At 71.2% G+C, this 40,460-nt stretch carries 39 protein-coding genes, 5 tRNA genes and 1 other RNA gene; 15 read left to right on the top strand and 30 right to left on the bottom strand.

Annotation, left to right across the window (positions count from 1 at the left end; translation table 11 throughout):
- Positions 1–268: 268 nt before the first annotated feature.
- The 8 genes from ACIRA5_RS46205 to ACIRA5_RS46170 all read right to left on the bottom strand — a co-directional run bounded on the left by ACIRA5_RS46205 (position 269) and on the right by ACIRA5_RS46170 (position 5,136).
- Positions 269–1,177 (bottom strand): RNA polymerase sigma factor SigF, encoded by a 909-nt coding sequence (locus ACIRA5_RS46205; RefSeq protein ID WP_054235068.1) that lies wholly within the window; start codon positions 1,175–1,177, stop codon positions 269–271.
- 244 nt (positions 1,178–1,421) lie between these two features.
- Entirely contained in the window at positions 1,422–2,231 is an 810-nt protein-coding gene (locus ACIRA5_RS46200) for an RNA polymerase sigma factor SigF (protein WP_403702387.1), read from the bottom strand.
- Positions 2,232–2,576: 345 nt separating this feature from the next.
- Positions 2,577–2,870, bottom strand: coding sequence for a Dabb family protein (locus tag ACIRA5_RS46195; RefSeq protein ID WP_403702365.1), 294 nt, complete (start codon positions 2,868–2,870; stop codon positions 2,577–2,579).
- A gap of 40 nt (positions 2,871–2,910) precedes the next feature.
- Entirely contained in the window at positions 2,911–3,090 is a 180-nt protein-coding gene (locus ACIRA5_RS46190) for a hypothetical protein (protein ID WP_067377012.1), read from the bottom strand.
- A 153-nt stretch (positions 3,091–3,243) separates the two neighbouring features.
- Positions 3,244–3,328: transfer RNA gene (locus ACIRA5_RS46185), tRNA-Ser, on the bottom strand.
- Between the two features lie 62 nt (positions 3,329–3,390).
- Positions 3,391–3,822, bottom strand: a complete 432-nt coding sequence (gene tadA / locus ACIRA5_RS46180; RefSeq protein WP_352050509.1) for a tRNA adenosine(34) deaminase TadA — start codon at positions 3,820–3,822, stop codon at positions 3,391–3,393.
- Between the two features lie 175 nt (positions 3,823–3,997).
- Complete coding sequence (locus ACIRA5_RS46175) at positions 3,998–4,543, bottom strand: hypothetical protein (RefSeq protein ID WP_403702384.1); 546 nt, start codon at positions 4,541–4,543, stop codon at positions 3,998–4,000.
- 299 nt (positions 4,544–4,842) lie between these two features.
- Complete coding sequence (locus ACIRA5_RS46170; protein ID WP_403702362.1) at positions 4,843–5,136, bottom strand: hypothetical protein; 294 nt, start codon at positions 5,134–5,136, stop codon at positions 4,843–4,845.
- 96 nt (positions 5,137–5,232) lie between these two features.
- Between ACIRA5_RS46170 and upp the strand changes: the two genes are divergently transcribed.
- Entirely contained in the window at positions 5,233–5,868 is a 636-nt protein-coding gene (upp, locus tag ACIRA5_RS46165; RefSeq protein ID WP_054235115.1) for a uracil phosphoribosyltransferase, read from the top strand.
- A 221-nt stretch (positions 5,869–6,089) separates the two neighbouring features.
- Here upp and ACIRA5_RS46160 read toward each other — a convergent pair whose 3' ends face one another.
- Together ACIRA5_RS46160 and ACIRA5_RS46155 are read right to left on the bottom strand one after the other, a co-directional pair.
- A complete protein-coding gene (locus tag ACIRA5_RS46160; protein ID WP_403702381.1) occupies positions 6,090–6,734 on the bottom strand; it encodes a LytR C-terminal domain-containing protein in 645 nt (214 codons plus the stop codon).
- Positions 6,735–6,914: 180 nt separating this feature from the next.
- Positions 6,915–7,211 carry a type II toxin-antitoxin system VapB family antitoxin gene (locus tag ACIRA5_RS46155; RefSeq protein ID WP_003999914.1) on the bottom strand — a complete coding sequence of 99 codons (297 nt, stop codon included), beginning with the start codon at positions 7,209–7,211 and terminating at the stop codon, positions 6,915–6,917.
- A gap of 105 nt (positions 7,212–7,316) precedes the next feature.
- Here ACIRA5_RS46155 and ACIRA5_RS46150 point away from each other — a divergent pair, with 105 nt between their 5' ends.
- The gene (locus ACIRA5_RS46150) at positions 7,317–8,921 is read left to right on the top strand and encodes a helicase HerA-like domain-containing protein (protein WP_403702360.1); all 1,605 of its coding nucleotides are present in this window, start codon (positions 7,317–7,319) and stop codon (positions 8,919–8,921) included.
- 136 nt (positions 8,922–9,057) lie between these two features.
- Here the strand turns inward: ACIRA5_RS46150 and ACIRA5_RS46145 are convergent, their stop codons facing one another.
- From ACIRA5_RS46145 to ACIRA5_RS46125, 5 genes are all read right to left on the bottom strand, one after another.
- The gene (locus ACIRA5_RS46145; RefSeq protein WP_403702357.1) at positions 9,058–9,204 is read right to left on the bottom strand and encodes a hypothetical protein; all 147 of its coding nucleotides are present in this window, start codon (positions 9,202–9,204) and stop codon (positions 9,058–9,060) included.
- A gap of 71 nt (positions 9,205–9,275) precedes the next feature.
- Positions 9,276–9,617: a hypothetical protein gene (locus ACIRA5_RS46140; RefSeq protein WP_403702354.1), complete on the bottom strand. Its 342-nt coding sequence runs from the start codon at positions 9,615–9,617 to the stop codon at positions 9,276–9,278.
- Between the two features lie 114 nt (positions 9,618–9,731).
- Positions 9,732–10,376, bottom strand: coding sequence for an HdeD family acid-resistance protein (locus ACIRA5_RS46135; protein ID WP_403702351.1), 645 nt, complete (start codon positions 10,374–10,376; stop codon positions 9,732–9,734).
- 139 nt (positions 10,377–10,515) lie between these two features.
- Positions 10,516–11,100, bottom strand: coding sequence for an HhH-GPD-type base excision DNA repair protein (locus tag ACIRA5_RS46130; protein ID WP_403702349.1), 585 nt, complete (start codon positions 11,098–11,100; stop codon positions 10,516–10,518).
- 36 nt (positions 11,101–11,136) lie between these two features.
- On the bottom strand, positions 11,137–11,868 hold the full coding sequence (locus ACIRA5_RS46125; protein WP_403702346.1) for a siderophore-interacting protein: 732 nt from the start codon (positions 11,866–11,868) through the stop codon (positions 11,137–11,139).
- Between the two features lie 78 nt (positions 11,869–11,946).
- On the opposite strand from ACIRA5_RS46125, the gene ACIRA5_RS46120 reads away from it, so the two are divergent.
- On the top strand, positions 11,947–14,697 hold the full coding sequence (locus ACIRA5_RS46120; protein WP_403702343.1) for a GNAT family N-acetyltransferase: 2,751 nt from the start codon (positions 11,947–11,949) through the stop codon (positions 14,695–14,697).
- Positions 14,698–14,778: 81 nt separating this feature from the next.
- Positions 14,779–16,794 carry a copper resistance CopC/CopD family protein gene (locus ACIRA5_RS46115; protein WP_403702341.1) on the top strand — a complete coding sequence of 672 codons (2,016 nt, stop codon included), beginning with the start codon at positions 14,779–14,781 and terminating at the stop codon, positions 16,792–16,794.
- A 37-nt stretch (positions 16,795–16,831) separates the two neighbouring features.
- Here the strand turns inward: ACIRA5_RS46115 and ACIRA5_RS46110 are convergent, their stop codons facing one another.
- The 6 genes from ACIRA5_RS46110 to ACIRA5_RS46085 all read right to left on the bottom strand — a co-directional run bounded on the left by ACIRA5_RS46110 (position 16,832) and on the right by ACIRA5_RS46085 (position 21,457).
- Positions 16,832–17,935, bottom strand: coding sequence for a CU044_5270 family protein (locus ACIRA5_RS46110; protein WP_403702339.1), 1,104 nt, complete (start codon positions 17,933–17,935; stop codon positions 16,832–16,834).
- A complete protein-coding gene (locus ACIRA5_RS46105; RefSeq protein WP_403702336.1) occupies positions 17,932–18,588 on the bottom strand; it encodes an RNA polymerase sigma factor in 657 nt (218 codons plus the stop codon). The genes ACIRA5_RS46110 and ACIRA5_RS46105 overlap by 4 nt, the downstream gene beginning before the upstream one ends.
- 58 nt (positions 18,589–18,646) lie before the next feature.
- Positions 18,647–19,582, bottom strand: coding sequence for a phosphorothioated DNA-binding restriction endonuclease (locus ACIRA5_RS46100; protein WP_403702333.1), 936 nt, complete (start codon positions 19,580–19,582; stop codon positions 18,647–18,649).
- Positions 19,583–19,652: 70 nt separating this feature from the next.
- Entirely contained in the window at positions 19,653–20,138 is a 486-nt protein-coding gene (locus ACIRA5_RS46095) for a GtrA family protein (protein WP_403702378.1), read from the bottom strand.
- Positions 20,139–20,452: 314 nt separating this feature from the next.
- Positions 20,453–21,130, bottom strand: a complete 678-nt coding sequence (locus tag ACIRA5_RS46090; RefSeq protein ID WP_403702330.1) for a hypothetical protein — start codon at positions 21,128–21,130, stop codon at positions 20,453–20,455.
- Between the two features lie 174 nt (positions 21,131–21,304).
- The gene (locus ACIRA5_RS46085; RefSeq protein WP_403702327.1) at positions 21,305–21,457 is read right to left on the bottom strand and encodes a hypothetical protein; all 153 of its coding nucleotides are present in this window, start codon (positions 21,455–21,457) and stop codon (positions 21,305–21,307) included.
- A 129-nt stretch (positions 21,458–21,586) separates the two neighbouring features.
- Here ACIRA5_RS46085 and ACIRA5_RS46080 point away from each other — a divergent pair, with 129 nt between their 5' ends.
- The gene (locus ACIRA5_RS46080) at positions 21,587–21,763 is read left to right on the top strand and encodes a hypothetical protein (RefSeq protein ID WP_403702325.1); all 177 of its coding nucleotides are present in this window, start codon (positions 21,587–21,589) and stop codon (positions 21,761–21,763) included.
- A 91-nt stretch (positions 21,764–21,854) separates the two neighbouring features.
- Here the strand turns inward: ACIRA5_RS46080 and ACIRA5_RS46075 are convergent.
- Positions 21,855–21,942: transfer RNA gene (locus ACIRA5_RS46075), tRNA-Ser, on the bottom strand.
- 71 nt (positions 21,943–22,013) lie between these two features.
- Between ACIRA5_RS46075 and ffs the strand changes: the two genes are divergently transcribed.
- The 6 genes from ffs (at position 22,014) to ACIRA5_RS46045 (ending at position 30,863) form a co-directional block, all read left to right on the top strand.
- Positions 22,014–22,112, top strand: an RNA gene (gene ffs, locus ACIRA5_RS46070) — signal recognition particle sRNA small type.
- Between the two features lie 107 nt (positions 22,113–22,219).
- Positions 22,220–24,532, top strand: coding sequence for a DNA polymerase III subunit gamma and tau (locus ACIRA5_RS46065; protein WP_403702322.1), 2,313 nt, complete (start codon positions 22,220–22,222; stop codon positions 24,530–24,532).
- Between the two features lie 98 nt (positions 24,533–24,630).
- Positions 24,631–25,896: a phosphoribosylamine--glycine ligase gene (gene purD / locus ACIRA5_RS46060; protein WP_403702320.1), complete on the top strand. Its 1,266-nt coding sequence runs from the start codon at positions 24,631–24,633 to the stop codon at positions 25,894–25,896.
- A 329-nt stretch (positions 25,897–26,225) separates the two neighbouring features.
- Positions 26,226–28,094, top strand: a complete 1,869-nt coding sequence (locus ACIRA5_RS46055; protein WP_403702375.1) for a hypothetical protein — start codon at positions 26,226–26,228, stop codon at positions 28,092–28,094.
- Between the two features lie 189 nt (positions 28,095–28,283).
- Positions 28,284–29,837: a N,N-dimethylformamidase beta subunit family domain-containing protein gene (locus ACIRA5_RS46050; RefSeq protein ID WP_352050504.1), complete on the top strand. Its 1,554-nt coding sequence runs from the start codon at positions 28,284–28,286 to the stop codon at positions 29,835–29,837.
- A 126-nt stretch (positions 29,838–29,963) separates the two neighbouring features.
- The gene (locus ACIRA5_RS46045; RefSeq protein ID WP_403702317.1) at positions 29,964–30,863 is read left to right on the top strand and encodes a phosphoribosylaminoimidazolesuccinocarboxamide synthase; all 900 of its coding nucleotides are present in this window, start codon (positions 29,964–29,966) and stop codon (positions 30,861–30,863) included.
- A gap of 61 nt (positions 30,864–30,924) precedes the next feature.
- Here ACIRA5_RS46045 and ACIRA5_RS46040 read toward each other — a convergent pair.
- The 8 genes from ACIRA5_RS46040 to ACIRA5_RS46005 form a co-directional block, all read right to left on the bottom strand.
- Positions 30,925–30,997 (bottom strand) — tRNA-Gly (locus ACIRA5_RS46040).
- 22 nt (positions 30,998–31,019) lie between these two features.
- The gene (locus ACIRA5_RS46035; protein ID WP_403702314.1) at positions 31,020–31,694 is read right to left on the bottom strand and encodes a response regulator; all 675 of its coding nucleotides are present in this window, start codon (positions 31,692–31,694) and stop codon (positions 31,020–31,022) included.
- On the bottom strand, positions 31,691–33,007 hold the full coding sequence (locus tag ACIRA5_RS46030) for a sensor histidine kinase (protein ID WP_403702373.1): 1,317 nt from the start codon (positions 33,005–33,007) through the stop codon (positions 31,691–31,693). Before ACIRA5_RS46030 ends, ACIRA5_RS46035 begins: the two co-directional genes overlap by 4 nt.
- A gap of 20 nt (positions 33,008–33,027) precedes the next feature.
- A complete protein-coding gene (locus tag ACIRA5_RS46025; protein ID WP_403702311.1) occupies positions 33,028–33,846 on the bottom strand; it encodes an ABC transporter permease in 819 nt (272 codons plus the stop codon).
- Complete coding sequence (locus ACIRA5_RS46020) at positions 33,843–34,919, bottom strand: ABC transporter ATP-binding protein (RefSeq protein ID WP_403702308.1); 1,077 nt, start codon at positions 34,917–34,919, stop codon at positions 33,843–33,845. The genes ACIRA5_RS46025 and ACIRA5_RS46020 overlap by 4 nt, the downstream gene beginning before the upstream one ends.
- Positions 34,920–35,049: 130 nt before the next feature.
- A tRNA-Gly gene (locus tag ACIRA5_RS46015) sits at positions 35,050–35,125 on the bottom strand.
- 79 nt (positions 35,126–35,204) lie between these two features.
- Positions 35,205–35,276, bottom strand: a tRNA-Gly gene (locus ACIRA5_RS46010).
- A 152-nt stretch (positions 35,277–35,428) separates the two neighbouring features.
- Entirely contained in the window at positions 35,429–35,746 is a 318-nt protein-coding gene (locus tag ACIRA5_RS46005; RefSeq protein ID WP_054235045.1) for an Lsr2 family protein, read from the bottom strand.
- A 361-nt stretch (positions 35,747–36,107) separates the two neighbouring features.
- Between ACIRA5_RS46005 and purS the strand changes: the two genes are divergently transcribed.
- The 4 genes from purS (at position 36,108) to ACIRA5_RS45985 (ending at position 40,325) form a co-directional block, all read left to right on the top strand.
- The gene (gene purS / locus ACIRA5_RS46000) at positions 36,108–36,371 is read left to right on the top strand and encodes a phosphoribosylformylglycinamidine synthase subunit PurS (RefSeq protein WP_060898438.1); all 264 of its coding nucleotides are present in this window, start codon (positions 36,108–36,110) and stop codon (positions 36,369–36,371) included.
- Positions 36,368–37,048 carry a phosphoribosylformylglycinamidine synthase subunit PurQ gene (gene purQ, locus ACIRA5_RS45995; RefSeq protein ID WP_403702305.1) on the top strand — a complete coding sequence of 227 codons (681 nt, stop codon included), beginning with the start codon at positions 36,368–36,370 and terminating at the stop codon, positions 37,046–37,048. The genes purS and purQ overlap by 4 nt, the downstream gene beginning before the upstream one ends.
- Positions 37,045–39,303 (top strand): phosphoribosylformylglycinamidine synthase subunit PurL, encoded by a 2,259-nt coding sequence (gene purL, locus ACIRA5_RS45990; protein WP_403702303.1) that lies wholly within the window; start codon positions 37,045–37,047, stop codon positions 39,301–39,303. The genes purQ and purL overlap by 4 nt, the downstream gene beginning before the upstream one ends.
- 227 nt (positions 39,304–39,530) lie before the next feature.
- Positions 39,531–40,325, top strand: a complete 795-nt coding sequence (locus ACIRA5_RS45985; RefSeq protein WP_403702300.1) for a sterol carrier family protein — start codon at positions 39,531–39,533, stop codon at positions 40,323–40,325.
- Positions 40,326–40,460 lie beyond the last annotated feature (135 nt).

Below are 40,460 nucleotides of genomic sequence, written 5' to 3'. Positions count from 1 at the left end.
TGGGCCTGCTCTAGAAGGCCCGCTCCAGCACCCACCGTCCGCCGGTTCCCTCCCGGGGCCCGGGGGGGGGGGGGCGGGCCCCCCCCCCCCCCCCCCCCCCCCCCCCCCCCCCCCCCGCGCGGGCGCGCCCCCCCCCCCCCCCCCCCCCCCCCCCCGGGGGGCGCCCCCCCCCCCGCCCCCCCCCACGGCCATGGAGCCAAGTCGCTCGACGCATCGCGCCAGTGTGGCTGACGATCCGTCAATTATGAAGGGGTGAGCGCGGGAGGTCTCAGTCGGAGATCAGGCCCTCGCGGAGCTGGGCCAGGGTGCGGGTGAGGAGGCGGGAGACGTGCATCTGCGAGATGCCGACCTCCTCGCCGATCTGCGACTGGGTCATGTTGGCGAAGAAGCGCAGCATGATGATCCGGCGCTCGCGAGGCGGGAGTTTGGCGAGCAGCGGCTTCAGCGACTCGCGGTACTCGACGCCCTCCAGGGCCGTGTCCTCGTAGCCGAGGCGGTCCGCGAGGGAGCCCTCGCCGCCGTCGTCCTCGGGGGCCGGGGAGTCGAGGGAGGAGGCCGTGTAGGCGTTGCCGACCGCGAGGCCGTCGACGACGTCCTCCTCCGACACGCCCAGGACCGCGGCGAGCTCGGCGACGGTCGGCGAGCGGTCGAGCTTCTGGGAGAGCTCGTCGCTGGCCTTGGTGAGGGCCAGGCGCAGCTCCTGGAGGCGCCGCGGGACGCGGACGGACCACGAGGTGTCACGGAAGAACCGCTTGATCTCGCCCACGACCGTCGGCATCGCGAACGTCGGGAACTCCACACCGCGTTCGCAGTCGAAGCGGTCGATCGCCTTGATCAGGCCGATGGTGCCGACCTGGACGATGTCCTCCATCGGCTCGTTGCGGGAGCGGAAGCGGGCCGCCGCGTACCGCACGAGCGGGAGGTTGAGCTCGATGAGAGTGTCCCGGACGTAGGCACGCTCGGGGCTGTTCTCGCCGAGTGCGGCGAGCCGCAGGAACAGGGAGCGGGACAGGGTGCGGGTGTCGATGGCTCCCGATGTCTCGGGGGCCGCCGGGACGGCTTCGAGGGCCGGAGCGGCATCGGGGGCCGGGAGGGCCGGGACATCGTGAAGCGCGTCGGGCGCGGATTCGCTCTTCGTGAGCGTGAGCACCTTCGAGCTGCCCTGGTCTGCGGACATGCCACCCCCTTTGGGTCGCGGACGGTAGCGGCGGACGCTCCCGTCGGAGGAACGCAGCCTCCACCTGAATACCGGAGGCGGGGCTGCGCCAAACGCTCTTCCGGCAGAATGTCACATGTCGGCAACACGCTGTAGTGACATGTCGACATGGAGGGGGTGAATCGGCCCTGGAAAAGGGGGGTCTGGCAGTTTTTCGACGCTGAACTGTCGGAAAAGGGGACGTTGAGCGATTCGCTCTTGCCGGTTACGCCTCGATCCTGTTTGCGGATCGAAGTCGTGCGAAGCTCCGGGCGAGTAGCCTTGACACATGCATCTGGGAGACTCCCAGCTCGGCACTGATCTGCGACTGCGTCAGATTGCTGTAGTAGCGAAGGAGAAGGATCCGCTGCTCGCGCTCGGGCAGTTGTACGAGGAGATGGCGGACGAGGTCGCGGTGTTCGACCCCGTCGAGGGCCGGGTCCTCGTAGCCGAGCCGGTCGAGCAGTCCGGGCAGCCCGTCACCCTCCTGGGCGGCTTCGAGGGAGGTCGCGTGGTACGAGCGTCCGGCCTCGATGCAGGACAGCACCTCCTCCTCGGTGATGCGCAGCCGCTCGGCGATCTCCGCGGTCGACGGGGAGCGCCCGAAGGCCGTCGTCAGGTCCTCCGTCGCGCTGTTCACCTGCACCCACAGCTCGTGCAGCCGGCGGGGTACGTGGACGGTGCGGACGTTGTCGCGGAAGTACCGCTTGATCTCGCCGACGACGGTCGGCATCGCGAAGGTCGGGAACTGCACGCCCCGGTCGGGGTCGAAGCGGTCGATCGCGTTGATCAGGCCGATGGTGCCGACCTGGACCACGTCCTCCATCGGCTCGTTGCGGGAGCGGAAGCGGGCGGCCGCGTACCGCACGAGCGGCAGGTTCGCCTCGATGAGCGCCCCGCGTACGCGGTCGTGCTCCGTGGTGCCCGGCTCCAGCGTCTTGAGCTGGCCGAAGAGCAGCTGGGTGAGGGCCCGGGTGTCGGCGCCGCGGCGTCGCTCAGGGGTGGCCTGCTCGGGGGTGACGCGTTCGTGGGCGATGTGCTCCGGGGTGAGGGGTTCCGTGGCGGCGCGTTCCGAGGTGACACGTTCCGAGGTGACACGTTCCTGGGCGAGGGGTTCCGTGGCGATGTGTTCCTTGGGGATTTCCTGTGGCGGTGCTTGAGGCGCAGTACTGGCCGGCACGGTCAACTCCACCTCTATGATCCGTCAGATCCATCAACTCATCCGTCAAAAGCGGTCATAGCATCACAAGACATGTGCACTGTGTGCAAGCACCGTATAACCCCGTGTTGAACAGGATTTAGGGAGAGTTGGGGCATACGAAACGCAAAAGCCCCCGCCGGATTCCGGCGAGGGGCCCAGAGCGTGTCGGCTCGGATCGGTTCAGAACGGATAGTCGGCGATCACCCAGGTCGCGAACTCGCGCCACAGCGCGACGCCCGCCTGGTGCGCCGGATGCTCCAAGTACCGCTTCAGGGCGTCGGTGTCGTCGACCGCGGAGTTGATCGCGAAGTCGTACGCGACGGGCCGGTCGGTGATGTTCCAGCCGCACTCCCAGAACCGCAGCTCGGGGATCTGGTCGCCGAGCGGGCGGAAGGCGGCCACGCCCGCGACGACGCGGGGGTCGTCACGCTCGACGCCTTCGTTGAGCTTGAAGAGGACCAGATGGCGGATCACGGGTACTCCCTGGTGGTACGGGCCGTGCGGGGGCGGCCGATCAGTTCTTGGCCCCGTCGGCGATCCACGTCATGAAGTCGCCGATGGACCGGGCGGCGGTCGAAATGCCCTCGAACCCTATCTGGACGTAATCGGCCGCCTTCGCCGGATCCGTGATGATCACGTAGAGCGCGAAGACCACGAGTATGTAGACGGCGATCTTCTTCGAATTCACCGCCATCGCGGCCTCCCCTGTGACTGCTGCGCCCACTGGGCCCCGTGTGCCGGCGGCGAGTGTAACCTTCACCCCACTTTTTTGGACCAACGGCCCGCTGGCCGAGGTCCTTTGCCGTACGCACGAAGGGCCCCGTCTTGCGACGGGGCCCTTCTCAAGCGGTAGCGGAGGGATTTGAACCCTCGGTGACTTGCGCCACACTCGCTTTCGAGGCGAGCTCCTTCGGCCGCTCGGACACGCTACCGAGGGAGACCCTACCCCAAGGTGGGCCGTGGTCTGAAATCCGTTTCCCGCCGCCCCATGGAGTCAGCGGTCGCGGAAGAAACGCGTGAGCAGACTCGCGCACTCGTCCTCGAGTACGCCCCCGATCACCTCGGGGCGGTGGTTGAGCCGGCGGTCGCGTACGAGGTCCCAGACGGAACCGACCGCGCCCGCCTTCTCGTCGCGGGCGCCGTAGACGACCCGGTCCACCCGGGACTGGACGAGCGCGCCCGCGCACATCGTGCAGGGCTCCAGAGTGACGACGAGCGTGCAGCCGGCCAGCCGCCACTCGCCGAGCCGCTGGGCGGCCCCGCGGATCGCGAGCACCTCGGCGTGCGCCGTCGGATCGCCCGTGGCCTCGCGCTCGTTGTGTGCGGTCGCGAGCACCGTCGTACCGTCCGTGGACAGCACGACGGCGCCGACGGGAACATCCCCGCCCTGGACGGCCCGGTGGGCCTCGTCCAGGGCGAGCCGCATCGCGGCCCGCCAGCGGTCGCGTACCGGATCTGCCGGATCTGCTGGAAAGGTCTCTTTTGTCGGGCTCACCCGGGAAATCTATCGGGCTCGCCAGGGAAACCGCCTCCCCCGGAACCGCGGGAGCCGGGCCCTGCCTTCCGGATCGGGTCCTGGGGCCCGTCCGGCGGATCAGGCCCTAGCGGACGGTCTCCAGGACCTCTGCCGCTCCCAGGGCTTCGGCGATCGTGCTGAGCGCGTCGCCTTCGTCCAGGGCGAGCAGTTCCTTCTCGCTCACACCGAGGTCGGCGAGGATCTCGCGGTCCCCGACGGGGCTGTGCGAGACGATCTCGCCGGAGACGCTCTCCTCCTCCTCGTCGTCCTCGGAGTCGTCTGCGTCGTCGGGTTCACCGTCCTCGGTGCCGTCCAGGTCGAGGGAATCCAGGTCGGCGTCGTCGTCGCCGGGATCCCGTCCTAGTAGTTCGTCCGTGAGCAGGATCTCGCCGTACGAGCTGCGGGCAGCGGCTGCGGCGTCCGAGACGTAGATGCGAGGGTCCTCCTCACCGTCCACGCGGACGACGCCGAACCACGCGTCCTCCTGCTCGATGAGTACGAGCACCGTGTCCTCCTCCGAGGCTTCACGGGCCAGATCGGTCAGATCCGACAGGGTCTCCACATCGTCGAGCTCTGTGTCGCTCGCTTCCCACCCGTCTTCGGTGCGCGCGAGCAGTGCGGCGAAGTACACCGTGACTCTCCCACTGGTCATAGGCGTGCCGGTTGGGGGTCCCCCCGGCGGAGGTCGATTGGGCGGGGAGTGCTGCTCCGAGACCCCACCCACTCGGAATCGTGGCAGAAACAGAGCGTTCAGGGGACGTCTTCGGCCTGCTGTGTCTGCCTCTTTTGATCGCTAACAGCGGATCGTACGCGGCCCTCGGCGTCGTGTGTGCATGTCCCCGCCCTCACGGCGTGGGCGGGACACCAAGGAGCTACTGAAGGACTACCAAAGGACTACCAAAGGAGCCACTGGAGGAGCTGCCAAAGGAGCTACCAACGGAAGGTGCGGGCGACCTTGGCGCGGCGGGGCTGGACGCGGTCGCGCAGCTCGCGCGCCTCGGTGAGATCCCGGAGGAACTGGGCCCGGCGCCGCCGGCGCTCGGCGTCCGTCTCCGGCTGCCCGATCCGTTCGGACCGTGCGGATTGTTCGGCCCGTTCGGATGGTTCGACGCGGCGAAGTCGTCCCGTCCGTTCGGCCCCATCGGCCCCATCCGCCCGTTCGGCCCCCTCGGCTCGTCCGCGTCGGTCCAGCTGCTCCGGGGACTCCTTTTCCCGGTCCGGCATAGGCCCACCACCCCAGGTACGTCCCTACCGCCTTCCCTCTGACGGGCGGTTTGATGCCAGCGCGAGGGACACGGGGGCACGGCTACTGTTATGGGCATGCGTCTCCACGTCGTCGACCACCCCCTGGTCGCCCATAAGCTCACCACCCTGCGCGACCGGCGCACCGACTCCGCGACCTTCCGGCGGCTCGCCGACGAGCTGGTCACCCTGCTCGCCTACGAGGCCACCCGCGACGTGCGCACCGAGCAGGTCGACATCGTGACCCCGGTCGCCCCCACCACGGGCGTCAAGCTGTCCTACCCGCGCCCGCTGGTCGTGCCGATCCTGCGCGCGGGCCTCGGCATGCTCGACGGCATGGTGCGGCTGCTGCCGACCGCCGAGGTGGGCTTCCTGGGCATGGTGCGCGACGAGGAGACGCTCCAGGCGTCCACGTACGCGACCCGGATGCCGGACGACCTCTCAGGGCGCCAGGTGTACGTCCTCGACCCGATGCTGGCAACCGGCGGCACGCTCGTCGCGGCGATCCAGGAGCTGATCAAGCGCGGCGCCGACGACGTCACCGCCGTGGTGCTGCTCGCCGCCCCGGAGGGCGTCGAGGTCATGGAGCGCGAGCTGGCGGGCACGCCGGTGACGGTCGTGACCGCGTCGGTCGACGAACGGCTCAACGAGCACGGTTACATCGTGCCGGGGCTGGGCGACGCGGGGGACCGGATGTACGGGGCGGCCGAGTAGGGTCCGGCACCTGCGCGGGACCTGGTTCCCGCATCTGCGCGGGACCTGCCACGGCCCTACGGGACCGTCGCGGCCCTACGGGGCCTGCGATCGCCCCTCGGGCCCTCAGCGGCCTTGCCGGGGCCGTCCAGGGGTTCCGGGGTAGCGGTCGGCTCCGAACGATCAGCGGTCTCACGAAGGCTGTCTGCGGTCCCTACGGGGCTGCCGACAGCCTTCGCCGTTCAGCAGCTCTTCGGAGAGGCGGACGCGGCCGGCCGGGGCCCGGACAGGGTGGCCAGGGCCTTGTCGGCGTCCTCCTTCTTCGTGAGGCTCTTGAAGGCGTTGCCGATGATCAGGTCGACCCGGTCGGCCTGGGCGCGGCCGTCCGTCTTCACCTCGGCGCCGGACAACTGCGTGCCCAGCACCGGCAGCGCCGCCTGTGCGGCCCCCTTGGCGCCGAGCAGTATCCCGGCGCCGTTGACCTTCTTGTCGTACGCGGCCGTCGCGTTGCCCACGTCGCCGATGCGGAACCCGCGCTTCTTCAGCTCGTCCGCCGTCTGCTTGGCGAGCCCGCTGCGCGGCGTGGCGTTGAGGACGTTGACGGTGATCTGCCCGGGCCTGGGCAGTGTCCCGGCGGCGGTGGACGTCGTGGACGCCGTGCTCGCCTTGGTCGACGGGCCGGTCTTGGACGTGCAGTCGCCCTTCGTACCGGCGGCTGTGGCCTTGTCGCCCTTGCCCGTGAAGACGTCGATGAGCTGCAGGGTTCCCCACCCGATCAGCCCGAGCGCGGTGACGGAGGCGATGACCAGGAACACGAGCCTGCGACGCCCCCGGGGTCGGCGCATCCGTGGGTATTTGTCCCCCGTGATCCGGTACTGGCCGCCCATGCCAGGGGGAGTGAGCATGCTCATGGGCGCAGCGTAGTGTGCCGCGGCGGTGATTCCTACTAAATGATCATCGGACGAGGTTCAGTCCAACCCAAAAGGGTCAACGAGCGAGGATCTTGGGCCTCAAGGAGGCCCTCGCGTCCCAGGCGCCCGGTCCCGGCCGAGTTCATCTCGATCGAGTCAGTCGAGTTCGAGCACGCGTGCGTGGAGCACCTGGCGCTGTTGCAGCGCGGCGCGTACGGCGCGGTGCAGGCCGTCCTCGAGGTACAGGTCGCCCTGCCACTTCACTACGTGCGCGAACAGGTCTCCGTAGAACGTGGAGTCCTCGGCGAGGAGGGTCTCCAGGTCCAACTGGCCCTTGGTCGTCACGAGCTGATCGAGGCGGACCGGGCGCGGCGCGACATCCGCCCACTGCCGGGTGCTTTCCCGGCCGTGGTCGGGGTACGGCCGTCCGTTTCCGATGCGCTTGAAGATCACACGGAAAGCCTACCGGCCCAGACCTTCCGGGCGCAGCCATGGCGACGTAGTGCGACGCTGGAAAAGACGCCGTAAATCAGTGCAAATCGGGAACAGGGGCCTGATATGAGCGACAGCGAAGCACCTCCCGTGGTGGCACCCGAAGGTGTGAGCGGCGCCCGCGGGCTCCCCCAGGAGGCCCTGGAGATCGCCTCCGGTTACGCGTTCGCCGGACCCGCGCTCGACCTGGGTGCCCTGATCTGGGACGGGAGGTGTCTGCCGGACGCCCGGATCCGCATTCCGCTGCCCGTGCTCAACCGGCACGGGCTGGTCGCCGGAGCCACCGGCACCGGCAAGACCAAGACGCTGCAGCTGATTGCCGAACAGTTGTCCGCGCAGGGCGTGCCGGTGTTCCTCGCCGACATCAAGGGTGATGTCTCCGGGATCTCGGCGCCGGGCGTGTCGAACGACAAGGTGCTGGCACGTGCCCAGGAGGTGCACCAGGAGTGGACGCCGACCGCCTGCCCGGCCGAGTTCTACGCGCTCGGCGGCATGGGCAAGGGCATCCCCGTACGGGCGACCGTCACCAGCTTCGGCCCGGTGCTGCTCTCCAAGGTGCTCCAGCTGAACCAGACCCAGGAGCAGTCGCTCGGCCTGATCTTCCACTACGCCGACCAGAAGGGTCTTGAACTGTTCGACCTCAAGGACCTGCGGGCCGTCGTCACCTTCTTGACCTCGGACGAGGGCAAGGCGGAGCTGAAGGGCATCGGTGGACTGTCGCCCGCGACGGCGGGTGTGATCCTGCGCTCCCTGACCGCCTTCGAGGCGCAGGGCATGAGCCCGTTCTTCGGGGAGCCGGAGTTCGACACGAGCGAGCTGCTGCGGACGGCGTCGGACGGGCGCGGGACGGTGTCCGTCCTCGAACTCCCCGAGGTCCAGGACAAACCGCAGCTCTTTTCGACCTTCCTGATGTGGATGCTCGCCGATCTCTTCCACGACCTGCCGGAGGTCGGCGACATCGACAAGCCGAAACTGGTCTTCTTCTTCGACGAGGCGCACCTGCTCTTCACCGGCGCGTCGAAGGCCTTCCTGGAGTCGATCACCCAGACCGTGCGGCTCATTCGTTCGAAGGGGGTCGGTGTCTTCTTCGTGACGCAGACCCCGAAGGACGTGCCGTCCGACGTCCTCGCGCAGCTCGGCAACCGCGTCCAGCACGCGTTGCGCGCGTTCACCCCGGACGACCAGAAAGCGCTGAAGGCCACGGTGAAGACCTTCCCCAACTCCGCGTACGACCTGGAGGAGGTCCTCACCGGCATCGGCACCGGTGAGGCCGTGGTGACCGTGCTGAGCGAGAAGGGCGCGCCGACGCCGGTCGCGGCGACCCGGCTGCGGGCCCCGCAGTCCCTGATGGGCCCTGTCGATCCGGCCGCGCTGGACCGGGCGGTGCAGGCGTCCCCGCTGTACGGGCGTTACGCGCAGGCGGTCGACCGCGAGTCCGCGTACGAGAAGCTCGCGGCGCGGGACGCGGCAGCCGCGCAGGCCGCCGCCCAGGGGGCCGCGGAGGCCGGGCGGGCGCCCGCGAAGGGCGGTGGCCGGGCGAAGGAGGAACCCTCGGTCGTCGAACAGGTCGTCGGCAGCGGGATCTTCAAGTCCCTGGCACGGTCGATGGGCACGCAGATCGGCAGGGAGATCACCCGCTCCCTCTTCGGGACGGCTCGGCGCAGGCGGTAGCCGGTAGCCGGTAGCCGGTAGCCGGTGGTTGGTGGTCAGTTTTTGATGTCTGTCAGTTGTCAGTTGTCAGTTGTCATCCGTCAGGCGGTGAGGCGACCGCCCCGCCCACGGGCGGGACGGTCGCCTCACCGTTCCCCTAGCTGTTTCCGTGCTCCTTGGGCGGGGGCGCCTGCATCTGCCGGGCGTCCGGTGCGGGCCTGGGCTCGGGCTGCGGCTTGGGCGTGTTGCGGACGGCTTCCGCGCGCAGGAGGGCGCGCAGGACCGCGTACGGGTCGGTGGGCATGGCTGTGTCCTTGCGTTCGCTTGGTTCACTGACTGGCTGGTGGGGACGGTCCGGAGGCCGGGCCGGGCCTGTCAGCAGCGCAGGACCACGGAGCGCAGGGCGTGCAGCGTGCGGGAGTGCGACGGCGGTACGTGACGGGGGCGGGGCGCCGGCTCCGGGCAGTCGGGAGCGGTCGGCGCGGGGTGCAGCGGGGCGAGGGGGCGGTGGTCCTGCCGGGCGGGCGGGCGAAGGGCCGTGTCGAGTACGTCGTGTTCGGCGCCGCAGCCCGCTTCGGCGGAGGCCACGACGGCGGTCGGGGCGAGGGCGTCGACGTGGGCGCCCGCCGCGAGGATCGTGACGACGAGGAGCGTGAGAACCCGCATCCACGCGTGCCGGTGCGGCGGGCGCGGCCGGCGGTGCGGAGAGGAGCTCATAGGAGGTCGTGTCCCCATCCGGAGTGGGTGGTTCATCGGGTCGGCGCCGAGATCCGCCCTCATGGGCTACGGGAGAGGCGCGGAGTTGACGTACGGCGTGGACTCGGCGTGCGGTCAGACGACGGCGGGGATGTGCTTGACCCGGCCGCGGATCACGAACGACGTGACGATTTCCGTGACGCCGACCGCGATGAGCCAGCAGCCGCCGACGAGGGTGAGGACGGCGACCGAGGTGAACGGGGACACGATGAGGACGATCCCCGCGAGGAAACTGACGATCCCGAGGAAGATCTGCCAGCCGCGGGCCGGCACGGTCGGGTCGGACGCGGCGGCCAGGGTCTGGGTGATGCCGCGGAACAGCCAGCCGATGCCGATCCACAGGGCGAGCAGGAGGGTCGACTGCATCGGGCCGCGGAAGCAGAACAGGCCGAGCAGGATCGAGAGGGCGCCGCTGATGAAGGCCATGACGCGCAGCGAGGTCGCGACGTGGGTGCCGAACGCGGCGACGAGCTGGAGTACGCCGCTGAAGAGCAGGTAGAGGCCGAAGAGCACGCCTGCGGCCAGCAGGGAGGCGCCCGGCCAGACCAGCACCAGCACGCCCAGGACGAAGGCCGCGATGCCGGCGAGCAGGACGGCTTGCCAGGCGCTGCGGGCGATGAAGTGCAGGGGTCCTTCGGGGGTGACGCGTGGCTCGCGGTCGTGGACGTGGCGGTCGTCGTACTGCGGGCCTTGGTGGGGGGCGTTCGGTACCTCGCTCATGTTTCATGCTTTGGCCGCGTGGGGCCGCTCTGCCACCGCGGTGACCCATCCGACGGACCCACGCCCCCGCCGCGCCTGCCCCCCGCGCAGTTCCCCGTGCCCCTCAGGAGCGCCGCGGCGGGGCGCGGGTAGTGGTGCGCTACTTGCCGGAGGCCTTCGCCTGGGCCTTCATTTCCTGTTTGTGGGCGCGGACCTTCGCCAGGGACTCCGGCCCGGTGATGTCGGCGACGGAGCGGAAGGAGTCCGGCTCGCCGTACGCCCCCGCCGCCTCGCGCCAGCCCTTGGGCCGCACACCGAACTGCTTGCCGAGCAGGGCCAGGAAGATCTGGGCCTTCTGGGCGCCGAACCCGGGCAGTTCCTTGAGCCGCCGCAGCAGCTCCTCGCCGCTCTTGACGCCGTCCCAGACCTTGGCCGCGTCCCCGTCGTAGTGCTCCACGAGGTACTGGCACAGCTGCTGGATCCGCTTGGCCATGGACCCGGGATAGCGATGCACGGCCGGCTTCGCCGTGAGCAGCGCGGCGAACTTCTCCGGGTCGTACGCGGCGATCTCGTGTGCGTCCAACTCGTCCGCCGCCATGCGCGAGGCGATCGTGCGCGGTCCCTTGAACGCCCACTCCATCGGCACCTGCTGGTCCAGCAGCATCCCGGTCAGGGCGGCGAGGGGACTGCGGCTGAGCAACGCGTCCGCTTCGGGATCCTGGGCGATGTGAAGGCTGACGTCCATGCCTCGATGATCCCGCGTGAGGGTGCGGAACGCCTCTCAGGCCGCCGTGCGCCAGTAGCCCATCGCGTTCACCCGTTGCCTCGGGACGGAGAGTTCCTTGCGGACGTACGTCGTCAGGGCGCGGGTCGTGGTGGTGTCGCAGGCGATCCAGACGTAGGGGGCGGGCTGGTCCTTGAGGAGGTCGGGGAGGGACTCCTTGACCCAGGTGACGAGCGGGGCGCCCCGGCGCGGGACCGGGCGCAGGTCGTGAAGTGAGGGGCGGGTGCGCAGCGGGAGCCCGTCCGTGCCGTGGTCCGTCTCGAACCAGATCGTCGCCGGGGCCGTACCCATCGCGCCCAGGAGGGAGTTGAGGGCGGGGAGGGAGGCCGAGTCGGCGACGGCGAAGACGTGGGACGGGGCCGGGTCCGGGTCCGGGTCCGTGAACGCGGTGCCGTGGACCGTGGCCGCGATGGTGTCCCCGGGCTGCGCCGCCCGCGCCCAGTCGCTCGCGCGCCCCTCGTGCAGCGCGAACTCCAGCCCGAAGGTGCCGTTCGCGGGGTCGGGGTCGACCAGGGTGTATGCCCGCTGGTGCGGCTTGACCGCGTTGTCGAACCACAGTCGGACCCACATGGTCGGGTGCACCCCGGTCGCCGCGAGCATGCCGCCGTCGGTCAGGCGCAGGCGCCGGTAGCGCGGGGTGATGTCTTCGGCTCCGGTCACCGTGAACTCGAAGTCCTTGCCGCGCAGCAGCTTGAGTACCGCGCCTTCCCAGCCGTGCCCCTGGCCCATCGGCCCTCCGCCCCTCGCGTACGATTTCGCCACAGCGAAAGTTAGGTTAGCCTAACCTGACAAAAGTGGGGATGGATTGTGACCGCCGAGCTCTACCGTGACCCTTGGGGGATCCCCCACCTGCGCGCCACCGACGCCCGCGCCCTCGCCCGCGCCCAGGGCCGTGTCACCGCCCTCGACCGTGCCTGGCAACTGGAGGTCGAACGGCACCGCGCGCAGGGCACCTCCGCCGCGTTCCTCGGAGCCGAGGCCGTCGACTGGGACCGGTTCGCACGCCGGGCCCGGCTCGACGACACCGCGAGACGTTGCTTCGCGGCGCTGGAGGGACGGGATCCGGAGACCGCCGACTGGGTCGTGGCGTACGTCGTCGGGGTCAACGAGGGGCTGGCCGAAGGCGGCCGGCGCACACCGGAGTTCGCGGAGACCGGGCTCGCCCCGGGGCGCTGGGAGCCCTGGACCCCGCTCGGCGTCTGGCTCGGCGCGCACATCCTCTTCGCCGGTTTCCCCGCCAAGCTGTGGAGGGAGGAGGTCGTCCGCCGGATCGGACCGGAGGCCGTGGACCTCTTCGCCGCCGACGGTCCCGGCACCTCCGGCAGCAACGGCTGGCTCGTCACGGGCGAGCGGACCGGCACCGGTCGCCCGGTCATCGCGGGCGACCCCCACCGCTTCATCGAGGACCCCGGCGTCTACCAGCAGATCCACCTCTCCTGCCCCGAGTTCGACGTCGTCGGCCTCGCCGTCCCCGGCGTCCCGGGCATCGCCCACTTCGCCCACACCGGCACGGTCGCCTGGGCCATCACCAACGCGATGGCCGACTACCAGGACCTGTACCGGGAACGACTGCGACGCGTCGGGCCCCAGGGACCGGAAGGACCGGAGCGACCGGAGGAATGGGAGGCGCTCGACCCCGACGGGGAGTGGCGGGCCGTCGCCCGGCACGTGGAGACGGTCGAGGTGGCGGGCGGTGAACCCGTCGAGGTCGAGGTCGTCGAGACCCCGCGCGGACCGGTCGTGATCGGCGGAGCGGAACAGACCGAGGGCGTCGAAGCCATCAGCCTCCGCTACCCGCCCCGCGTCACCGAAGACCTCGGCTTCAGCGCGCTCCTCCCGCTCCTCCGGGCCCGCGAAGTCGCCGACGTCGACCGGGCGTTCGACCACTGGGCCGAGCCCGTGAACGTCGTCCAGGCCGCCGACACCGAGGGCGGCGTACTGCACCGGGTCGCCGGCCGGGTCCCGCTCCGCGGCGCGGACAACCGCACCCGGATCGTCGCCGCCTGGGAGCCTGGGCACGAATGGCGGGGCTGGCACGAGATGCCGTACGGCACGGTCGAGGACGGCGTCGCCGTGATGGCGAACCAGCGCGGCCCCGCCGGCCCGCTCGGTGTCGAGTTCGCCGCGATCCACCGGGCCGCCCGGATCCGGCAGCTCCTCGACGAACGGTCGAAGTGGTCGGCCCAGGACATGGCGGACATCCACATGGACACCCATCTCGCCTCCGCCGCGCCCCTGTTGGACCACCTCGCCGCGCTCGGCGGACTCAGCATCGAGGCGACCGCCCTGCGCGACCGGCTGCTCGGCTGGGACCGCCGGATGACGGCCGACGGCATGGCGGCGGCCGCCTACTCCGCGGTGCGCGGCGCGGTCGTACGGCGGCTCGCCGCGCACCCCGCCTTCGCCGCGCTGGCCGACCCGCCCGCGTACCCCGAGGTCTTCCGCCCCTGGCTCGCCCTCCTCCCCCGTGTCGCCTTCGCCCTCGAACACCTGCTGAAGACCGAGGAGCTGTACGGCATCGATCGCGCCGCCCTCGTCCGCGAGGCCGTCGAGGAGGCGGCCGCCGGGCCGCTCGGCGTCTGGGGCGACACCCACCGGCTCGCGCCCTGGCGCGCGCTCCCGACCACCTCGTACGACGAACCGGGTCTCTCCGGAGACCACGACTGCGTGCTGTGCACCTCGGCGGTCCCCGGCCTGACCGACCTGAGCGCGCGCGGCCCGGCGGCCCGTTACGTCTGGGACCTCGCCGACCGCGACCAGAGCCTCTGGGTGGTCCCCTTCGGCGCCTCGGGCGTCCCGGGCTCGGCCCACCACCGCGACCAACTCCCCTTGTGGCTCAAGGGAGAACTGGTCCCGGTCAGCACCGACTGGAGCCGGCTGACACCGGAGCAGGAGACAGAGAAGGTTGAGGACACCATGAGCAGTGAGCCGTACGCCGCCGACCGCGAGGCCGTGCACGAGCAGAACATCGACGGCTTCGGGACCGTGCGCCTCCTGCCCGTCGACCCGCACGCCGACCTGGATGTCATCCACCGCTGGGTGAGCGAGGAGCGTGCCGTGTTCTGGGGCATGAACGGACTCACGAAACAGGAGGTGCTGGAGACGTACGTCCATCTGGACTCCCTCGACACCCACCACGCCTTCCTCGCGGTCAAGGACGGCGAGCCCGCCGCGCTCTTCCAGACGTACGAGCCCGAGGCCGACCGGGTCAGCGAGTGCTACGCCGTCGAACCCGGCGACATCGGCGTCCACCTGCTGATCGGCCCCGCGGGGTCCGGGGGTGGCCGGCCGGGCTGGTCGTCCGCGCTGCTGACCGCGTTCACCCGGTACGTGCTGGTCGGCCTCGACCGGCAGCGGGTCGTGGCCGAACCCGACGCGCGCAACGAGAAGGCGATCGCGCGTCTGGTCCGACAGGGCTTCGTAGCCGGCCCGGAGATCGTGCTTCCCGAAATCGACCTTCCCGGGGTCTACTTGCCCGAGAAGCGGGCCCGGCTGGCCTTTCTGACGCGGGCGACGGCCCTCCCAGAGACTTCCTCGCCGGGTTCCCCAGTGGGCTGATCGGTGGGTTCCTCGCCGGGGGAGTGAGCACGGCGCCGGATTCGGCCGTACGTATCCGTGACTCTGGAAGTGCGGACCGGAATGCGGAGACCGCAGAGACGACGGAGACGACGGAGACGGCGTGTGAGCGGACGTGGAGGCGGACAGCGGGAGCGACGGCGGATCGCCCAGGGGCTGGCACTGCTGGGCACCGTGCTGGTCCTGGTGCTGTTCGGCGGTGTCGGCGGCGCGTCCGCCCACGCCGCGCTGACCGGCACCGATCCGCAGGACGGCAGCGTGCTGAAGACGGCGCCCACCGAGGTGACGCTGTCCTTCAGCGAGTCCATCGGGCTCCTCGACGACTCCTTCCGCGTGCTCGACCCGGACAACCGACGCGTGCACACCGGTGATCCGGGGCACGCGGGCGACCGTTCCGACACCGCCCGTGTGACCCTGCCCAAGGGCCTGGGTACCGGCACCTTCACGGTGGCCTGGCGGGTCGTCTCGGCCGACAGCCACCCGGTCTCCGGCGCCTTCACCTTCTCCATCGGCAAACCCTCCGCGACCGCCCCGCCCGTTCCCGTGGACTCCTCCGGGAACACCGTCGCGGGCACGCTCTACGACGCCGCCCGCTACTTGGCGTACGGCGGTCTGGCCCTCCTCATCGGCGCGGCCACCTTCGTCCTGGTCTGCGGGTTCCCGGGCCCGGTGCGGCGGCTGCTCCTCACCGGCTGGTGGATCCTGGCCGGGTCCACCGTCGCGCTGCTGCTCCTGCGCGGACCCTACGAGCGCGGCAGCGGACCGGCGGACGCCTTCGACCCGTCCGTCCTCAGCGAGACCCTGACCAGCAGGCCGGGACTGGCCCTGCTGGCACGGCTGGTGCTGCTCGGGGCGGCGGTGTTCTATCCGGTACGCGAGCAGACGCGGGGACGGCTCGTCCTCGCGCTCGGCGGGCTGCTCACCGTCTCCCTCGCCGTCACCTGGGCCGTCGCCGAGCACGCGTCCGCCGGGATCCAGGTCCCCGTGGCGATGGTCTCCTCCGTACTGCACCTGCTGTCGATGGCGGTCTGGCTGGGCGGCCTCGCTGCCCTGCTCACCGCGCTGTACCGGTCGGCCGAGCCGCTCCCCGCGGCCGTCGTCAACCGCTTCTCGCGCCTCGCCCTCGCCTCGGTCAGCGTCCTGGTCGTCACCGGCGTCTACCAGTCCTGGCGCGGCCTCGGCTCCTGGGACGCGCTGACCTCCACCTCGTACGGCAGGCTCCTCCTCGCCAAGCTGGTGGCGGTGCTGGTGCTGCTGGCGGGGGCGGGGGCCTCACGGCGCTGGACCGGGCGGCTGATGCTCGCGGCGGAGGAGGCACGGACAGCGGCGGCGGTGCTGGTGGAGGAGCGGGTGCCGCAGACGGTGGGGGCCTCGGCCGCCCCCACCGACGTACGGGTCGGGAGGGCGGACGGCCCGTCGGACGGTGCTCCCTCGGACGGCGGCCCCTCGGACGAGGGTGAATCGGACGACGGTGAATCGGACGACGGCGCACCGGATCCGGATCACGCGCCCTCGGACAAGGCTTGCGACAAGCGCTCGGGCAAGATCTCCGACAAGGCCTCGGGCACGGCCTCCGACGAGGCCGACCGGTACCGGCGGGCGTTGCGCCGTTCGGTGCTGGTCGAGGTCGTCGTCGGCATCGTCGTGCTGGTGATCACCACCCTGCTCACCGGTACCCAGCCGGGCCGCGCGGCCACCGAGGCCGCGGCGGCCTCCGCCGCCGCGGCCGCCGGAGAGACCACGGCCTCGACGACGACGATTCCGTTCGACATCGGCACGCAGGGCGGACACGGCAAGGTGCAGATCCAACTGACACCGAGCCGGGTGGGCGAGAACTCCGTGCAGGCCGTGATCTACGGCTCCGACGGCGGCTTCGCCACCGTGCCCGAACTGCGCCTCACCTTCACTCTGGAATCCCAGCAGATCGGCCCGATCGACGCCGGCCTGACGGACAAGGGCGGCTACTGGACCGCGGACGGCGTCACCCTCCCGGTGGCCGGCACCTGGACCATGAAGGCCACCGTCCGCACCACCGACATCGACCAGGTCACGGTGTCGAAGACCGTGAAGATCGGCTGACGGGACGACCGCATCGGCTCAAGGGGTCTGTATCGGCTCACGGGGTCTGCTTCATGCCGTCGACGACGGCCCGCTTGAGGATCGCGCTGGTGAAGGTCACGGTGCCGGGCGTCATCAGGGCGTCCTCGCCGGTGCCCTGCTTCACCTGGACCGAGCGCTCGCCCAGGAAGACATGGGTCTTCTTGTCGAAGATCCACTCCTCGCGCCGACCACTGGTCTCGTCCAGGCGCGCCACCGCGACCCCCTGCCGGCCCACCGCGTCCACCGCGTCGTCGACGACGACGACACCGGGGATCTTCGCTGCGGCCTTGAACAGCACCGGGTAGAGATGCGCCGGGGGATAGCTCTCGCCGAGCAGGTCGCCGATGGTGGTGAACGCCTCCTGGTCGGGTGAGTTGCCGTGGCCCTTGGTCTCCTTGTAGATCGCGGCCAGGAGCCGGTCGGGGTCGGCGGTCAGCTTGGCCAGGTAGTCGTACGTGGGGTGGTTCAGGCTGCCGACCAGGGTGTTCCCCTGCTCGTCGGGCAGGCTCAGGGTCTCCCCCGCGGGGTCGTCGCTGGAGGCCGGGTCGATCAGCCAGCCCTTGGTGCCGTCGGGGGACTGCCAGAATTTGCGGGTGTGCAGCGCGTGGCTGGCGAGGCTGCTCTTGTCGTCGACGGTCTTCACGAAGGTGTCGGCCGTCTTGGACTCTATGTAGACGTACTGGCCGGGCTTGACGGCCGGGTGGCTTCCCTCGGTCTCGGCCGCCGCCAGTGAGATCTGGCCCAGCAACTGGGGGACGTCCTTGGTGGTCGCGGCACCGATGTGGGTGGTGAGGGCGGGTCCGGTGGCGACGCCGCCGTCCCGGACCCCGCCGCCGTCGTTCATCGCCACTACGGCGACGACCGTACCGGCCAGGGCGGCGGCCAGCGCGGGCAGCATGATTGCCGGACGCGGCAGCCGGAAGCGCCGGGTCCGCGCCGGGGCCACCGCCTCCGCGGCCGCCGTGCGCTCTTCCTGCTGGATCTGGTGAATCTGGGCCATCAGGCGCTCCTTGTGGAACTGGTGACGGCCCGCCGGGAGGTCGCGCGCCGTGCGGGACAGGAGCTGCTGGGCGCTCTCGTCCTGCTCGGCCGGACTCTGCCGGGGCGTGTTCGCGTTCATCGGTTTCCTTCCTGCGCGGGCCGGATCACTTGGGTGCGATCGCCTGTTATCTGTCGGGCGCGGCGGCTGCCTTCCCGTCTTCCGCGAACTTTTTTCAGCGGCGGTTCGGGTTCTTGGCGCGCCGGTCCGGGGTCGGTGAGGGTGCGCAGCTTCTTGCGGGCGCGGGAGAGCCGGGAGGCGACCGTGCCGACCGGAATCCCCAGCGCCTCGGCCGCGGCCTCGTAGTCCAGGCCCTCCCCAAGGCAGAGCGCGATGACCTCGCGCTCCGGGGGACGCAGCGTCGCGAGGGCGGCGAGGGCGGTCGCCAGGCGGCCCCGGTCGTCGACCCGCCCTGCCACGTCCTCGGCGTGGTCGGGCACCGACAGCTCGGCCGCGGCGGCGGCCTGGGCCGCCTGCCGGTAACGCCGGTTGCTCCGGTACTGGTTGCGCGCGGTGTTGGTGGCGATGCCCAGCAGCCAGGGCCGCAGCGAGCCGCCCTCGGGATCGACCCGGTCACGCAGCCGCCATGCCTCCAGGAAGGTCGCGGCCATCACGTCCTCGGCCGTCGACCAGTCGGCGGTCAGCCGGAAGGCATGGTTGTAGACCGCGCGCGCATAACTGTCGAAGAGCTCCGCGAAGGCGCTCGATTCCCCGGCCCGTACCCGGGTACGCATATCAATGCTCACCCCTATGAGCTGTCCGGCACCCGGCACCGACTTCCCGTGACCTGCGTCACACCTCTCCGTGTGCGGTGGGGACCGGCGCGGCAGGGCGCGGAGCTCCGTGGAACACCTGCCGGGTGTGCCAGGTCCGGTGGTGCGCGGCGACGGGCGCGGTGCCCGGCTGGGGACCGGTCAGCGGACGGCCCGCCAGCGCGATGACATGGTCGCGGGCCACCAGGCTCCGTCCGACGAAGCGCTGCGACACCAGGACGCGGTGCCCGTCCCCGATACCGAGGACGCCCTTGTCGAACAGCTTGTGGTGCAGCGAGCACAGGCACAGACCGTTGTCGATGTCGTCCGGCCCGTCGAACGCCCACCAGCGCACATGCGCGGCCTCCAGCCCGACCGGCACCGCCCCGATCCGGCCGTCGTACCCGCAGAACGCGCACTGGTACTCGTACGCCGTCAGGACCAGCTCCCGCATCCGCCCGTCGCGCCGGCGCCGGTCCCGCGGCCCCGCGCCCGGCAGGTGCACCGACCCCTCCGGCTCCCACTCCCACTCCAGGCCCACGGCCTCGCACAGTTCGTCGTGGAGCGAGGGCGGGAAGTGCAGGTCGAGCAGGATCCGGGCCATCCGGCCGAGGAGCGCGGGATCGCGTCGCAGCGCCGCCCGCAGGTCCGGCGCCAGCCGTCCCGCCGCGCCCGTCGACCGCAGTTCCCGCACCCCGCTGCCGGGGCTGCCGGGTCCGCGATCGGTCCGCACCTCCCACACCCCGTCGCCGACCAGATGGTGGAAGGGGTACGCCGGTGTCGTCCGGTGGGCCGGACCGTACTCGGCCAGCAGCCGCTTGAGATCGTCCTCGACCGCGCTGTAGCGCAACTCGCCGCCGGCGTCCCGCTGGAACCGGCCGAGGGCGTAGAGGAGGAGCAGGGGCTTGTGCGGGGCGCGGACCCCGTTGCCGGTCCACTGCCTCAGCTTCGCCGCGCGCTCCAGCCAGTCCTCCATGACGGGTGATCGTACGGGTGCGGTCGGGTGATCGGACTGGTGGCTTGATGGGAAGGGCGGACGGGTTGGCCTAGGCCCATGCCAGGGCCCGGTGCGAGCGGCGTGCCGGGCTGTTCACCCGTACCGGCTCCGTGGCCCTGGTCCGTCCGCCGGCGAAGACGTAGAGACGCAGGAGGAGGAAGCGTCCGATGCCGGCGAGGCCGGAGGCGCTGAGGTAGACGATCTGTTCGGTGAGCATGCCCGGGGAGGTCTGGAGGGTGTGCAGGATGAGGATCGCGGCGGAGGTGACGGCGTAGGCGGCCGCGGCCGATCCCGCGGACTGCCCGTGCTGGCGCCATCCGGCGTGCTTCCCGCTGCCGAAGGTGAAGCGTGCGTGCAGCTCGGTGCAGAGGATGGTCGACGCGACGGTGATGACCGCGTTGGCCACCGCCCAGGGCATCAGACCGGCGACGAGGGGGACGGCGAAGCTGGAGAGGACGCCGATGCCGCCGCCGCAGAGGACGAACCGGGCGAAGGAGGCGAGCGGACCGAGGGCGGCGGCCGGGGCCGCCGGTATCCGGCGGGCGTCGTAGGCGCCGGTCCCGGTCGGCTCCGCACCCCGCACCGCGGGCTCCGTCTCCGTGCCCCTCGTCGTGCCCGTCTCCATGCCCGTCTTCGTGCCCGTCTTCGTGCCCGTCTTCGTGCCCGTCTCCGTCTCCGGCTTGGACGAGAGCAGCGCGTTCATGGGCTTTCCTTCCGGACGGGGGAGCTGTGAACCTCTGGGACCAGCTGGGTTCAACGATGCCGTCGTCCGTGCGCCGAAACGATGAGGTGCACTCCCGAACCGGGGGTGTAGCTAGCTCTACCCCGCCCCGGGGGAGAGCGGGGTACTCAGAAGGGGGAAGCGTCCGGATGGGTGGGTGAACGATCGGCGCCCTTCAGCAAGTTGACGACGCGCTCGTGGACATCGCCGACCCGGTCCACCACCCGCACCCGCACGTACACGCTCTCCAGCTCGCGCATGGCCTTCTCGGTGAACCAGCCCAGAAACAGCTGCCCCTGCCCCTGCCCGGGGATGGGGTATCCGCGTCCGACAAGGTTCAGCTGGAAGTCCTGGCGCTCCGCCAGCCCACGACTCACCATCGCCGCTGTCGCCTCCGGCTGGCCCGTCCACTCCGACGAGTCGACGGCGCCGGCGGCGCGTCCCGCGGAGGTGTACTCGATCCAGTAGCTGGTGTCCGCGGTGATCGCCACCTCCTGCCCGCCGTTGAGGAGCTTGCACAGCCAGGCCAGCCGCTCGTGCGGAGCCGTGTTCGCGACGACGCGGGCCCCGTATCCGATGGCGGGCCGCACCGTCCGCGCGTACTGGGCCCGGGCCAGCGCGGCTCCTCCCGTACCGAGCACCGCCGTGACGGCGCTCTGTATGTCCAGCAGTTTGAGCTTCCAGGGCCAGTCATGGGTCAGCCGTGCCGGCAGGTTCTCCCTGAAGAGGCTGTAGCCGAGCAGCAGGACCGCCACGCCCACCAGCGCGACCAGCAGCCGTGAGAACAGCCCACTCCGATGGATCACACGCTGCGCCGACTCCATACCCACCCGTCCCACCCCGCTCGCCCGTCACTCCGACGAGACTGTAGGCGCAGGGAGTTGACGAGGCGACAGGGCATCGGCTCCCCCCAGGAGGAAGCCGGCACAGCGCTCACCGAGCATGACCGAGACGTCCGCGACGCGCAGGCCCGGCGGGGCTCAGCGGGACTGGCGCGTGATCCAGTTACGGATACCGGGGATGGTGGAGGCGATCTGCCAGGTCGCCATGGGCGCGCTGGTGGTGGATCCGGACGGTACGACGGTGCCGGTCTCGAACGCGGCGAAGTTCGCCGGGGCTCGCCGCGCCTTCATGCTCCGGACGTCCGCGGAGACGAGGCTCCACAGCTTCTTCCGGACCGGCGGCGCGGCCCGGGTCTGCGGCCACCGGCCGACGACGTTGAAGGCGGCTCGAGGCGGCCGAGCTCGGCAACAGTGCACTGGGTGGTCGCCCTCGGGCTCGGGCTTGGGCTTCGGCAAGGGGAGGCGCTCGGGTTCCCCTGGGAGGACATCGACCTCGACGCGGGACACGTCCGCATCCGGGAGAACCGACGTCGGCCCCAGCACGCGCACGGCCGCGGCGCCGCACGATCGGTCTGCCCGATCACGGGCGACTTCTGACGCCCGCCACACGCCTACGACCGAGGCGGACAACGTCGAAGGGCCCCACCGCAAGCGGTGGGGCCCTTCGACATCGTGCCCGGTGAGGCACTGGCGGAGGATACGAGATTCGAACTCGTGAGGGGTTGCCCCCAACACGCTTTCCAAGCGTGCGCCCTAGGCCTCTAGGCGAATCCTCCGCGGCAAACAATACAAGACGTTGAGGAGTGCTCGCGAACTCGTTCCCCCCTCCCGGATCAGGTACTCTGTGCGGAGCCCCTCACGTGGCGCTATCTGACTGAACTCCCCCAGGGCCGGAAGGCAGCAAGGGTAGGTTGGCTCTGGCGGGTGCGTGGGGGGCGCTTGCGTTCTCGGGGCGGGGTGCGGCACGGGGGTCCGGCCGCCGGGGCCCGGAGCCTGGGCCTGGGGGCCGGTGAGCGGTCCCTGTTGTCAGTGGGCGCCTATAACCTCGTATGTGTGTCGTCTCTCGCGCTGTACCGCCGCTATCGCCCGGAGTCGTTCGCCGAGGTCATCGGGCAGGAGCATGTCACCGACCCGTTGCAGCAGGCGCTGCGGAACAACCGGGTCAATCACGCGTACCTGTTCAGCGGGCCGCGCGGATGCGGGAAGACGACCAGCGCGCGGATTCTGGCCCGGTGTCTGAACTGCGAGCAGGGGCCGACGCCGACTCCCTGCGGGGAGTGCCAGTCGTGCAGGGACCTCGCGCGCAACGGGCCGGGGTCGATCGACGTCATCGAGATCGACGCCGCCTCGCACGGTGGTGTCGACGACGCTCGTGACCTGCGGGAAAAGGCCTTCTTCGGGCCTGCGAGCAGTCGGTACAAGATCTACATCATCGACGAGGCCCACATGGTCACCCCGGCGGGCTTCAACGCCCTGCTGAAGGTGGTCGAGGAGCCGCCCGAGCACCTCAAGTTCATCTTCGCCACGACCGAGCCCGAGAAGGTCATCGGGACGATTCGGTCGCGGACCCACCACTATCCGTTCCGGCTCGTGCCGCCGGGGACCCTGCGGGGGTACCTGGGCGAGGTCTGCGGGCGCGAGGGCATTCCCGTCGAGGACGGCGTGCTGCCGCTGGTCGTGCGGGCCGGCGCCGGTTCCGTGCGTGACTCCATGTCCGTCATGGATCAGCTCCTCGCGGGGGCGAGCACCGACGGTGTGACGTACACCATGGCCACCTCGCTGCTGGGGTACACGGACGGGTCGTTGCTCGACTCCGTGGTCGAGGCGTTCGCCGCGGGCGACGGCGCCGCGGCCTTCGAGATCGTGGACCGCGTCATCGAGGGGGGCAACGATCCCCGGAGGTTCGTCGCGGACCTGCTGGAGCGACTGCGCGATCTGGTGATCCTGGCCGCGGTTCCCGACGCCGCCGAGAAGGGGCTCATCGACGCCCCGTCGGATGTCGTCGAGCGCATGCAGGCCCAGGCCGGGGTCTTCGGCGCCGCCGAGCTGAGCCGCGCCGCCGATCTCGTCAACGAGGGACTGACGGAGATGCGTGGCGCCACCTCGCCGCGACTCCAGCTCGAGCTCATCTGCGCGCGCGTGCTCCTGCCCGCGGCGTACGGGGACGAGCGATCCGTCATGGCCCGCCTGGACCGCATCGAGCGCGGGGTGAACTTCTCCGGTGCCGGCGCGGGCGCCCCCGCCATGGGGTACGTACCCGGCCCCGAAGTACATGGAGGAGCGCAGGCCGCGGCCGCTGCGATGGTTCCGCCGGGCGGCGGTGTCGCCGCGGCCCGGGCCGCCGTGCGGGGCCCGGGCCTCGGCGGACAGGGACCGGCGAACGAGGGGTACGGGGCCGGTGGTGCGGGGGCTACCGGCGGGGTTGCTGCGGCGCCGGGTACGGGGGCCGCCCCTGCTCCTGCCTCGGCCCCGGCACCCGCTCCGGGTCCCGCCGCTGCCGCGCCCGCGGCTCCTCCGGCCGCCGCTACGGCCCCGCCCGCGCCCCCGTCCGGCGCGGCGCCCGGCGCCTGGCCCACCGCGACGGCCGTGGGCAGCGGTCGGCGTCCGGGCGGCTGGCCGACCGCGACACCCGCGGGCGGGGGACAGGCCCCCGCCGCCCCCGCACCCGCTGCTGCGCCGACGGCGTCCACCCCCGGCCCAGGCCCCGGCCCCGCCTCCGCACCGGCCCCCGCCGCCGGTGGCGTCGACCCCCGTATGCTCTGGCCGAACATCCTGGAGGCCGTGAAGAACCGCCGCCGCTTCACCTGGATCCTGCTCAGCCAGAACGCGCAGGTCACCGGTTACGACGGCACGACCCTGCAGATCGGCTTCGTCAACGCGGGCGCGCGCGACAACTTCGCGAGCAGCGGCAGCGAGGAAGTCCTGAGGCAGGCGCTGACCGAACAGTTCAATGTGCAGTGGAAGATCGAGGCGATCGTCGACACCTCCGGTGGCTCGGCACCGCCACCGATGTCGGCCTCCGGCCCTGGTCCCGGGTTCGGTGGTGGCGGCAGCAGCGGCGGCGGCGGTGGCTACGGCGCTGGTGGTGGCGGTTACGGCGGAGCTCCGGCCGGTTCGCGCCCCGCCCCCCAGCAGCCCCCGGCCCCGGCTCCGCGCCCCGCCGCCTCGCAGGGCTCGCCCGCGGGCCAGGCTTCGGCCGCGCCCGCCCCGCCAGCCCCGGTCGCCTACGAGCCGCCTCCGGTGGCCCCCGAGGACGACATCCCCGAGGACGACGACCCCGACCTCGACGAGTCCGCCCTCTCGGGCCACGACCTGATCGTCCGTGAACTGGGCGCGACGGTGGTGGAGGAGTTCTCCAACGAGTGAACACCCGGGCCCCTCTCGGAGGATCGCACCAACTCTCCCCACCCCTCGCTTCGGAAGCCCCCACAAAGGCACCCGGCCCCGGCGGTTAGGCTGACCCCGTGAAGGTCCTCGTCATCGGTAGCGGCGCCCGCGAACACGCCCTGTGCCGTTCCCTGTCCCTCGACCCCGACGTCACCGCCCTGCACTGCGCCCCCGGGAACGCAGGCATCGCGGAGACGGCCGAGCTGCACCCGGTCGACGCCCTCGACGGCGCCGCCGTGGCCGCGCTGGCCACGGAGCTCGGCGCCGAGCTGGTGATCGTGGGCCCGGAGGCGCCGCTCGTCGCCGGGGTCGCCGACGCCGTGCGCGCGGCGGGCATCCCCTGCTTCGGCCCCTCCGAGGAGGCCGCGCAGCTGGAGGGCTCCAAGGCCTTCGCCAAGGATGTGATGGCAGGGGCGGGCGTCCCCACGGCACGTTCGTATGTCTGCACGACGCCCGAGGAGGTCGACGAGGCGCTCGACGCCTTCGGCGCCCCGTACGTCGTGAAGGACGACGGACTCGCGGCCGGCAAGGGTGTCGTCGTGACCGACGACCTCGAGAAGGCCCGCGCGCACGCCATCGCCTGCGACCGCGTCGTCATCGAGGAGTTCCTCGACGGCCCCGAGGTCTCCCTCTTCGCGATCACCGACGGCGAGACGGTCGTCCCGCTCCAGCCCGCCCAGGACTTCAAGCGCGCGCTGGACGGCGACGAGGGCCCGAACACCGGCGGCATGGGCGCGTACTCGCCCCTCCCGTGGGCGGACCCGAAGCTGGTCGAGGAGGTCAGGGAGACCGTCCTCCAGCCGACCGTCGACGAGCTGCGCCGCCGCGGCACCCCGTTCTCCGGCCTTCTCTACGCGGGTCTGGCGATCACGAGCCGCGGCGTACGGGTGATCGAGTTCAACGCCCGTTTCGGCGACCCGGAGACCCAGGTGGTCCTGGCCCGGCTGAAGACCCCGCTCGGGGGCGTCCTGCTCGCCGCCGCCGAAGGCACCCTCGCCGATCTCGCGCCACTGCGCTGGAGCGACGACGCGGCGGTCACCGTGGTCGTGGCCTCCCACAACTACCCCGACACCCCGCGCACCGGCGACCCGATCACCGGGCTCGACAAGGTGGCGGCGCTGGACGCCCCGTACGCGTACGTCCTGCACGCCGGGACGAAGCACGACGGCGACGCGGTCGTCAGCGCGGGCGGCCGGGTGCTCTCCGTCACGGCGACCGGCACCGACCTCACCGAGGCACGCGCCCGCGCCTACGCGGCGGTCACCCGCATCGGCCTCGACGGTTCGCAGCACCGTACGGACATCGCGGCGAAGGCGGCGGCGGACGCCACGACCGAGGCGTAGAGCCCCTGACGGAGGCGTAGCCCCCACCCCCGCACGCACCACTGGGCCCCGGATTCTGTACGGAATCCGGGGCCTGATCCTTGCCCACGGTCATCCACCTTTCCCCAAAGCCATTCCATCGAGTGAGCGATGCCCCATCCGGCTGACGGGGGCCGAGGCCCCAACTAGGGTGCGGCGAAAGCGTTCCGGCACTTGGCCCACCGGCATTGCGATGTCGGTGGCGGGTGCCACAGTGGGGGAGTGAGCAACACCAGGGCATCCTTCGGCGCGGGCTGCGAGACAGCCCGGGCCGGGCCGACAGCAGGGGGTGACATCCGGTCGTGACCGGTATGGGTGTGGAGGTGGGCGCGCAGGCCGCGCGCTCCCGGGCGCTCGCCGTGCTGCGTATCCGCAGCAGGGCGCTGGCCGTCGCCCTGCTGCCCGCGGCCGTCGCCGTCGTGCTGCTCGTCGGCGGCTCGACCGGGCACATCACCGGCGGAAGCTGGCCCGTCACTCGCTGGATCGTGACGGTCCTCGCCGCCCTCGTGCTGCTCGCCGCCGCGGGCATCGCGCTCGTCGTCGCCCGCGCGCGGCCCGCCGTGAGCCCCACGGTCCCGATCGCGGAGGCGTCCGCTCCCGACCTCTACCGCCTGGTCCGGGATCTGGCCGACCGCCTCGACGTCCCGCCGCCCTCGGCGATAGCGCTGACCCCGGACTGCGACAGCTGGCTGGAGGACCGCACCCACCCGGCGCACGGCCCGCCACCGCCCGAGTACCGCGACGAAATAGCGGGCGCACGAGGCCTGAGTGGCGGAGCCGGGCGAGCCCGCCGAGCCCCCGCGGCTCCCGTCCTCGTCATCGGCTCGCCCTTCCTGTGGTGGATGCGGGTCGGGGAGCTGCGCGCGGTCCTCGCCCCGGTCGTCGCCGGTACGGGACCTTCGGCGCACCCCGACATAGCCGCGGCCCGCCGTTTCGTACGGGGGCTGGACGCGGCCGTGGCCGTGACCTCCGAGCCCGCCCGCGGCCCCCTGGTCCGCACCGTCCTCGCCGGTGTCGGCTGGGTGACCCGCCTGCTGCTGCGCAGCTGCCGGGGTCATGCGGCCGAGATGGAACGGGGAGTGGCGGCCGCCGCGGCCGAGCGTGCACAGGCTGTGGACTACGGTCTGCGGATCGTCGCCCAGGAACAGGTCGGCCTGGCGTACGCGGGCTGGGACCGGCTGCTGACCCGGGTCGCGTTGCCCGCCTGGCGGATGGGCCGCTGGCCGGCCCGGCTGGACGTGGGTGTCGTCGCGGCCCTCACCGAGCTGTCGCGCCGTGACCGGCTGGCCGAGGGCTTCGCGTCCCGCCTCGGCGAGCGCCCCGCCTGCGACCTGCTCGAAGAGCCCGGTTCGGTGGACGAGGCGGCCTCGCTTCTCGCCGCGCGCCTCTTCCACGGCGGGCCCGCGGAGCCGGGGCCCGACTGGGCGCCGGTGGACTGGCAGGAGTATCCGGACGAGGTCGTCGACCGCACTTGGCGCACCGAAGCGGCCCGGCTGCACCGGGTGCTGGACGCGCTGGGCGTCCGCCACCCCACGGATCCGACCCAGCCCGACCAGGGCGGTCCGACGCTGGCACGCGTGCTCGACCATCTGACCGCACCTGCCACGCCGGCCACGGACGACGCCGACCTCTCCGTCGATCGGCGCGAGGCGTACGGGGAGAGGGCCACGGGCGTGAGCCCGAACGAGACAGAGACGGAGACAGAAGCCGAGGTCGAGACCGAGGTCGAAGAGGAGGTCGGGGAGGACGGCGAGCCCGTGCTCGGGAGTGAGCGGACGGCGGCACTCGCGGCCGGGCTCAGCGCGGAGCTGGCCCATGAGGAGGCGGCGGCGCCGGCCGTCGCGTCCGGGCCGGGCGGGGGTGCGGAGCAGCCGGGCCCCGACTGGTCGTTCTGGGACGACGGGATGCTGCCGCTCTTTCCGCTCCAGCCGCCGCGCAGTGGGCGTGAGCTGTTGGCCGACCATGTCACCGCGATGGTCTGTTGTGCGGCGATGGACACCGCCGGGGCCGCGCCGGGGCTCGACTGGCTCGATGGCCCCGCCCTTCTTGTCGACGGGGTGCGGGCCGCCGATCTGGGGCCGCGGGTCCTGACCCTCGTCGAGGACGGTGACCCGGAACCGCTCCGGGACTGGCTCCGCCAGCTGGGCGTTCGCCCCGAGAAACCGGTCCGCCTGGTCTGACGCCGCCGTCACCACCGTCCGTGCTCCCAGCCGCCGATATCCGCCTCTTCGACCGGAGGACCGCGTTCCGTTCACGTCAATTCGCGACGAACGGTGACGGAGTGCGTGCGTAATGTGATGTGCTGGGACCGATCGCGCGCAGGGCAGAGGCTTACAGAACCGACGGGGGCACGAGGGAGGGGAACAGGCATGGGGTCGGAGCAGATCCGCCGCTGGGAGTCGGGCGCACTCGCGCACGCCGTGACGGACCCCTTCGGCCAGGGCCCCGTTCCCTGGCTCAGGGGCGACGAGCAGTACTTCGACGACACGGGCCATGTCGTCCCGTGGTACATCGATCACATTGATCACGTCGATCAGGCAGGTCGGGCCGGTCAGCCTGGTCAGGCCGGGGGGCCCGGCGGCTCCGCCACCCTCCAGGGCTCCCGCAAGCCCCCCATCCCCCACCCCCGCGCCGGCGGCCCCCGCCCGGCCGACGACGTGCACCGCCAGATCAAGGGCTTCGCCTCCAACGGCGCGGCCGCGCCGGGCGAGGCCATCGACTTCCACGTCACCGTCGACCCGCCCCAGGAATTCAGCGTCGACATCTACCGCATCGGGCACTACGGAGGCGACGGGGCGAGCAAGATCACCACCAGCCCCCGCCTGTCGGGCATCGTCCAGCCGCCGCCCCTCACCGCCGACAGAACCGTCTCCTGTCATCACTGGTGGCTCTCCTGGCGCCTGCAGATCCCGAGCTACTGGAACATCGGCGCGTACGTGGCCGTACTCACCACGGCCGACGGCTACCGCTCCCACGTCCCCTTCACCGTCCGCGACAACCACCCGGCGGACCTCCTCCTTCTGCTCCCGGACATCACCTGGCAGGCGTACAACCTCTACCCGGAGGACGGGCACACCGGCGCCAGCCTCTACCACGCCTGGGACGAGAACGGCCGTCTGCTCGGCGAGTCCGAGGCCGCGACGACGGTCTCCTTCGACCGCCCGTACGCCGGCGCGGGCCTCCCCCTCCACGTCGGCCACGCCTACGACTTCATCCGCTGGGCCGAGCGCTACGGCTACGACATCGCCTACGCCGACGCCCGCGACCTGCACGCCGGCCGCGTCGACCCCACCCGCTACCGCGGCCTGGTCTTCCCGGGGCACGACGAGTACTGGTCGTCGGCCATGCGCCGCACCGTGGAACTCGCCCGCGAAAGCGGCACCTCCCTGGTCTTCCTCTCCGCCAACACCATGTACTGGCAGGTGGAGTTGGCCCCGTCCCCGTCCGGCGTCGCCGACCGCCTGCTGACCTGCCGCAAACGCAGAGGCCCGGGAAGGCCGGCGCTGTGGCGCGAAATCGACCGTCCTGAGCAGCAGCTCATCGGCATCCAGTACGCGGGCAGGGTCCCGGAACCCCACCCCCTGGTCGTGCGCAACGCCGACCACTGGCTGTGGGAGTCGACCGGCGCACACGAGGGCGACGAACTCGCCGGCATGGTCGCGGGCGAGGCCGACCGCTATTTCCCGCGCACCCCGCTGCCCGAGCACCAGGGCCGCATCCTGCTCGCCCACTCCCCCTACCAGGACAGCGAGGGCGCCACCCGCCATCAGGAGACCTCCCTCTACCGGGCTCCCTCCGGTGCCCTGGTCTTCGCGGCCGGGACGTTCGCGTGGTCCCCGGCCCTGGACCGCCCCGGCCACGTCGACGCCCGTGTCCAGCGAGCCACCGCGAACCTCCTCGACCGCATCTGCAAACGCGACTGAGGAACCCCCTGGCCGAAGCCGCTCTCCGGATACGGGAGAATCGAGCCACTTGTCCCACCCGTCGCCCACCACCACCCTATTCGGGCCCTACGGGCGTCCCTTTTTCTTCAACCACGGGGAGGAACCGTGTCCGGATTCGTCGAAAAGCCCGAGCCCCTCCAGGTCCCGGGTCTGGTACATCTGCACACCGGCAAGGTGCGCGACCTGTACCAGAACGAGGCGGGCGACCTCGTGATGATCGCCAGTGACCGTATGTCCGCCTACGACTGGGTGCTGCCCACGGAGATCCCCGACAAGGGCCGGGTCCTCACGCAGCTCTCGCTGTGGTGGTTCGACAAGCTCGCCGACCTGGTCCCCAACCATGTGCTGAGCACCGAGCTCCCGCCGGGCGCCCCCGCCGACTGGGAGGGCCGCACCCTCATCTGCAAGTCCCTGCGGATGACACCGGTCGAGTGCGTCGCGCGCGGCTATCTCACCGGCTCGGGTCTCGTGGAGTACGACGAGTCCCGTACGGTCTGCGGCCTCGCCCTCCCCGAGGGCCTCGTCGACGGCTCGGAACTCCCCGCGCCGATCTTCACCCCCGCCACCAAGGCCGCGGTCGGCGAGCACGACGAGAACGTGTCGTACGAGGAGGTCGCCCGCCAGGTCGGCGCCGAGACGGCGGCCCAGCTGCGCCAGACGACTCTCGCCGTCTACGGCCGTGCCCGTGACATCGCGCGCGAGCGCGGCATCATCCTCGCGGACACCAAGTTCGAGTTCGGCTACGAGGGCGAGACGCTCGTCCTCGCCGACGAGGTGCTGACCCCGGACTCCTCCCGCTTCTGGCCCGCCGACGTGTGGGAGCCGGGCCACGCCCAGCCGTCCTTCGACAAGCAGTTCGTCCGCGACTGGCTGACGTCTCCCGAGTCGGGCTGGGACCGCAGGAGCGAGCAGCCCCCGCCGGCGCTGCCGCAGCACATCGTGGACGCGACCAGCGCCAAGTACATCGAGGCGTACGAGCGCCTGACCGGCATCAGCTGGAGCTGAGGACGCGAAGGAGCACACGAAGAAGCCCCCGGCCCTGAAGGGCCGGGGGCTTCTTTCTCTGAGCGGACGACCAGGTTCGAACTGGCGACCTCAACCTTGGCAAGGTTGCGCTCTACCAACTGAGCTACGTCCGCATGCGCTGTGGTGCGAGGACAACTATACCCAACCTCGCTCCCGTGCGAGACGCACCGCCGCGTGACGGTTCTCCGCCCCGAGTTTCGAGACGGCCGACGAAAGATAGTTGCGTACCGTTCCCTGGGACAGCGCCGCCCGCTCCGCGATCTCCGCGACGGGCGCCCCGTCGGCGGCGAACTCGAGCACTTCGGCCTCGCGCGCGGTCAGCGGTGAGTCCCCGGCGGAGATCGCGTCCGCGGCCAATTCCGGGTCCACATAACGGTTTCCCGCATGCACGGTACGAATGATCTCCGCGAGCCGCTGTGCGCTCACCGTCTTCGGGACGAACCCGCGCACGCCTGCCGCAAGCGCTCGCTTCAGATGCCCGGGCCGCCCGTGACTCGTCACGATCAGCACCTGACAGCCGGGCAGTTCGGCCCTGAGCGATGTGGCGACCCTCACACCGTCCGCCCCCGGCATCTGCAGATCCAGAACGGCGACATCGGGCTCGTGCGCCAGCGCCATCGCCAGTGCCTCGGGCCCGGTAGCGGCCTCGGCGACCACCACGAGGTCGTCCTCCAGTCCCAGCAGCGCGGCGAGCGCACCCCTGATCAGGTGCTCGTCGTCGGCGAGCAACAGCCGTACGGGAGGTGCGAATGGGACGGGTGGGACAGATGAGGTGGATGGGGTGGACGAGGTGGGAGGAGTGAACGTCATGAAGTGACCTCGCTCACGGGGCGGGGGGCGGGTCGGGGCGACTCACCCGGTTCCGCGTCCGGAGCCCGTTCCGGGACCGAGTCGGGGGGCAGCGGCACCTCGGCGGTCAGGCGGAACAGGTCATCCCCGGCAGGCCCGGCCCGAAGCACCCCGTCCACCTCCCTGAGCCGCTCCCGCAGCCCGGCGAGCCCGGACCCCCTTCCCGGCTCGGCGGTATCGGCATCGGTACGGGAACCGGTACCGATACCCGGCGCTCCGTCGTTCTCGACGGTTAGGGTCACCCGGCCCTCCGACACTCGCAGGGACACCGCGCACCTTCCGGCGTCCCCGTGCCGCAGCACGTTCGTCGTCGCCTCCCGTACGACCCAGCCGAGCGCGGACTGGATCTCCGCGGGCAGTCCGGTCACCGGGCCGCTGACCTCGCAGTCGATGCCGGCGGCCGTCAACACGCCCTGGGCTCCCGCGAGTTCGGTCCGCAGATCGGCCTCGCGGTAGCCGCGTACGACCTCGCGGACCTCTCGCTGTGTCTCCCGCGCTATCCGCTGGACCTCGATCATCTGCTCCACGGCCTCCGGCCGTCCGCGCCGGGCCAGTTGCACGGCGAGCTCGCTCTTCAGCGCGACCACCGCCAGGTTGCGGCCCATCACGTCGTGCAGATCGCGCCCGAAGCGCAGCCGTTCCTCGGCGACGGCGAGCCGGGCCCGGGTCTCGCGGGCCTCGTCGAGTTCGTAGACGGCGTTCAGCAGCCAGACGGAGAAGGCGGAGGTGAAGGTGAAGAAACCGGCGGCGAGGACGACCGCACCGGCGGCGACGGCGGCGCCGGGTGCCGAGACACCCGCCGGGACGGCCACGGCGCCGGCGCCCAGGGCGGCGCCGAGCACCCTGTACACCATGCGTCGCCACTCCCGCACCGCGAGCGCCAGGGTGCCGGTCCCGAACGACAGGACGCCGACGAACACCGTGCCCGCCGCCGCCCCGTTGTCCGCGCCGCGCGGGCCGTGCAGCGCGACCACCAGGCTCACGACGGCGATGACCACGGTGGCGGTGCCCAGTGCCCAGAGCAGCCGTACCGGCAGGGGGCGGCGGCCGCGGGTCCAGTCCAGGGTCAGCGAGGTGGTCACCGCGGCGAGCGCGGCGTGCGCGCTCACCAGCAGGAACAGGATCCAGTTCACCGGGGCGGGCACGTATCCGAAGGCCGGCAGCGCGAAGGTGGCGACCTCGATGAACGGGAGGGTGTGGAACGACCACCGTGTGTACGTCTCGACCTTCGCCGGCGTGCTCTTGCCGCGCCACCAGCCACCGCGCCCGCCCATGCCCATCACCACGTCCCTGGTCAACGCCGCGGCTCCCAGCGGAACCACCGCCGTACAGCAAACACCGCGAGCACGATCCAGGCCACCGCCGTCCCGAGCGCGCCCAGGGTGTCGTGCGCGGAGAGGTCGCCGGTCCAGCCGCCGCGTATCAGCGCGATCACCGGGGTCAGGGGCAGCAGTTCGCAGGCCGAGGCCAGCTGGTCCGGCATGACCTGGAGGGGGATGAAGCTGCCGGAGCCGAGCAGCGACACGAGTATCAAGGGCATGGCGGCGACCTGGGCGCCCTCCACGCTCTTGCTGAGGTTCGCCGTGATCGCCGCGAGCGGGGGCCACATCGCCAGGCCCAGGAGCAGCCCCAGGACGGCGAGGTGGGGTGCCGGTGGCGCCCCGACGTCCAGCAGCGCGGCGCACGCGACCGTCAGGACCAGGCACTGCACCAGGCCGATCGCGACCGAGGGCAGGGCCGCACCCGCGAGGATCTCCGCGTCCCGCAGTTCCCCGGTGCGCAGCCGTTTGAGGACGAGCTCCTCGCGGCGGGCCGCGTACACGCTCACCAGCGTGCTGTAGACCGCGAAGAGGAGTGCGAGGCCGATGGAGGACGGCAGGACGACCGAGCCGACCGAGAGCCCGGCGCCTTTCAGGTCCATCTGGTCGACCGTCGAGCGGAGGCTGAACGGCAAGGTCAGCGGCACGAACAAGGCGGCGGCGAGGGTCGCCTTCGAGCGGCCCAGCAGGGTCAGTTCGGCGCGCGCCAGGGCGGCCATCCGCCCCGCGGCCGTCGTCGTACCCGTACCCGCATCAGTAGCGGTTTGCCCAGTCGTCGGGACTGTCGCGCTCATGCCACCGTCCCCCTCTCCTGCTCCCGCACACCCGAGCCCCGCGTATCCGCGCCCCGCGCACCCTGCGCATCCGTGCCCCGTACATCCGTGCCCCGTACATCCGCGTCCCGCGCACCCGCACCCCGGCCCGCGGCGTCCCGCGCTATCCGCAGGAACGCCTCCTCCAGTGAGGCCGACCGCACATCGAGCCCCCGCAGCTCGACCTGCTTCTGGTGGGCCCACACCAGCAGTGCGGTGGCGGAGCGCTGGAGTTCGTCGGTGCGCAGCCTGACGGCACGGCCCGCCGTCTCGTGGTCGGTCACGCCGAGTCCGGCGAGCGGGGGCAGATCTCCGAGGAAGTAGCCGTCGGGCAGTTCGAAGGAGATCCGGGACGGTGCGGACGCGGTCACCTCGGCAGGCGTGCCGGAGGCCGCGATGTGCCCTTCGTGTAGGATCGCGAGCCGGTCGGCCAGCTCCTCCGCCTCCTGCAGGTAGTGCGTGGTCAGCACCACGGTCGTACCGCCGTCGCGCAGCTCGCGCACCAAGTCCCAGGTGTCCCGGCGCCCTTCGGCGTCCAGGCCGGTCGTCGGCTCGTCGAGGAAGAGGACCTCGGGGCGGCCGAGGAGCGCGAGGGCCAGGTCCAGGCGCCGTTTCTCGCCCCCGGACAGCTGCTTCACCCGTACCCCGGACCGCCGGGTGAGCCCGACCATCCCCAGGGCCTGAGCGGTCGGCCGGGCTCCGCTCGTGCAGCCCGCCCACATCCGTACGGTCTCCGCGACCGTCAGTTCGGAGGGGAAGCCGCCCTCCTGCAGCATCACGCCGATCCGGGGCCGGACGGCCGCGCGCTCCTCGTACGGATCGTGTCCGAGGACCCGCACCCGGCCGCCCGCCGGAGGGGCGAGGCCCTCCAGCAGCTCGACGGTGGAGGTCTTGCCGGCGCCGTTGGTCCCCAGCAGCGCGAAGAGCTCACCGCGGCCCACGGAGAAGGTGACTCCGCGCACGGCCTCGAAATCTCCGCCGGCTCCCCGGTCTCCCCCGTACACGCGCCGCAGATCAGTGACCTCGATCACGTCATCTTGCTCGTTCGTGTTCATGAAATCAGCGTCCCCGCGGACGGGACCCGACAGCAGTGCGCCGTGTCATCACTCCGCATGACAAATGTCAGGGGACGCTCGTCCGCACACACGAGAAAGACCCCGGTCGATGACCGGGGTCTTTGCTTCCTGGAGCGGACGACGAGGCTCGAACTCGCGACCTCAACCTTGGCAAGGTTGCGCTCTACCAACTGAGCTACGTCCGCATTGCCTCCGACCAGCTTTCACCGGTCGGTGCGAGCACCACCCTACCTGATCCACAACAGTGATCGGTAAGGGTTGCAGAGCGGGTGACAGGAATTGCACACTGCGCCTTCCCCCTGGAAGGGGGATGTTCTGCTACTGAACTACACCCGCATGACTCCTCGGGGTCCGGCTTTTCGGCCTTGCCCCTCGGCGTGCTCCAGACTCTAGCTGATCAGCAGGGGGTCAGCGCAAGTCGGTTGTGCGCGGGGGCGGATGGCCGGCCGGAGCGGGACCCCGGCGAGCCATCCGGCGGACCCTCGGACTCAGTGCGCCTCGGCGAACGCCTCGTAGACCTTCTTGGGGATGCGGCCGCGCGGGGGGACGTCCAGCTTGTTGGAGCGGGCCCAGGCGCGGACGGCGGCCGGGTCGGGGGTCAACGCGGTGTGCGTGTACGCCTTCCCGGACTTCGACTGCTTGCGGCCGGCCTCGAGGTAGGGCGCGAGCACCTTACGCAGTTTCTTGGCATTGGCTGGATTGAGGTCGATCTCGTACGACTTGCCGTCGAGTCCGAAGGCGATCGTCTCCGCCGCTTCCGAGCCGTCGATGTCGTCAAAGAGAGTGACTACGACACGCTGCGCCACGAATATCGGTCCCTTCGTGCGGCACCTCTGCGATCGCCCCCCATGACGTGCGTGGACGTCACGGAGTTGTCGGGGAGATGTCGACTGTCCGGCTGTTATTGGGCAAAGTATCGGCTATTGCCAATTCCTTTGTACAGTGCCGGGCATTGCATTGTGAAGCCCGACTAAAACCTTCCGCGTGTCCGAAGGTAATGGGGCCCAGCCGCTCTTCTGCGATTTTTCCCAGGATTTTCCGTACGTGCCCCCGCGTCGATGCGGGATCGTGATCGGGCTCACGTAGGATTCTACGAATCTACGCGAGTAGAAATTTTGTGCGGGTAGTCTGAAGCGACCTGCTCAGCACCACACACCGGGAGTGCCAGTGGCACGCGTCGTAGTCGACGTCATGCTCAAGCCGGAGATCCTCGACCCCCAGGGCCAGGCGGTGCAGCGTGCACTGCCGCGCCTCGGTTTCGACGGTGTCTCCGACGTACGTCAGGGAAAGCGATTCGAACTGGAAGTGGACGGACCGGTGGACGACGCCGCGCTCGCCCGCATCCATGAACTGGCGGAATCCTTCCTCGCCAACACCGTGATCGAGGACTTCACCGTCAAGGTCGAGGAAGTCGCGGAGGCAGGAAAGTGACCGCTCGTATTGGAGTCGTCACCTTTCCGGGCAGCCTCGACGACCGGGACACGCAGCGTGCGATCAAGCTCGCCGGTGCCGAACCCGTCGCCCTCTGGCACAAGGACAAGGACCTCAAGCAGGTCGACGCCGTGGTGCTGCCCGGCGGTTTCTCGTACGGCGACTATCTCCGGGCCGGTGCCATCTCGCGCTTCTCGCCCGTGATGGAGACCGTGATCGAGCAGGCGAAGTCCGGAATGCCCGTCCTCGGCATCTGCAACGGCTTCCAGGTCCTCACCGAGGCGCACCTCCTCCCCGGCGCGATGCTCGGCAACAACCACCTCCACTTCATCTGCCGCGACCAGAAGCTGCGGGTGGAGAACGCGGAGACGTCCTGGACGGCCGACTACGAGTCCGGCCAGGAGATCCACATCCCGCTGAAGAACATGGACGGGCGGTACGTCGCCGACGCGCACACGCTCGACATGCTGGAGGCGGAGGGCCGGGTCGCGTTCCGCTATGTGGACGTCAACCCGAACGGCTCGCTGCGCGACATCGCCGGCATCACGAACGAGGCGGGCAACGTCGTCGGTCTGATGCCGCACCCGGAGCACGCCGTCGAGCCCCTCGTCGGCTCCGGCCGCACCGACGGCCTCCCCTTCTTCACCTCGATCCTCAAGAAGCTGGTCACCGCATGAGCCGCACGCCTCTGGACACGGTCGAGAACGCGGCCGCGACCCCCGACGTCGAGCTGCCCTGGGCCGAACTGGGCCTGAAGAAGGACGAGTACGAGCGGGTCGTCGAGATCCTCGGCCGCCGCCCGACCGGCGCCGAGCTCGCCATGTACTCCGTCATGTGGTCCGAGCACTGCTCGTACAAGTCCTCGAAGGTCCACCTCCGCCAGTTCGGCGAGAAGGCCCCGCAGTCCGACGCCCTCCTCGTCGGCATCGGCGAGAACGCCGGTGTCGTCGACGTCGGCCAGGGCTACGCCGTCACCTTCAAGGTCGAGTCGCACAACCACCCGTCGTACGTCGAGCCCTACCAGGGCGCGGCCACCGGCGTCGGCGGCATCGTGCGCGACATCATCGCGATGGGTGCCCGCCCGGTCGCCGTCGTCGACCCGCTGCGCTTCGGCGCCGCGGACCACCCCGACACCAAGCGCGTCCTGCCGGGCGTCGTCGCCGGCATCGGCGGCTACGGCAACTGCCTGGGCCTGCCCAACATCGGCGGCGAGGTCGTCTTCGACGCCTGCTACCAGGGCAACCCCCTCGTCAACGCCGGAGCCATCGGCGTCATGAAGCACGAGGACATCCACCTCGCGAAGGCGTCCGGCGCGGGCAACAAGGTCATCCTCTACGGGGCCCGCACGGGCGGCGACGGCATCGGTGGCGCCTCCATCCTGGCGAGCGAGACCTTCGACGACGCCAAGCCGTCGAAGCGCCCCGCCGTCCAGGTCGGCGACCCCTTCCAGGAGAAGCTGCTCATCGAGTGCACGCTCGAGGCCTTCGCCGAGAAGCTGGTCGTCGGCATCCAGGACCTCGGCGCGGCCGGTCTGTCCTGCGCCACCTCCGAGCTGGCCTCCAACGGCTCCGGCGGCATGCGCGTCACCCTGGACGACGTACCCCTGCGGGACTCGACCCTCTCTCCCGAGGAAATCCTCATGAGCGAGTCGCAGGAACGCATGTGCGCGGTCGTCGAGCCGGAGAAGGTCGACCGGTTCCTGGAGATCTGCGACAAGTGGGACGTCATCGCCACGGTGATCGGTGAGGTGACGGACGGCGATCGCCTCGAGATCTTCTGGCACGGCGGCAAGATCGTCGATGTCGACCCGCGCACGGTCGCGCACGACGGCCCGGTCTACGAGCGCCCCTACGCCCGCCCCGCGTGGCAGGACGCCCTCCAGGCCGACGACGCGAACAAGCTGCCGCGCCCGGCGACGAGCGAGGAGCTCAAGGACCAGGTCCTCAAGCTCGTGAGCTCGCCGAACCAGGCCTCCAAGTCCTGGATCACCTCCCAGTACGACCACTTCGTGCAGGGCAACACGGTGCTGGCGCAGCCCGAGGACTCGGGCATGATCCGCATCGACGAGGAGACCGGACTCGGCGTCGCCATCGCCACGGACGGCAACGGCCGCTACGCGAAGCTCGACCCGTACGCGGGTGCGCAGCTGGCGCTCGCCGAGGCCTACCGCAACGTCGCGACGACCGGCGCCAAGCCGCTCGCCGTCTCCGACTGCCTGAACTTCGGCTCGCCCGAGGACCCGGCCGTCATGTGGCAGTTCGCCGAGGCCGTCCGCGGTCTCGCCGACGCCTGCCTGCAGCTGGGCACCCCGGTGACCGGCGGCAACGTCTCGCTCTACAACCAGACGGGCGAGGCCGCCATCCACCCGACGCCGGTCGTGGCCGTGCTGGGTGTCATCGACGACGTCGCCCGCCGCACGCCGGTCGCCTTCCAGGAAGAGGGCCAGCTCCTCTACCTGCTCGGTGACACCCGTGAGGAGTTCGGCGGTTCGGCCTGGTCCCAGGTCGTCCACGACCACCTCGGCGGCCTGCCCCCGAAGGTCGACCTGGAGCGCGAACGTCTCCTCGGCGAGATCCTCATCTCCGCCTCCCGCGACGGCATGGTCGACTCGGCGCACGACCTGTCCGACGGCGGTCTGATCCAGGCCGTGGTCGAGTCGGCGCTGCTCGGCGGCAAGGGCGCCCGGCTGGTCGTCCCCGACGGTCTCGACGCCTTCACCTTCCTCTTCTCGGAGTCGGCGGGCCGCGCGGTCGTCGCCGTCCCGCGCTCGGAGGAGCTCCGCTTCAACGACATGTGCGGTGCGCGGGGTCTGCCCGTCACCCGCATCGGTGTCGTGGACTCGGACGCGGTCGAGGTCCAGGGCGAGTTCGCACTCTCCCTGGCTGAGCTGCGCGAGGCGCACGAGGGGACCATCCCGGCGCTGCTCGCGTAAGCGGTCGTACGACGCCGACGGCCCCGACCGTTTCGACGGTCGGGGCCGTCGTCATGCCGCAACGGGCTCGGTCTGCCGGGGCGGGGCCGCGGCGCCCTACGTGTCACCGGCCTCCCACGAGCCGGCCGAACCCGGCGCAGGGCCGGCAGGAGCGCGCCAAGCGTGACGTTCCTGGACGGACATCGACTTCTTCACGTCCTCCGCCGGACAGGCCCTAGGCTCGCCCCATGCCGCCGGCCAGGAAACGCACCCGTACCTATGACCCCGCCAAGATCCGTGTGGCCGTGCTCGCGCAGTTCGGGAACGTGCGGCGCGGCGTCCACACCCTGACCGAGGAGCAGTTGGCGCGGCCCGCGCGGCTCGGGGACTGGAGTGTGCGGGAGCTGGCCGCGCACCTCACGATGGCGGTCGAGACCGTGAGCCGCAACCTCGACCGGCCCGAGCCCGGCGCGAAGGAACTCACGCTGCTGGAATGGCCGTTCGCGACGGCGGCACGCGCCGTGGACATCGCCGACGGCACCCGGGAACTCGCCCGCGACAACCCCGACCTCGACGCGCTCTACGCGCGCGTCGAACAGCGGATCACCGAGCGCCTGGCCACGGCCCCGGACGACCGGCTGCTCGCCGCGCGCACCGGCGCGATGACCCTCGCCGACTATCTCGTCACCCGCACGGTCGAACTCGTCGTGCACACGGACGACCTGAACCGCGCCGCCGGCACCGACATCCCCCTCGACCGCCAGGCCCTCGCCGCCTGCACCCGGCTGCTCGCCGACGCGCTCGCCGTGAAGGCGCCCGGCGCGTCGACGGAGGTGCGGATCCCGCCGTACGCCGTCGTGCAGTGCGTGGAGGGCCCCCGGCACACCCGGGGCACACCGCCGAACGTCGTGGAGACCGACCCGCTGACCTGGATCCGGCTGGCGACGGGACGTACGGAGTGGAAGACCGCGCTGGACGAGGCGAAGGTCAGCGCGAGCGGTGAGCGGGCCGACCTCGGCGGCCTGCTGCCCTTGATGGGCTGACCCCACCCGGCGGCTCAACCCGCTGACCTCACCGGCTGATCCCACCCGTCGACTCCGCCGGTTGGAGCCACCCGTCGACTCCACCGGCTGGCTCCACCCGCTGTCCTCACCGGCTGGAGCCACCCGTCGACTTCA

Origin of the sequence: Streptomyces sp. NPDC096311 (assembly GCF_044763085.1) — a bacterium.
Lineage (GTDB): Bacteria > Actinomycetota > Actinomycetes > Streptomycetales > Streptomycetaceae > Streptomyces.
The sequence above is the reverse complement of the archived record's forward strand: the minus strand, read 5'-3'. Positions and strand labels throughout refer to the sequence as shown.

Coding starts and splice junctions, on each gene's coding strand:
- ACIRA5_RS46205 (WP_054235068.1), bottom strand. CDS start 1,177: ATGTCCGCAGACCAGGGCAGCTCGAAGGTGCTCACGCTCACGAAGAGC.
- ACIRA5_RS46190 (WP_067377012.1), bottom strand. CDS start 3,090: ATGGCGGTGAATTCGAAGAAGATCGCCGTCTACATACTCGTGGTCTTC.
- tadA (WP_352050509.1), bottom strand. CDS start 3,822: ATGCGGCTCGCCCTGGACGAGGCCCACCGGGCCGTCCAGGGCGGGGAT.
- ACIRA5_RS46170 (WP_403702362.1), bottom strand. CDS start 5,136: ATGCCGGACCGGGAAAAGGAGTCCCCGGAGCAGCTGGACCGACGCGGA.
- upp (WP_054235115.1), top strand. CDS start 5,233: ATGCGTCTCCACGTCGTCGACCACCCCCTGGTCGCCCATAAGCTCACC.
- ACIRA5_RS46160 (WP_403702381.1), bottom strand. CDS start 6,734: ATGGGCGGCCAGTACCGGATCACGGGGGACAAATACCCACGGATGCGC.
- ACIRA5_RS46150 (WP_403702360.1), top strand. CDS start 7,317: ATGAGCGACAGCGAAGCACCTCCCGTGGTGGCACCCGAAGGTGTGAGC.
- ACIRA5_RS46145 (WP_403702357.1), bottom strand. CDS start 9,204: ATGCCCACCGACCCGTACGCGGTCCTGCGCGCCCTCCTGCGCGCGGAA.
- ACIRA5_RS46140 (WP_403702354.1), bottom strand. CDS start 9,617: ATGAGCTCCTCTCCGCACCGCCGGCCGCGCCCGCCGCACCGGCACGCG.
- ACIRA5_RS46135 (WP_403702351.1), bottom strand. CDS start 10,376: ATGAGCGAGGTACCGAACGCCCCCCACCAAGGCCCGCAGTACGACGAC.
- ACIRA5_RS46130 (WP_403702349.1), bottom strand. CDS start 11,100: ATGGACGTCAGCCTTCACATCGCCCAGGATCCCGAAGCGGACGCGTTG.
- ACIRA5_RS46125 (WP_403702346.1), bottom strand. CDS start 11,868: ATGGGCCAGGGGCACGGCTGGGAAGGCGCGGTACTCAAGCTGCTGCGC.
- ACIRA5_RS46115 (WP_403702341.1), top strand. CDS start 14,779: ATGCGGAGACCGCAGAGACGACGGAGACGACGGAGACGGCGTGTGAGC.
- ACIRA5_RS46110 (WP_403702339.1), bottom strand. CDS start 17,935: ATGAACGCGAACACGCCCCGGCAGAGTCCGGCCGAGCAGGACGAGAGC.
- ACIRA5_RS46105 (WP_403702336.1), bottom strand. CDS start 18,588: ATGCGTACCCGGGTACGGGCCGGGGAATCGAGCGCCTTCGCGGAGCTC.
- ACIRA5_RS46100 (WP_403702333.1), bottom strand. CDS start 19,582: ATGGAGGACTGGCTGGAGCGCGCGGCGAAGCTGAGGCAGTGGACCGGC.
- ACIRA5_RS46085 (WP_403702327.1), bottom strand. CDS start 21,457: ATGAAGGCGCGGCGAGCCCCGGCGAACTTCGCCGCGTTCGAGACCGGC.
- ACIRA5_RS46055 (WP_403702375.1), top strand. CDS start 26,226: ATGGGTGTGGAGGTGGGCGCGCAGGCCGCGCGCTCCCGGGCGCTCGCC.
- ACIRA5_RS46050 (WP_352050504.1), top strand. CDS start 28,284: ATGGGGTCGGAGCAGATCCGCCGCTGGGAGTCGGGCGCACTCGCGCAC.
- ACIRA5_RS46035 (WP_403702314.1), bottom strand. CDS start 31,694: ATGACGTTCACTCCTCCCACCTCGTCCACCCCATCCACCTCATCTGTC.
- ACIRA5_RS46030 (WP_403702373.1), bottom strand. CDS start 33,007: ATGGGCGGGCGCGGTGGCTGGTGGCGCGGCAAGAGCACGCCGGCGAAG.
- ACIRA5_RS46025 (WP_403702311.1), bottom strand. CDS start 33,846: ATGAGCGCGACAGTCCCGACGACTGGGCAAACCGCTACTGATGCGGGT.
- ACIRA5_RS46020 (WP_403702308.1), bottom strand. CDS start 34,919: ATGAACACGAACGAGCAAGATGACGTGATCGAGGTCACTGATCTGCGG.
- purL (WP_403702303.1), top strand. CDS start 37,045: ATGAGCCGCACGCCTCTGGACACGGTCGAGAACGCGGCCGCGACCCCC.
- ACIRA5_RS45985 (WP_403702300.1), top strand. CDS start 39,531: ATGCCGCCGGCCAGGAAACGCACCCGTACCTATGACCCCGCCAAGATC.